The sequence below is a fragment of the Halonotius aquaticus genome, assembly GCF_003605575.1.
GTDB lineage: Archaea > Halobacteriota > Halobacteria > Halobacteriales > Haloferacaceae > Halonotius > Halonotius aquaticus.
Window position 1 is genome coordinate 502,174 of record NZ_QKNY01000018.1, and the last position, 54,800, is coordinate 556,973.

The following is a 54,800-nucleotide window of genomic DNA, read 5'->3' on the forward strand; positions in this document are numbered from 1 at the left end:
CGAAACGGATATGAACAGCCTGACGGTGGCTGCACAGGTGCGAGCACTCAGCGACGTTGCAGCCGATAGTGACCACGCGCTCGTCGACGCCGGCGACGTGTCGGAATCACGGTTCGCGCGTCGTGTTGTCGACGGTGTCGCCGATAGCGGCGTTGGGATCGATGTAACAGCCGAGCACGGTGCCGACGAAGCCAGTCGGCTGGTGGGCGCTGCCAGCATCGTCGCCAAAGTTGAACGCGACAGCCGGATCAACGCCCGCAACGAGGAGTACGACGGCGACATCGGCAGCGGCTACCCGAGCGATCCGACCACCCGCGCGTTTCTCGCCGACTACGTCGACCGCCACGGTGAGCTGCCGGCCTGTGCGCGTGCGTCGTGGGCGACCTGCGAGGACGTGTTGGCCGCCGCCGAGCAGTCCGACCTGGGGGAGTTTTAGCGAAACGGCGGCAGCCGCCAGCCGTAGGCGATCAACAACAGGACACCGACAGCACCGACACCAAACGCTGCCGGTGGTGCGTCGATAGCGATCAGGATCCCGACAACGGTTGCGATGCCGATGCCACCTATCACAAATCCGCTGCCGAACTGCGAGATCGCTCGCAGCACGCCACCAAGGCCAGTAGCATCCTGCTGTTGGAGCTCTTCACGAACCACCCGTCTGACCGCGGCTTCGGTCTCGAGATCAAGCGCTGTGTCGTCGTCAGTGGAGGGCATGAGCGGGGCTTTGACAGCGAACAAAAAGAGCGTAGGGGTCAGCGTTCCGTCAGGAGATTCCGCAGGATGTCGCCGTAGGCCGGCCGGGTGACGAAGACACCGACCAGCACGCCGAGGATCGTGAAGATGGCAAAGCCTTCCAGATCACCCAACGAGAGCACCGCCAGCGGCGACATGGCGATGATCGTGGTGGCGGCGGCGACGCCAATCACCCAGAAGGCCTTCTTGAACCGCGAGCTGAAGACACGGCGGCTGGAGACATCGCCCTCGGCCATCACCCCATCGGCGATGATCACGAGGTCGTCGACCCCGGTGCCAAGGACGGCGATAAAGCTCGCAATGACCGACAGATCCAGCGGGTATTGCAGATAGGCGGCAAACCCGAGCAGGATCAACACCTCGGAGAACGCCGTCAAGATCATCGGTAACGCGACCTGGGGTTCGCGGTAGCGGGCGAAGACGACGCCGGAGACCGTGAGAATAGCGAGAATCCCGATGATCAGCGAGTCGGTGCGGAAGTTCTCACCCTGGGTCGGTGAGATGAAGGAGGTGGTTCCCTGATCGATGGCGTACTCCGCGGGGATATCACCCGCACGGAGATTGATGGCGATCTCTTGGGCCTCCTCGAAGGAGGTCGTCGTCAACACGAAGCTTGGACTTCGGGCCCAGTCGCCGGTTCGCATGCTGTTTGCGAGGTCGCCGTTCATCCCGAAGGAGTTGATGACCTCGCCGTCGACGACGAGTTGGAGACACGGATCAGTGTTCTGTGGGTTCTCCTCGTAGCGACAGGTCGAACCACCCTGTTGGGCGACGCCGGTCTCAACAACGGTCGACTGGAATGTTTCAGCGATGCCGTTCTCCTGCCGGATCGAGACCGGAACGCGTGGGTTCGGGCTGCGGTCGTCGGGTTGGCGAGCGTTGCTGATCGAGGCGAAGTCATTCTGCGTCAACACGGCGCGTTCGGTGGTGTACTCGCCGTCGCCGTTGTTATCATGGTAGATGTCGATCCGAACGTTCCCGCGTTGCTCGATCAGGTCGATCACATCGCTTCGATCCTGTCCCGGCACCTCGACCAGGATAAAGAAGCCGGTGCCGTCGGTGATCTGCTGGACGCTCGCTCCCGAGAGCCCGGCCTGATTGACCTTCCCTTCGATGACGTTGATCGCCTCATCGCGGGTCTCTTGCGTGAGGCCATCGCGGATCGTCTCGTAGCTGTAGCCCGTCGCGTCGAGGGCGTCGGCGAACTGTGATTCCGAGATGTCGGGGTTGACGACCTCAACGGTCGGCCCGTTGATCGTCCCGCGTCTGACTGTCACATCAGTCGTATCGCTGTCAGGGAGTTCGGCGGCGACGGCGGCCGCGACATTGGTGGTTGATTCGTCGCCGATGTCGACGGCTTCGGCGGTCATCCCGATCAACGGCGCGCGGATGCGGGTGCCGCCGGCGAGATCAAGGCCGTACTGCAGGTTTGTGAGCCGATCGCCGGTGGTCGCGTTCTCACCGCCGACGTTTGTCTGTGGGGCCATCGTCGGCGAAAACACCACAAACAGCGAGATGAGCAGGATGACCGCCAGCAGCGTCAGCCGCCAGTTGGATTTGAGCTTCTCGATCATGCTTTCACCCCGCGGTTGACATACCAGCGCAGCAGACTCACGTTCAACAGATAGGTGTTCATCAGATCGGCAAGCAGGCCGACAACGAGGACGATCCCGATGGCGGTCATGATCTGAATCCCGAAGAGATACGCTGCGACGGTCATCACGGCCATCGCCGCGATCGAGGTCAGCGTCATCGTCACCCCGGTTCGCATCGCCCGGCTGGTCGACTCATAGAAGTCGCCGGACTCCCGGAGAATGCTGTTGTTAAGCAGGATATCCGAGTCGACGCTATACCCGATCAACATCAGCAACGCGGCGACCGTCCCGAGTGAGAGGTTGATTCCAAGCAGGTTCATCATCGCCAGCGGCAACATGACATCCGAAAACGCCGAGGCAATGACCGCGATTGAGGGCGCGATGCTGCGGAACATCACGAACACCAGCACGCTCATCCCGAGGAAGGCAACAAGAACGCCGCCGAGAGCGATCGTTTGGGTGTTCGCCCCGAAACTCGGCGACACCGAGGAGCTGGCCTGGATCGAAAAGCCGGCCGCCTCAGCCTGTTGTTCTAAGACGCTGAGTTGATTGCTGCCGTCAGGCGTCTCGACAGCCCCCTCGGAGAACGTGAGAATGTAGGTGCCGTCGGCGGCAATCTGCCGGACAGATGAGGGTTCGGCGCTGAACGCCGTTTCAATCTGTTGGGCGGCGTTGCCGCCGGGGTCATCGATCCGAATCTCCGAGCCGCCGACGAACTCCAAGCCGAGATTCGCCGGCGCGCCGGTAAACAGATACCAGCCACCGATCACGAGCAGCGCGACCGCGAGCAACGCCAGCGGCACCGCCACCAGTTGGCGGTTCGAATACTGGGTGTAGTCGACGGTCGGTACCGAAAGCTGAGCCATATTGTCGGTGGAATACAGGCTTGAATAAGCCTTCTCATATTCCGGAAGCCAAACACGGGGGTAGCGACGGTCTGGGGCGGACTACGGCAGGTATCGAACGCTGACGACGCCCGGTTCCGATCGAACCTCGACGCGATTGACGCCCAGCCGGGCGGCCCGCGACAGGGTCGCCTCCCGATCATCAACCACGTCGGCAACGGCGGTAGCGGTGTCATCGTCCGGAACGGTAAGAACGTGCAGCTCGCCGATACCAGCCCGCGGCTCGGTCGTCAACTCGCCAATCGGCTGCTCGGCAGCCAACTCCTGTTCGCGGGCGGTCGGCGGCTCCGCGCTTTCCTCGATCGACAGCGACCGTCGCTCGTCGATCTCAGTGAGTTGCCACGAGACCGCCATCGGCGGGTCAGGGGCGACCGTTCCCTCAATAGCATCGTCGACCTCAACGCCGGGGTTCGAGGCGAGCGTGTGTACCTGGCCGTCGTGGACATCCTTCAGCACGGCCGAGTCGTCGTCAGCATGGGTGACGAGAAACGTGCTCTCCTTGGGGTCAGTCGTCGACTCGTCGGTCATACACACCGGTAGCAACGGGAGCGTGTTGTCGGTTTCGACCCACAGGAGCACACCTACGCTATCGTGAGAGGGCGTAGTGGACGGCAGCCATCACGCCCAACAGCCCGGCCGGCGGCGCGATCGCGCCGGGCTGTGGGATCGCATACAGGATAGCAACGATCGGGGCGGTGAGGCCGCTCGGTTGCGGGCGGGTGACTACCTCACCGTCGAGGGTGAACGACTCGGGCATCGAGATGATCGCCGCGACGTACAGCGAAATCAAGAAGGCGTAGCCGAGTGCCGCCATGATTGTGTCGTAGCGAGGGTGATACGACAGCCCCTTGCGGTGTTTGCGGGCGACCAGCAGCGTTGGCGCGAGCAGCGGCCCAGCGGTGAACAGCCCGACGACGGCGATAAACGTCCGCGACAGCGTCAGCGATCCACCCGGCGTTGCTGCGGTCTGGCCGATCCAGACGACCAACGCGAGCGTGAACAGGCCACCGATGAACAGCGCGGCCAGCGTGCCAACGATAACGTAGAGCCGGAAAAACAGCGAGTCACCCTGCCGGAAGGCGTAGGGGAACGCACCGATGACGCCGCGGTAGGCCTCAGCCATTGTCGACAGTAGCATCGCCGACGAATTAAACGCCGCGGGATCGACCGCCGGCCACACGCAGGCGAAGACGGGTGTTTTTCATGTCCCGGCCGCGAAACGCGATCAATGAGTCTCATTGCGTTCGATTTCGATGGCACCCTGTCGGATTCGGAGATGACCGTGCTACTGGGCGAAAAGCTCGGCGTCGCCGACGAGATGGCCGACATCACCGAGCGAGCGATGAACGACGAACTCAGCTACGCCGAGAGCCTGCGCAGTCGCGCTGAGCTACTGACCGGGCTGAGCAAGACCGACGCCGATGACGCCTACAGCGAGGTCGTCCTCCGGCCCGGTGCTGCCGACGTAATCGACCGCCTGCGAGAGGCTGGCCACACGGTCGCCATCTTCACCGGTGGCTTCGAGCGCGGCGTCGCACACGCCCTCGACGACGCGGGCACCGAGGTCGACCACATCGTCGCCAACGCCCTGCCAATCGAAGACGGCGAGTTGACTGGCGAGGTCACCGGCCCGCTCATCGAGGGAACGAAAGACGACCAACTCGAAGCACTCGCCGGCGATCTCGGCGTCGACATGGACGAGACGGTCGCCGTTGGCGACGGCGCGAACGACCTGCCGATGTTAGAGGTCGCCGGCCTCGCGGTCGGCTTCGAGCCGAAACCGGCCGTCGAACCCGCCTGCGACGACGTGGTGGCGACGATGGCGGAGTTAGGCGACCTACTCGAATCGCGCGGTGTCCTGTCGGCGGCCGTCGACAACAGCTAACGAGTCGATCGCACGCCCCGAATTTGTCACCCTTGCCGTTGTCTTACCACTATGGAGTCCACATGGCACCGCGATTCGGCTGTCGGCCGGCTGACGATGACGCTGCCGATCGCCGTGATCGCACTGATGATCCCGGTTGGGCTGTTTCTTGAGGAGCTCCCGAGAGCCATCCGCTTTGCGCCGTTTGTGGTGAGCGTCGGGCTGTTCGGCCTCCCGCACGGCGCAGTTGATCATCTGATGCCGGTGCGGCTCAGCGACGCCTCGCTGAAACGGTCGCTGGCGGTCGTCAGCGTTGTCTACGCCATCTTGGGTGGGCTGTATCTCGCGGTCTGGGCGGTCTCGCCGGCTGTCGCGCTGGTGGCGTTTATCGGGATGACGTGGTTCCACTGGGGACAGGGCGATGTGTTCGCGTTGCGGGCCTTCGGCGAGGCCGACCACATCCGGACGCGAAGCGACCGCTGGGCGTCGCTGATCGTCCGCGGCGGGCTGCCGATGTTGGTGCCGCTGCTCGGCCAGCCCGAGGGCTACCAGCGCGTTGTCAACGGCATCATCGAGTTGTTCGATCCGACGGCGACAGCCGCGCTAGCCCCCTTGTTTCGGCTGGACACGCGCCTGGCGCTGGGGGTCGGATTCGGGGTATTCACCCTCAGTAGCCTGCTGTGGACGGCTCGCCATGTGTGGAAGAGTGACATATCCGCGGTCGGGATCACGTGGGACGCAGTGGAAATCGGGGTGCTGTGGGTGTTCTTTTGGCTCGTTCCGCCGGTGTTTGCGGTCGGGCTCTACTTCGCCGTTTGGCACGCCGTCCGGCATATCGGTCGGCTGGCAATCGTCGATCCCGAATCTCGGGATGCACTCGACGCGGGCGAGTGGCCGACTGCACTCTGGCGGTTCTATCGGGATGCGACGCCGCTGACGATAGCGTCGCTCGCGCTGTTCGCCGGGCTGTACGTCTGGGTGCCGACCGACGGCTCGCTGAACGCGTTGCTGGCGATCTATCTCGTCGGCATCGCTGTGTTGACGCTGCCGCACGTCGCCGTGGTGACGTGGATGGATCGCCAGCAGTACGGAGAAGCGTATTACTGATCGATACGATCAGCCAAGCAAATTAGGTCGATTGACCGACCAGCAGAATTCCTGGCGGACTGAAAGGGCGAGGCGGTTTCGACAAACCCCGGCGATGTAAGCACCGCAGTGAGCGAAGCGAACGAGGAGCGCAGCGAGCCGCGGGAGTCGAGACCGCCGAGGGCTTTCTACACTTCTCGGCTGCTTCCAAATTTAGACACTACTACTTCACTTCCACCCTGCTCGGCGAACGCTTAACCGCGACGCTTCCTAACCGCAACCAATGGCGGCCACTGAGGACGTTGGCTACATCGAGCATCCGCTGCTCGCCGAGGAGTTCATCGAGCGGCGGCTCTACCAACTCCAGTTGGCCGACGCCGCGAAACAGGGCCACACGCTCGTCTGTCTGCCGACCGGGCTCGGGAAAACGACGGTCAGCCTGCTGGTGACGGCCGAGCGGCTCCAGGCGGTCGGCGGCACCGCCCTCCTGCTCGCGCCGACGAAACCGCTCGTCTCCCAGCACGCCGACTTCTACCGCGACGCCCTACAGATTCCCGACGACGAGATCGTCGTCTTCACCGGCGAAGTACGGCCCGAAGACCGTGCCGAACTGTTCGACTCAGCCAAAATCGTCATCGCCACGCCGCAGGTGGTCGAAAACGACCTCGTCGGCAACCGGATCTCACTGGCCGACGTGACACATCTCACCTTCGACGAGTGCCACCGCGGCACCGGCGACTACGCCTACGTCTACATCGCCGAGCGGTACCACGCCGACGCTGACCAGCCGCTCGTGACGGCGATGAGCGCGTCGCCGGGCGGCACGAAGGAAGACATCGAGATCATCTGCGAAAACCTCGGCCTCGACGGCGTCGAAGTGATGACCGAAGACGACGCCGACGTTGACGAGTTCACCCACGACACCGATGTCGAGTGGAAACGGATCGACCTCCCACAGGAACTGCTCGATATTCGGGACGGCCTCAACGAGGTAATTTCGGATCGACTCGAACAACTGCGCGAACTCGGCGTGACGAAGGCGACGAGCCCCGATATCTCCCAGAAACAGCTCAACAAGATCAGTGCAGAGCTGCGAAAACTGATGGACAACGACCAGTCGGAGGGGTATCAGGGGATGTCAACACACGCCGAGATCATGAAGCTCCGGCGGGCGGTCACGCTGGTCGAAACCCAGAGCGTCGAATCCGTGCGGCGGTATTTCGAACGCCAGCGCAACGCCGCCGAGAGTTCGGGTGCCTCGAAGGCCAGCCAGCGACTCGTCGCCGAGCCGAAAGTCCGCGAGGCAATGCGCAAAATCGAGAGCTTCGATGACCGCCACCCAAAATTCTCCCAGACGCGAATCCTGCTAGCCGAGACGCTGGGCATCAACAACGGCGAGCGCGTGATTGTCTTCACCGAGTCGCGGGACACCGCCGAAGCCCTGACCGAATTCTTGGGCCAACATTTCGATACCCAACGCTTCGTCGGCCAAGGCGACAAGGAAGGCTCCGACGGGATGACCCAGACCGAACAGCAGGAGACCTTAGACCGGTTCCGCAACAACGAATTTGATGTCCTGGTCTCGACCTCAGTCGCCGAGGAAGGGCTTGACGTGCCGGAGGTCGATCTCGTGCTCTTCTACGAACCGGTGCCGACGGCGATTCGGTCGATCCAGCGGAAAGGGCGAACAGGCCGGCAGACGACCGGCCGCGTCGTCGTCCTGCTGGCCAACGATACCCGCGACGAGGCGTACTTCTGGATCGCCCGCCGCAAGGAGAAACAGATGGAGTCGGAGCTTCGGAAACTGAAGGGCGTCGCCGACGAGGTCGAAGAGGAGTTAGACGACGACCAGTCCGCGCTCGATCAGTTCGACGACGGCGACGCGAGCAAGGGTGATGGAGAGACGACAGCGACACCGGCCACCAACGGGAGTGGTAGCAGCGACGCCGAGAGCCAGCCCGGCTTAGCGGATTTCGGCGAAGTCGAGGATGAAGACGAGCCAGACGAGACCGACGAGGAACAGGCCACCGAGAGCGACGCCAACGCTGTCGACGGGAGCGACGCCGAGAGCGAGGATAGCGATGGCACTGACAGCACCGACGACGACACTGAGGAAATCGTTGCCAACGCCGGCACCGACACCGACGAGGTCGAAATCGTCGCCGACCAACGCGAGTTGGAATCGACGGTCGCCCGCGACCTCTCGAAGCGCGAGGGGATCACGACCCGCCTCGAAACGCTGGCGGTCGGCGACTACGTGCTCTCGGATCGCGTCGCCGTCGAGCGCAAGTCGGTCGCGGACTTCCTCGATACGCTCACCGGCGGCGACCGCTCGATGTTCGAGCAGGTCGGCGACCTCGTCCGCAACTACAGCCGCCCCATCGTCATCGTCGAGGGTGACGACCTCTACGGCGAGCGCAACGTCCACCCGAACGCGATCCGCGGCGCGCTGTCGAGTCTCGCCGTCGATTTCAACGCGAGCATCCTCCGGACGGCGGACGAAAGCGAGACCGCTGAACTGCTCGATACAATCGCCCGACGCGAGCAGGAGACACGCGACCGAGAGGTCTCAGTCCACGGCGAGAAGAGTACGAAAACAACCGCCGAGCAGCAGGAGTACGTCGTCGCCTCGATCGCCGACATCGGCCCCGTCACAGCCCGGTCGCTGCTGGAACACTTCGGTACCGTCGAGGCCGTGATGACCGCACGGGAAGATGATCTACAGGAAGTAAGCGGCGTCGGCGAGGTTACTGCGGAGAAAATCCGGGAAGTCGTCGGCGACGAGTACGAGCCTTAGTTGAATTCGAGGGCGCGCAGCGTCTCGGCGGCCTCGCGAGCGGCCGACAGGAGTTCCTTGGCACGGCGTGGGTCGTCAGTCTCGGCCGCACGCTGGGAGAACCGCGTGACGGTGGCCGCAAGCGACTGCCGAGCGTCGCTAAGACCGCTATCGCCAGCGGTTGTCGACGATGACGGCTGCGACGGCTGTGGCGTCGATTGCGACGATTGCGTGGCGGTCGGTTGCGACGACTGCGTGGCCGGCGACTGTGACATGCTGGTGGGCTGATTGTCGGCTTGTGTCGGCTGGCCGTTCGTCGCGGGCTGGGTTGGTGTCGACTGATTCGGCTGTGACGTGGTACTGGCGGACTGGTCAGGTGTCGACTCGGCGTTCGCGGGCTGTGGCTGATCAGCGTCGCCCGCCTGGTCAGGAGTGGGCTGCTGTGTTCCGTCGCTCTGGGCGGCTGGCTGCTGGCTGTCGGCTTGACAGGTCGGACAGAACGTCTGGCCGTTGTGCCGGAACAGGGGATCACCGCAGGCATCGCAGTGCTGGTTTGTCATCGTCGCCCCCTTCAGCAGTAGCTCGCTCATCCGCTTGGTGTTAGCTCGCTTGTCCTCGTCGTCGGCGTACTTCTTCCGGAGCTTCTCGCGTTCGGCTTCCTTATCGAAGTCGCTCATAAGCGAGAAAACGGACGGACACCGGAAAAACACAGCGGCTCGGTAGAACGAGAGTGTGCAAAGAAACGGCTGATTGCCGCGAGTACGTGTAGAAAGCCCTCGGCTCTCTCGGCTCCCGGGACTCGCTGCGCTCCTCGTTCGCTTTGCTCACTGCGGTGCTTGCGTCGTCCGGGTTCGCCGGGAGAGCCTCGCCCTTTCAGTCCACCAGGGATTCAGCTGGTTAGCCGGCCGATCCAGCCGCTTGATTGGTCGTCTCAGGACAGTAGAGGTGAAATCACCGAAACGCTTACTCGAAATCCGGGCGCATACAAAACCATGACAAAAGTGTCAATCGTCGGTGCCGCCGGCACCGTCGGCGCGGCAACAGGCTACAACCTCGCACTTCGAGATGTCGTCGACGAACTCGTCTTCGTTGATATCCCCGATATGGAAGACGAGACGGTCGGCCAAGCCGCCGACACGAACCACGGGATCGCCTACGACTCCAACACGGTCGTCCAGCAAGGCGAGTACGCCGATACCGCCGGCTCCGATGTGGTCGTCATCACCGCCGGCATCCCGCGCTCACCGGGAGACACCCGGCTGGATCTCGCCGAGGATAACGCGCCAATCATGGAGGATATCAGCGCGTCGTTGGCCGAACACAACGACGAATTCATCACTGTCACAACCTCGAACCCGGTCGATCTGCTGAACCGGCACCTCTACGAGACGGGTGACCGCCCGCGAGGCCACGTCATCGGCTTCGGCGGCCGACTCGACTCGGCGCGGTTCCGCTACGTCCTCAGCCAGCGATTCGACACCCAAGTGCAAAATGTCGAAGCGACGATCCTCGGCGAACACGGCGACGCGCAGGTACCAGTCTTCTCGAAGGTGCGCGTCGACGGCCACGATCCCGACTTCGATGACGGCGAAAAAGACGAGATCCTCGCCGACCTCCAGCAGTCGGCGATGGACGTAATCGAGCGAAAGGGCGCGACCCAGTGGGGGCCGGCAACGGGCGTCGCCCACACCGTCGAAGCGATCCTCAACGATACCGGCGAGGTACTGCCCTGCTCGGTCGTCCTCGACGGTGAGTTCGGCCACGACGACACCGCCTTCGGCGTCCCCGCAAAACTCGGCAGCGACGGCGTCGAGGAGGTTGTCGAGTGGGGCCTCGACGACTACGAGACGGAACTTATGGATGATGCCGCCGAGAAGTTGCGGGATCAGTACAACCGGATCGCTTGAGCGTGCGGCAGAGAAACTGAAACAGAAGATTGAGACAGCGCGTTAGAACACGCTGTCTGCGGTTGCCGCGCCAACAACGCTAAACACCGCGCCGACGCTGATCGCCCGGAAGGTGACCGTGGCGACCTCAGCGAGTGGAACCGCTGGTGGCGACCCTACGAACGTCGCCGGTGCGTCGAAGATGGCCGCAAGGATCGCCACCGAGCCGAAAGCAACGACCATCAGCGAGATAAACCGGATCGGCACCCCGACGACCTGCTGTTCATCATCGGGGTCACGTTTCGTGTCCGCCTGGTAGAGCGCGCCGTAGCCGATCAGCGACACAAGCAGAACGTTGAGTGCAGCCTGCAGTTGGCTCATACTCGCCGCTAGCGTCCAGACTTCCTCGGTGACGACAAACGGGCCGGCCAACAGAAAGCCGCCGACAAGCTGCTGGGCGGAATCAGCAAGCCGAAACTGGCGTCGGAGCTGCGTCCCGGAGGGAAGCACGGCGCGTGGGCGCATACGAGAAGCATGAACGGCGGCGGTATAAAATCGGAGGCCGTCGACGACAATGACGATGTGTTTAGGGATCGGCGGCCAAGACCCAGCCATGAGCGCACGCGAGGAGTTCGACAGTTGGGCTGCCGAGGGTCGCGATAAGGGGATGGAGGATCGCCACTGGCATACCGCCAAACACGTCCTCGCGCGAATGCCAGTTGAGGCTGGCGAGACGGTCGTCGACCTTGGAACGGGCAGCGGCTACGCGCTGCGAGCCCTCCGGGAGACCGCCGATATCGGTCGCGGCTACGGCCTCGACGGCGCCCCAGAGATGGCACGCAACGCCGCCAGCTACACCGACGACGACGCCATCGGCTTTCTCGTTGGCGACTTCGACGCCCTGCCGGTTGCCGACAACAGCGTCGACCACGTCTTCTCGATGGAGGCGTTCTACTACGCCCGCGATCCGAGTCATACGCTTGAAGAAATCCGGCGGATTCTCCGACCGGGCGGGACGTTCTACTGCGCGGTCAACTACTACGAGGAAAATGAGGCGAGCCACACCTGGCAGGACAACATCGCCATCGAGATGACGCGCTGGAACAGGGCGGAGTACCGGGAGGCGTTTCGGGACGCCGGCCTCCATGTCGCCGAACAGGATACCATCGCCGACCGCGAGATCGACATCCCACCGGCCGAGGCGTTCCCAACTGATGACTGGGAGACGCGAGCGGCGATGGTCGATCGCTACCGGACGTGGGGGACGCTGCTAACCGTCGGTGTCACCCCATAGTGTCGTAGCGCACGGGAAAGCCAGACACTCGGGAAGCGTCGTGGCGATAAGCAGGCACCGCCGTCGAGTGCCAGTTCACCGGCCACGTCGTTGAAAAGATCGATACGGAGCAAGCAGTCACGTGACTCACAGCACCGCCGCCGCGATCATCGGCGTCAAAAACGCCTCGATGAGCGCGGCAACAACGAGGACAACCGCCAACCCAAGCAACACCCGGTAGGCCAATCGGAAAGCGCCAACAAATCTTGAGAGGGTGGCCCGGCCGGTGACGACATCGAGAGCCACAGCCGCGATATGGAACCCAAGCCCGCCGGCAATGAAGATGGCCGGCAGTTCGATAATCCCATGTGGGGCGACCAAGGCGAGAAACGCCGTCGAGTCGATGACGCCGTATAGCCCACCGATGAGCGCGCCGTTGAGCAGCATATCAACGCCTGTTGGTACGCCGAGGGCAACCCCGCCGAAGGCGGCCGTCGCCGAGACGAGCCAGTTGTTGGCTGCCAGCATGACGAACGTGTCGACGGGGTAGCTGCCAAACACCATGCTCGGCTCGGCTGGCGTCGGAAGCTCCGCACCGAAGCCGCTCGTCGTCTGGAAGCCGATGATCGCAGCAGCAGTAAAGATAGCTGTCGCAAACACCACCGACAGCGGCGCATGCCGGAGGAAGCCACCAAGCGCGCCCACCCCATCGCGGAAGGCGGCGACGAAGCGAGTGCGGTGAGGCCGAGTCGGGTCGGCCGCAGGTGAGGGGTCAGTCGCCGGCGAATCATCCGCTCCAGCCACGATCGGGAACAGCCGATCAGCATAGATGCCGAACTTCACGATATCGAGAAACGGCAACAACAACAGCGGCCCGACCAGTCCTGAGAGCTGTGAAACCCCGAGCAGCGAGAACAACGAGCCGAGGATCGACAGCACCGCAAACACGGTGAGTGCGACGAGAACATAGCCGATAAACGCCCAAGGGCGCGCGAAGGGGAGGCGCACACTCCGGCGAACACCGCCAACCAGCCCAACATCGTCGACAACGATCGACTGACCAACAAAGAGCAACAGTAACGAACTCACCACAATGAGGCCGCCGCCGAGGAGAACGCCGACGACGGTAGTGACGGCACCGGCGGCCGGCGAAAGCGAAAACAGACTCACCCCGATCCCGATCGGGACAAGGCCGAGAACGGTAACCAGCGTCTGGAGGATCGACAGCCCAACGAACGACGACCAGTCAGCGGCAAGCCCCGCAAGGGCTGTTCGAATCCCATCGTCACCATTGAGCGCGCCGTAGACGCCATGGAGGGCGACCGCATTCGAGAGGCCGGCAGCGACGACGCCGACGAGCAGTGCGCTCCCGACGCCGACGACCAACAGGGCGATGATAGCCGGCGAAAACACGTCGATGACGGCTGATTCAAGCCCTGCTGGGATATCCGGCGGCGTTGCTGCCATCGCCTCGGGGTCGAGATCGGTTGTTTGGAGATATGTTTCGAGTTCGGTCACCAGCGCTTCGAGGCGGCCATCGTTGACGAGGAGGGCGAGGACAGCACCGATTGACACCACCACCGGGACGCGGACGGTGGCGGTCAGCCCGATCCCGAGCAGATAGACCGGCAGCACCTCAGCCGGGCGGTCAACGAGGAGCCGAAGGCCGGTTTGGAGGGCGGATCCAACGGTCACACAGCGTCGTAGACATCGGGGGCCCCTAATGGCTCCGAATCACCGCGAACGCCGTGGCGACAGCACCCTGTGTCTGCAGTTTGCAGTCGAAACCGAGGTGGGTGAAACGAGACACACATCGCTGCCACCGGGGTCGTCAAGTGCGTTCGCCACCAACCACCGCCAATGAGTGACGCGGATGCTGCGCCCCTCCAGCCCGACCGGCCGGGCGAGGATCGCCCCTTCACCGTCGACGCGCCGTTTGAGCCCGCGGGCGACCAGCCAGACGCCATCGAGCAGTTGGTCGCGGGCTACGAGTCGGGGATGGACGAACAGACGCTGCTCGGCGTGACCGGATCGGGCAAGACGAACACGGTGTCGTGGGTCGTTGAAGAACTCGATACGCCGACGCTCGTCTTGGCGCACAACAAGACGCTGGCAGCCCAACTCTACGAGGAATTTCGGGAGCTGTTCCCCGACAATGCCGTCGAATACTTCGTCTCCTACTATGACTACTACCAGCCCGAAGCCTACGTCGAGCAGACCGACACCTACATCGACAAGGATATGTCGATCAACGAGGAGATCGAGCGGCTGCGACACTCCGCGACCCGGTCGCTGTTGACGCGGGATGACGTAATCGTCGTCGCCAGCGTCTCGGCGATCTACGGGCTGGGTGATCCGAACAACTACCGCGAGATGGCCCTCGAACTGACGGCGGGCCAGCAGATCGACCGCGACGACCTCCTCGGTCGGCTGGTCGACCTCAACTACGAGCGCAACGACGTTGACTTCCAGCAGGGCTCCTTCCGAGTGCGCGGCGACACCGTCGAGATCTTCCCGATGTACGGTCGCTACGCCGTCCGTGTGGAGTTTTGGGGCGATGAGATCGACCGCCTGCTGAAGATCGACACGCTCAACGGCGAAGTCCAGTCAACCGAGCCGGCGGCCCTCATCCACCCCGCCGAACACTACTCGATTCCCGAGGGCACCCTCGAACAGGCGATCAACGAGATCGAGGCGTTGATGGAAGACCGTGTCCGGTACTTCGAGCGCGAGGGCGATCTCGTCGCCGCCCAGCGGATCGAGGAGCGGACAACCTTCGATATCGAGATGTTGCAGGAGACGGGCTACTGCTCGGGGATCGAAAACTACTCGGTTCACATGTCGGATCGAGAGTCCGGCGAAGCCCCCTACACACTGCTCGATTACTTCCCCGACGATTTCCTGTGTGTCGTTGATGAGTCACACGTTACCTTGCCACAAATCAAGGGCCAATACGAGGGCGACAAATCCCGCAAGGACTCGCTGGTCGAAAACGGGTTCCGGCTACCGACGGCCTACGACAACCGCCCGCTGACCTTCGAGGAGTTCGAGGAGAAGACGAACCGGATGCTCTACGTGAGTGCGACGCCCGGCGACTACGAACTGGAGCACTCCGCACAGGTCGTCGAGCAGATCGTCCGGCCGACCTACCTCGTCGATCCCGCCGTCGAAACCGCGCCCGCGACCGGCCAGATCGACGACCTGACCGACCGCATCGACGAGCGGATCGACCGCGACGAACGAACGCTCGTCACGACGCTCACCAAGCGGATGGCCGAAGACCTCACCGAGTATCTCGAAGAAAGCGGCGTCGATGTCGCTTACATGCACGACGAGACCGACACGCTCGAACGCCACGAGCTGATCCGAAGCCTCCGGCTCGGCGAGATCGACGTGCTGGTCGGCATCAACCTCCTGCGCGAGGGGCTGGATATTCCGGAGGTCTCGCTGGTGGCGATTCTCGACGCCGATCAAGAGGGCTTCCTCCGCTCGGAGACGACACTCGTCCAGACAATGGGGCGGGCCGCCCGCAACGTCAACGGCGAAGTCGTTCTCTACGCCGACGAGACGACCGACGCGATGGAGGCCGCTATCGACGAAACCCAGCGTCGCCGCCGGATTCAACGCGAGTTCAACGAAGAACACGGCCACGAGCCGACAACGATTGACAAAGCCATCGGCGAGACGAACCTGCCGGGGTCGAAAACCGACACCGGCGGCGTGGCGACCGACCAACCGACGACCGACGACGAGGCCGCCCGCCAGATCGAGCAGTTGGAAGATCGAATGCAGGAGGCCGCCAACAATCTCGAATTCGAACTCGCCGCTGACATCCGTGACCGGATTCGGGAGCTACGCCAGGAGTTCGATCTCGACGGCGGTGACGAGGGCGTTGCACCCGAAACAGAGCCGGAGTTCTGAAACAGGATCGTCACCCCCGATATCCGGATGGCTGGCTGGCGTACTATCACACACGGTCAGTCGACACATCTGTATTCACGATCCCGGTCGTGAGGATGTACTGGACGGCCTGTTCAACAGTCATATCGACATCTTCGATCCTGCTGACCGGGACATGGGTGAGATGACCGCCCATCACCGGATTGGGAGCCATCGGGAGGAAGACAGTTTGATACGTTGCCGAATCATCGCCCATGAGACGGTTGGCAGCCGTCTCAACGCTTTCCGGTGGCGATTCAGACGTGAGAAACGCCAGAGTGTAGGCGTTGTCGGCTGGAAACTCGACCAGTTTCACCTCCCGAAACTGGGCGCCATCTTCGCTGGGATCCAACACCAGATCGCTCATCTGCCGCGTTGTCTGATAGACCGATCCGATGCCCGGGATCTGTGTCACATAGCTATCCACCGTTTTGATGATGTTCTCGCCGACCTGCTGTTGTGCGACCGTTCCGATTACCAACACCAAAATCGCAATGAGCACCACACTCAACGCCTGAATAATAATCACGACGGTCTCCGATTCAACACCACTCTCAGACAGTATCTCACTGATCGGTGAGAGTGCCCCGCCGATAAAATTAAACAGAGACAACAGTACCCACGCAGACACAGCGAGTGGGATTACTACGGCGATACCCGTCAGAAACCTCGTTTTGAGATGTTGCTCTGGCATCTAACGCAGGCGTGTCGCCGTAGGATAAAGAAGGTTACAGCGGGGGAGGACGCGAGTGCGCTGTGTCCGCCACTCAGCCGACGAGAAGGGTATGAAGAGACCGAGTGAAAGACACCCTTGCACCCAAAACAGAGCCCGAGTGCTGAGCGACAGACCATCATCACCCACCGGGAACCGCGGAAACGCCTTTGACTGTGCACCGCGAGGAGGTAGATATGGACTCATCGTCGGCCGACGCCAGCCCGCAGTTCGACGAGATCGACCCGCCGGCGGTCGACAACTGGCTTGATCTGATCGACCACCTCACCGGCGAACTCGCTGAAAACGAGGAGGCACTCGAATGCGAACTCGACGACGTAACCCTCGACATCCCGATGCGGATGAGCCCTGACGCCGAAACCGCCCGCTGGAAGTTCGATGGCGACGTAACCGTCAGCCTCGGGGAAGTGCGCGTCCCACTCCGAGAGTGGCGCGAATACTGGGACAACGCCGAATAACTATTCCATCTCGGCGTCGGGTTCGACATCGGGTTCGAGATCAAGTTCCTCCTCATCGTCAACCTCAACACCGACATTCGAGTGGTCGGCCTCCGTGAGATTCGTCAGCAGTTCGTCGATATTGTCGAGCCCAAGGATCGACCGCGTTTCCTCGTCGAAATCCCGGCTTTCGAGTGCGGAGGCCGCCGACTGGGTGTCACCCCCGCTGAGATGGCCGCCGTAGCGACCGACCAGCGAGGTGAGTTCCTGCGGGATGATGAACGTCGAGGAGTCGCCCTGGCCGATGCGTTCGAGACTCTCCATGCCGCGTTCGATGATTGCGCGTTCGCCCATCGACTCGGCAGATTTGGCGCGAAGCACCGTGGAGATAGCGTCACCTTGCGCTTCGAGGATCTGGCTCTGTTTGTCACCCTGTGATCGGATGATATCGGCCTGTTTGTCACCCTCAGCGGTTTCGACGGCCGAGCGGCGTTCACCCTGTGCTTCGAGGATCATCGCCCGGCGACGACGCTCGGCGGAGCTCTGTTCTTCCATCGCGCTTTTGACGCCGGCGGCGGGGCTGACTTCCCGCACCTCGACGGCTTCAACGCTGATCCCCCACTCGTCGGTCGGCTCGTCGAGATCGCGGCGAATGCGGCTGTTGATCTCATCGCGCCGCGAGAGCGTATCGTCGAGTTCGAGGTCGCCGATCACGGCTCGGAGCGTCGTCTGCGCGAGATTCGAGATCGCGGTTTCGTAGTTATCAACCTCCAGAAACGCCTTTTTCGCGTCGACGATCCGGTAGTAGACGACCGCGTCGGCCGTGACCGGCGAGTTGTCACGGGTGATCGCCTCCTGTGGGGCCACGTCGATGACGCGGGTGCGGACATCGAAGGCGTAGGTACGGGAGACAAACGGCGGGACAAGATGCAGCCCCGGTTCGAGCAGGCTGCGGTACTCGCCGAAGACCGTCAGCGCGCGCTTTTCGTAGGCGTCGACGATCTCAACGGCGCTGACGAGGGTGACCGCGAGGACAAAGAGGGCAAGCGCGCCGACGGCAACGATCGGATCGAGACTGGCGAAGACTAACAGCCCGACGACGGCGGCACCAACGGCGGCCACCGTTCGCCAAACGCCATCGGGGATGTCATCGCTGAGGGCGGCGAGTTCATCGAACTCAGAGCGGGAGGACATAGCGGAACAAGGCGATGGCGACACTTACGCCTATCCCCCGCTGGCGACGATGCCGGTGGGGTCGACACGAAAGGAGCGTTTTTGAGCTCACGGAACCGAACACTGGTGTGTTCAGCCTCAACGTCCCCGTTCCGGGAGCCGTCAAGCGGCTCGCAAACGACCTCCAGCCACAACTCCTCGATTTCGAGCAGGTTCGGGACGACCACACGCTCGTCGTCAAGCGGTTCCCGGACGACGAGTTGGCAAACGGCCATCCGGAGCATCAGTTAGCGACGCTGCAGGAACGGCTGCGACCGGTGATCAGCGGGTTGCCTGCAGTCGAAGCAAAGGTTACGGGGATCGACAGCTTCGAGCAGCCGGTACGTGGCGACGGCCCAGTGGTGTATCTCACCATCGAGAGCCCCGGACTCAACCGGATTCACCGCACGCTTACCGACTCATTTGGCGTGGTTGATGATCTCGAAGGCGACGACTACACGCCGCACGTCACGCTGGCTCGCGGCGGGTCGGCTGCGGCAGCAGCGGCCGCAGAGCAGTTGCGAGCGCGGGAGATCGATCCGGTCACCTGGACGGTCTCTGCGCTCGTAATCTGGGATTCGAGACACCGCACGCCGGCGTCGCGGTTCGGACTGCCAGCCTGATCGGCGATCGGCGTCGCTATCTGGATTCCAGCCGCATCGCCACCGGCTCCTTCGGGTGCATCGTCAGCGACCCGCGGAGGTCCAAGGCGTCGCCAAGGTAGTCGAGTCGGTACTCCTGAGCGACGGTGGCGAGGATCAGCTTCGCTTCGAGCATCGAGAACTGCTTGCCGATGCAGTGCCGGGGGCCGCCGCCGAACGGGAAGAACGAAAACCGCGGCCGGTCGGCCGCCCGCTCCGGCGTCCAGCGATCAGGATCGAACTGGTCGGGATTGTCGTACCACCGCGGCGACCGGTGGACGACCCACTGCGGCAACATCAGGCCGCTGCCGGCCGGAATGCGGTAGCCGCCGATCTTGACATCGGCTGTCGCCTCACGGAACAGCGTGTACACCGGCGGGTAGAGCCGCATCGCCTCGTTCAGTACCTGCTCGGTGTACTCCAACTGTCGTGCGTCGGCCGCCGTCGGTGTCGCGCCGCCGAGTACCGAATCGAGTTCGGCATGGAGACGACGCTCGACCGCTGGATGTTGGGAGAGCAGATACCAGGTATAGGTCAGCATGAGCGCGGTCGTGTCGTGGCCGGCCAACAGCATCGTCATCATCTCATCACGGATCTGTCGGTCAGTCTGCTCGCCGCGATCCTTCGCGCGGAGCAACAGCGACAGCAGATCCATCGGCTCGTCAGTGTCGGCGTCGACGGGGGTGTCCGCGCCGGCCTCGTAGCCGCGTTGGCGGCGGTCGGCGACGATGTCGTCGATCACCGATTCGAGGTCGGCGATCGCCGCCCGGAACTCGCGGTTCTCGGCGGTTGGGGCCCAGTCAGGGATCAGTCGGCGGAACGGATCGGGCTCGAAGCGCGCACCCAGCGGTTCGAGGTTTTCTTGAACTCGCTGAACCCGCTTTTCGCTGATATCGGTGCCCAACATCGCGGTGACGATGATCCGCACCGTGAGCCGGGCCATCTCGATTTGGATGTCGAGGCGGTCGCCGTCGTTCCAGTCGCCGACCGCCGACTCGGTGTGCTCGACCATCATATCGCCGAGCGTCCGGATCCGACGGCCATGGAAAGCGGGGTTCGCCAGTTGGCGTTGCTGTTGCCACGTCTCGCCCTCGCTCAACAGCAGCCCATCACCCAGCAGTTCATAGATCGCGTCGTCGCCGAGATCCAGTTTTGGGAACCGGTCGGGTTCGGTGACGAGGACGCGCTTGATGTCCTGTGGGTTCGTCAGCATATACAGCGGGATCGGGCCGAGATCGAAGGCGACGACGTCGCCGTAAGCGTCGGCGCAGGCCGTCATGAACTGGAAGGGGTCATCGGCGAACTGCTGGCCGTTACCGAACAGCGGGACACCCTGCGGACCCGGGGGCCGAATACTCATAGATTTGGTTGGGGACGAACGAGATTAAGGGTTCGGCCGGGGGCTCCCAAGAGGGAGTATCCCGGAGTACTACCGCGAAGCAAACCGTCTGCGGCGAGCGGTATTAGAACAGTGCCCCAAGCAGCGCAAACAGCACCACCACCAGCAACGCATACGCGAGGATGCCGCCCGCGTAAATCTTCGATAAGGGTTCATCCTCGAAGCCGGCACGCGGCGAAAGAAGGAAGAAGAGCATCGCCGGGGTCGACAACACGATCCGACCGATATCCGCCCGCCCGTTGGCCAACAGTCGCCGGAGAGTTTGCTCGTATTCCATCGGTGTTGTGAGAATGTTGCCAGCGACCGACAAAAAGACCGCGAGACAAGATGGAGGCTGCCGTGCGACGAGCCCGCTCGTAGCGCCGGTCGCACCAGCCTCAGATCGGGTCGTCCGGATCGTGGCTCTCGGCGACCGATTGGGCTTCCGTCGCATATCGAGATTGCTCATCGGGATCAACCGGAGCAAGATCATCCTCGTCGGCGTCGATGGCAGCGGTAATCGGCTCGCTTCGCTGTTGGAGGAGCGTTGCCGATAGCTCCTTGCGAAGCTGTTGGGTGCCGTCAGTCGTCGCATACACGAACGAGATCAGGTTGCGGTCGTCGTACTCGCGTTCGACCAGCCAGAGCCGGGCCATACCAAGAGGTATCGAAGGACCAACATGTGGCTGTCGATCCGACACGACCCCGTCAGTGCTGCTATCGCGTTACGTTCAATTGTCTGCCACCGGTACTGTCGATGATGGATGGTGGAACGCTCCGGGAACGCGCCGGCAAGTTGCCCACCGAGCCCGGCGTCTACCAGTTTCAGGCCGGCGACCGGGTGTTGTACGTCGGCAAAGCTGTCGATCTTCGCTCCCGGGTGCGTTCCTACACCGATCCACGCAGCGACCGCATCGCACAGATGGTCGCCCGCGCCGAGTCGCTTGAGGTCGCCGTCACCGACACCGAAACCCAGGCCCTCCTGCTGGAAGCCAACCTGATCAAACGCCATCAACCGCGGTACAACGTCCGCTTGAAGGATGACAAATCCTACCCGTTGGTGCAGTTCACCGACCACGAAATCCCGCGAATCGAGAGCACCCGCGACCCCAACGACGCCGCGACCGTCTTCGGCCCCTTCACCGACAAGGGCCGGATCGAAACCGTGATCAAGGCGATCCGATCGGTCTACGGGCTGCGTGGCTGTTCGGAACACAAGTATCAGGGCCGGGATCGCCCCTGTCTCGATTACGAGATGGGGCTGTGTACCGCGCCCTGTACCGGCGAGATCGATGCCGAAAGCTACCGTGAGGATGTTGAGGCGGCGATCCGGTTTTTCGAAGGCGAAACCGGCGTGCTGGCCGATCCGCTCCGCCGGGAGATGGAGGCCGCCGCCCAAGAGCAGGCCTTCGAGCGCGCCGCGAATCTCCGCGACCAACTCGACACCGTCGAGACGATCCACGACGACAGCGAGCGGGCGGTCGCCAGCGGCGATGCGGCTGAGGCGGGTGGCGACGAGACGGTCGCGGACGTACTCGGCGTCGCTGTCGACGGCGACCACGCAACCGTCGCCCGGCTTCGCAGCGAGCGCGGCCAGCTCGTCGATCGCTCCCGGCACAGCCTTGATGCCCCCGACGAAGCCGACGGCGGCGACCGCGTGGCCGCGTTGCTCTCGGCGTTTTTGCCGCAGTATTACGCTGAACGCCAACTGCCGGATGCGATCCTGCTCTCCGAACGCCCAGATGACGATGACGTGATCGAGTGGCTGGAGCGCGAGGGTGTCGCGGTTCGCGTCCCGGGTGCGGGCCGGGAGGCAACCCTTGTCGAACTCGCGCTGAAAAACGCCCGGCAGGGGCCGGTCGATGGCGACCCACTCGCAGCCCTCGGGGAGGCCCTCGGAATCGACCGCCCGGGCCGGATCGAGGGGTTCGATGTGAGCCACAGTCAGGGCAAAGCGGTCGTCGGCAGCAACGTCTGTTTCGTCGACGGCAGCGCGGAGACAGGCGACTACCGCCGGAAGCAGCTCACCGACCGCAACGACGACTACGCCAACATGCGGGAGTTGATCGAGTGGCGGGCGGATCGCGCCTTAGAGGGTCGTGACGACCGCCCCGATCCCGACCTCCTGTTGGTCGACGGCGGCGAGGGCCAGCTCGGGGCCGCGATGGACGCCCTCGACAAGACGGGGTGGGACGTGCCGGTCGTCGCACTGGCGAAGGACGAGGAGTTGGTGATCACGCCTGACCGCGTCTTCGACTGGCCGAGCGACGCCGACCACCTCCACGTCTGTCAGCGCGTCCGCGATGAGGCCCACCGGTTCGCCGTCCAGTACCACCAACAGCTTCGGGACGACGTGTCGACCGCACTTGATGGGATTCCCGGCGTTGGCCCCGAAACCCGAAAGCGACTACTCCGGCGATTTGGCAGCGTCGACAACGTGCGGGATGCCTCCCAGACCGACCTGCAGGCTGTCGACGGCGTCGGGGAGAAAACGGCGGCGACGATCGCGGAACGACTGTAAGGTGGGGATTCCGAATCCATACATCATTAAGGTCGCTGAGGCGATGGGACTGGTATGGACTACACGCTCGCAGTTGAGAACGCGCCGGAGACGATCAGCGGTGGGACAGGCGTCCTCCTACTGCATCCCTCGATCGGCGAAACCGACCGCATCGACACCGACTTCTTCAAAACCGACACCGACCACTTCCTCGTTGTCTCAACCCGGACGACCGCCCGCGAGGTCGAACAGAAGCTCGAACACTACGATGTCGACGAGGACAGCGCGGTCATCCTCGATACGCTGTCGGTCGAACGCGGCTACTCCCGGCGCGGCACCGACGATGTCCACTACGTCTCCGCCCCCGACGACCTCGATGGAATCGTCGCCAAGGTCGAGGAGTTCCTCACCAGCCACGACGGAAAGGTGCGGCTCAGCGTCGACTCCCTTACCGAGATGATCTACTACGCCGACGAGGACGGCGTCGTCGATGCAACTGAAAAGCTGCTTGCGCTACTGGCCGAGCACGACGCAGTCGGTCTCTTCCACCTCTCGAAGGAGGTTCACGACGAGGCGACGCTGGATCGCTTCCGCGAGCGCTTCGACGGCGTCATCGATCTCGCCGACGACGGCAGCGTCACCACCGAATTTTAAGCGGTCGTCGATCAGTCGATTCGGTAGGTTGCCTCGACGGATGCACTGACAGTGACATCGTCAGGCTGGAGCTCCGTCGAGCCACCGGCAGCATCTTCGGCAACGGCGTAGCGTTCGTAGGTCGGCGAGAGCCCACCACCGGCGGCGTTGAGCTGCTGTACCGACACCACCCGTGAGTCGACGCGGGCGGCGAGGACATCCGCCTCGTCGCGGGCGGTATCAACAGCCGCTTTGAGGGCATCCTCCCGCAATGATTCGCGGGTCGACTCCGCAAGCGTGTACTCGATGCGGCCAATGGAGTCGGCTCCGCCATCGATCGCGGTGTCGATCACGTCGCCGGTCGTATCGACATCGTCGACCTCGATGGTGATGGTGTGGGTGCCTTCGTAGCCGGTCTGTTCGGGCTCAGTACCCGGTTCGCGGCGTGTGTACTCCGGTCGGATCGCAAACCGCCCAGTCGTGAGTTGGTCGTCGTCAAGACCGGCGTTCCGGAGGGCCTGCCGGAGGCTATCAGAGCGCGTTGACAGCGCATCGCGGACGGCGGCCGCGTTGTCGCCGGTGGCCTCGACGCTGGCCTCGATGACCGCGCGGTCGGGAGCGGCCTGCATCTCTGCCGACCCGGTAACGGTGACTGTCCGACCGCTATCGCCGTCGCCAGCGGCGGTGTCGGTTGCTTGCTGTGCGGTGCCGAGACAGCCGGAGAGGCCGGCCGCGCCGGCTGCTGCCGTGCCGATGAGGAACTCACGTCGCTGCATGGTCGCTCACAGGTGGCCTGCGGATGAATAGGTTCCTAAAGGTGAAACGGCGGTTTGAGTCGGCTGTGGCGGCTACTCGCGGAGTTCGGCAAATGTCTTCTCAGCCCACTCGATAGCGTAGGCCGCGCCGTGTTCGCGGTAGGCCGTCGTCTCGAGCGCGCTGAACGGCGTCGGAAGGTCGAGATCGTGTTTGATCGCCGCACAGGCGTACTCGGTTGCCTCGGGAAACGTCATCTCGTTGTGGGCGACCGCCCGCGAGAGATCATCGAGCCGGGGTTCGAGTCGCTGGCCGGCATCGATCCACGCGTCGTACAACGGTTCGAACTCATCGTCGTCAGCCCACGACGCAAACACCTCGCGGGTCTGCAGCCCGACCCAGCCCTCGAAGAGGGCGGCGGCAATCTGGTAGACATCGGTGCCGTTGAGCCCGACCGCCGCATCAAGGTCGGGATACTGTTCGCCGAAAAACGGGAGAAAATGCTCGGGGACATCGCAGTCGAGTTGGACGAAGGCTTCGGCGATGAGGAAATTGAGAAAGTCATCGGGGGTGTTCTCGGCGCGCTGTTTGACCAGGACGGTCGGCGGCTCGGTCTGGGTCGTCCAGACGACGGTGCCGTCATCGGGGGTGCCGATCGTAAAGGCCTCGCCAGCGTACTGCTGGAGAACCGTTGGCGCGGTCTCGGGCAGCCAATCGGCGGGGTAGCTGGCCGGATCGAGGCGGTCGGCCAGCAAGCCGAGATCCTCGGCGACCGCCGGCGGCAACGTGTCAAAATCGGTCTCGACATCCAGCACGGTCGCCTCGGAGGCGTGTCGCTGACGGACAGTTGACAGCAGCGGCGACAGCGATCGCTCGGAGAACATCAGGCGAAGACGTACGAGAGGATGATTCCGACCGCAAAGACGGCCGACAGAAGCACGGTGCCGAGCACAACCTTGGTGGCCTGCGACATATCGTCGGCTTCGACGGGGGCGGTAATAAAGCCTTCACTGCCGGACGCCGACCGCGCGCACCGGCGCGCCGTCGCCGCCGAGGGCAAGCGGGTACGCCCGGAGCTCGAACCGCTCGGTCACGCTCCCGAGGTTTGTCAGATTCTCAACGATCAGGCAGTTCTCGCCGAGCAGCGCCTGGTGGGCCGCAAAATCAGTCGATTCGTCGTCGCCGGCCTGTGGGCTCGGTGTCGGATCGGGGCTCAACGCGTCGACACCGACCGCCAGATCATGGTCGGCACAGCGGGCCGCCGTTTCGGGGGCAATGTAGGGGTGATCGAGATAGCGGTCAGTGTTCCAGTGGTCGTCCCAGCCAGTCCAGCAGACGACCATGTCGGCGTCGGCCAAGGCGTCGTCTGCGGGGAGTCGTTCCGGGGTGATAGCCTCGCGGGCGGTACAGTCCCGGCAGTCGACCCGAACGGCGTCGAAGACGAAGCGGTCGAGCGAGAACGCCGACAGCGGATCGCCGTCCGGTTCGGTGTGGAGTGGCGCGTCGATGTGGGTGCCGGTGTGACTGCCGCATGAGAGCGATTCAACATGGTAGCCGTCGGCGGCGTGGGTCGCATGGTCGGTCACGCTGACCGCCGGATCACCAGGATAGGTCTGCATCCCATCCTCGATGGGGTGGGTAAGATCGACATGGTCGGGCATAGTCGGTAATGGCGTAGGCCGGCCAAAGAGGCTGTGACGACAACAACGATTTTACCGCCGCCGGACGCGACCATAGGTATGTATCTGGATATCGGCAACGCACTCGGCGGCAGTCCCGGTCTTACCGAAGACACCCTCGATCACCTCGATGAGCGAGTCGGGATCGCCCACGAGCGCATCGAGCAGGGCCGCGCGGACAACGAACACGGCTACGCCGCGCTCAACCTCCCTGAGACGGTCGACACCGACGCGATCCGCGCGGCGGTTGAGCCGTTCGGCACCCCCGAGGCCGTGCTGACGGTCGGCATCGGCGGCAGCGCGCTCGGCGCGGCAACCATCTCCGCTGCCCTCGCGGATCAGACCGACGTGGAGGCGCACTTCCTCGACAACGTCGACCCCGAGGACACCGCCGAACTCCTCGACTCGCTGCCGCTCGACGACACTGTCGTCAACGTCGTCTCCCGGTCGGGCACCACGGCGGAAACCCTCTCGAACTTCCTCGTCGTCCGCGAGGCGATGGACGACGCCGGCGTCGACTGGACCGAGCAGACCTTCGTGACCACGGGCGACGAGGGCAACCTCCGAAATCTCGCGGATAAACACGACCTGCCGTCGCTCAAAGTCCCCGAAGGCGTGCCGGGTCGCTTCTCGGCGGTCTCAACAGTCGGACTGGCCTGTGCCGCACTCCAGGGCCTCGACATCGAGGATGTCGTCGCCGGTGCCCAAACCGCGATGGACGATCTCTCGGGGTCGCTGTATGAGTCGCCGGCCTACGCCTACGGCGCGGTCTGTTACGGCCTCGCCGAGCGCGGCGCGCTGACCAACGCGATGATGCCCTATGCGGAGTCGCTGGAATACTTCGCTGAGTGGTTCGCCCAACTGTGGGCCGAGAGCTTGGGCAAGGAACAGGTCGGCCAGACACCGGCGCGCGCCCTCGGTGCGACCGATCAACACTCCCAACTCCAACTCTACCGGGCCGGTCCCCGCGATAAGCTCGTCACGCTCGTCCGCCCGCGCGAACGCGAGGATATCGGCATCCCGGAAACCGATCTTGAGGGGCTGTCGTATCTTGGCGGTTCCGGCCTCGGCGACCTACTGGATGCGGAGTTCGAGGCGACCGAAGCCAGCCTCGCCGCCGAGGGGCGGCCCAACGTCCGCATCGAGATCGACGCCGTCGACGCCGAAAATATCGGCGAGTTGCTGTACGCGATGGAGGCCGCGACCGTGATGTACGGCGAACTCGCCGGGCTGTCGACGTTTACCCAGCCCGCTGTCGAATGGGGGAAGAAGGCCGCTCGCGGGCTGCTCGGCGGGGGCGACTTCGCGGAAGCCGACGCTGTCGCCGACAAGCGCACCTTCGAGATCGAGTAGCCAGATCGATCGAATCGGTGTCCCTAACAGGGGCGGCGGCGTAGCCGGCCGATAATGGCGACCGATACCGCTGGCTGGGAGCCACACGCGAAGGCCCTCGGGGAAGCCCTCCTAGTCGTGTTCGGGGCCTACCTCGTCGCCAGCGTCGTGCTTGCGGCGGTAAATCCACCCCTGGTCGACGCTGGGATCGTCTCCCCCGGCGGCACCGACGAATACCTCGCACAGTTCGCCCTCCAGTACGCCGGCTTTCTGTTGGTCACCGGCTGGTACGCCCTCGCTGTCAGAGACGAGCCGCTGATCCCGTGGGCGACGCCCGGCCGCCGGGAACTCGGACTCATCGTCGCCGGGATCGTCATCCTCGTCGGCGCGAACAATGGGATCACCCGGCTGTTTGCCGCCGTCGACGTGAGCCTCGGCGACAACGCTGCCGTGACCATCGGCACCGGTGAGCCAGCCTACCTGTTGACGATGGTGGCCTTTTCCCTACTCGTTGTCGGGCCAGCCGAGGAACTGCTGTTTCGCGGTGTTGTCCAGGGACGGCTGCGGGAAACGTGGGGGGTCTGGCCGGCGATTCTTGCGGCAACCGTGCTCTTTGGGTTGAGTCACGCCTCCGTCGCCGGCGGGGTCGCCGGGATCGCTGCCTACATTGTCACCGCAACGCTGCTCGGCGTGCTGTTGGGCTATCTCTATGAGCGCACCAACAACATCGTCGTGCCGGCGGTCATCCACGGCGTCAACAATGCCGTCATCTTTGCGTGGCTCTATCTGGGCGAGATCGGTGTTGTCTGAAAACAGCCGGCGAAACGGGCTTAGCTCGGATTCTTCCGGGCAAGGTCGCTGCCGCAGATCCGACAGCGATCGAGATTGTCGTCGTAGGTGCGGCCACAGCCCTGACACTGGAACTGCCACTCCCGCTGTTCGGTGATCCCCTCCTGGGCGATCACGTTGACGGCAACGTTGAGCCGGTCGGCGACGTTCTGCATCGCGTAGTCGTCGGTGACCAAGGTGCCGTCAAGTTCGAAGGCGGCGGCGATGAGAATGATGTCAGTCTCACTGAGTTCGTCGGCATCGCCGGTCTCTGTTGCCGCGCGGTTGATCTTCTCAACCGTCTCCTCGGAGGGGATGTGGATATGCATCCCCGCGCCCTCCTCGGCGTCGAAGCGGAAGGCGTGTTCGCCCTCCAACTCCTCGTGGACTTGCGGAACCGAGGCGGTGTCCTCGTCAGTGTGATACTCGTTGATAAACGCCGACGTGTCGAGAATCTGCATATAATTACCGAGAAACAACGATGTAGTCTTTGACCGCATCAACGGCACCGGCTGGGATTTCGAGGCGGCCATCCTCGTTGGCCGGGAAATCGGCGGACGCCGCCGAGATCCCCTCGTTGGGGGTTACAAGCAGGTCGTGGAGGCGACCGGTTTTGAGATCCATTGTGATGTTGTAGAGGTCGCCGAGTTCCGTCCCGTCGGCGCCCATCACGGCTTTGCCCGAGAGGTTTTCCGCGAGTATGTCAACCATGCCTGAGGTAGACGGGCGAACTCATATAAACGCCACGGGCGCGTCCGACGGCCGGCAGACAGCCGGTAAGTTGAAAGGCTTAACTCCGAGGGCCCGGTTCCACCGGTAACGCGGTTGCCGGAGTTCTATGCATGTCAGATCACGATACCTCACTGCGAACCCCGATCGTTGCTGTCCTCGGCCACGTCGACCACGGCAAAACCAGCCTGCTGGATAAGATCCGCGGCTCGGCGGTCAGCGAGGGCGAGGCCGGCGCGATCACCCAGCATATCGGCGCGACGGCCGTCCCACTCGAAACGATCGCCGACATGGCTGGCGACCTTGTCAAGGTCGAAGACTTCGACCTCCCGGGGCTGCTCTTCATCGATACGCCCGGCCACCACTCATTTTCGACGCTGCGCTCACGGGGTGGCGCACTCGCCGATATCGCGATCCTCGTTGTCGACGTCAACGACGGCTTCCAGCCGCAAACTGAGGAAGCCCTCGACATCCTCCAGCGCACCGGCACGCCCTTCGTCGTCGCCGCCAACAAGGCCGACACGACGCCAGGCTGGAATCCAAATGAGAACTCCCCGATCAAGCCAAGTTACGACGCCCAAAGCGACACCGCCCGCCAGCGACTCGACGAAAACCTCTATGAGATCATCGGCCAGCTATCGGACGACGGCTTTTCGGCGGATCTCTACTGGCGCGTCCAGAACTTCCAGAAGAACATCGGCGTCGTCCCCTGTTCCGCGCTGACCGGCGAGGGCGTCCCCGACATCCTCGCGGTGTTGATGGGGCTTTCCCAGCGGTTCATGAAAGCCGAGATGGAGATCGACGTGGCTGGCCCCGGCGAGGGGACAGTCTTAGAGGTCAAAGATCAACAGGGCTTCGGCGCGACGCTGGATGTTGTTGTCTACGACGGGACGATCCACGAGGGCGATCAGATCGTCGTCGGTGGGGTCAACGAGCCGATCGTCACCGAGATCCGGGCGTTGCTCCAGCCGCAGCCCAACGCCGAGATCCGGGTCGAAAACCGCTTTGAGCGCGTTGACGCGGTTGCGGCCGCCGCCGGTGTCAAGATCGCCGCCCCCGACCTCGATGATGCGATGGCCGGCGCGCCGGTGCGGGTCGTCCGCGACCGCGATGTTGACGACGTAATCAAGGAGGTCAAAGCCGAACTGGCCGAAATCGAGGTCGACACCGAGGAGGAAGGCGTCGTCGTCAAGGCCGACACCCTCGGCAGTCTCGAAGCGATGGCCAACGCCTTACAGGAGGCCGAGGTGCCGATCCTCCGGGCGGAGGTCGGCGACGTGGCACCCCGTGATATCGCGGTCGCCGGCACGGCCAGAGAGCCCGAACATACGGTAATCCTTGGGTTCAACGTCGAGGTGTTGCCGGATGCCGAGCGCGAACTCGAACAAAGCGAGGTGACGCTATTCCACGACGACGTGATCTACCAACTCGTCGAGGACTACGAGGAACACGTCGCAGAGATGCAGCGGGCCCAACAGGAGACGATCCTCGATAAGATCGTCCGGCCCGCACGGTTCCAGATCCTCGACGACCACACCTTCCGACAATCCGATCCTGCGGTCGTCGGCGTCGAGATCATGTCAGGGACGATTAAGAACAACACGAATGTTGCCAAATTCGACAACAACGAGCCCGACCGCGTCGGTGAGCTGTCGGGGATTCAGGCCCAAGGCGACGATGTCGAAGAGGCCCGCGCCGGCGAGCGTGTCAGCGTCGCCATCGACGGGCCGACGGTGGGTCGACAGATCGAGGAGGGCGACGAGCTCTGGATCGAACTACCGGAGAAACACGCCAAGATCCTCGAACAGGAGCTCAACGAGGAGATCCCAGCCGACGAACTGGAGGCGTTGTCGGGGTATCTGAATAAGCGACGAAAGCGCGATCCGTTCTGGGGCAAGTAATTCGTCGGACGCAGAAAGAGGGTATAGTACGCATCTGTAGAGATAGGATGACAGCCTGCAACGCGATAACTGGAGAGACCAAGCTGTGATGGAGATGAACGCGCGAAAGAAACCGCTGAAAACAGCCGGCAGCTTAGAGGATGTACGCGCTGTTGTTCTCGATCTGGCGAGGGGCCTGTAGCTGCTTGTAGGTGCTTCCACCCGCCGGGGCTTGTGAGATGAACGTGATCGATTCTGACTCGTTGAGCGGTGTGATACCACTAATATCCGTCAACGAGAACTCAACGACCATCAGGTCGTTTTGATCGGATAATGTATTGGCGCCGTCCTCAAGGCCTTGTTTTGGATAAAACTCGATGCCATCGCTAGCGGTGCCGGCACTCGTATTTTCACCGTTGACCACAGTCGCGTCGCCCTCGGTTTCAATCGTATACGAGACCTTGCTGAGGTTGATCGGATCAGAGCCGGACGCGAGTCGAACGCTCGCATTGAGCGTGTCGATCGTTTTGTTTGAGTTTGTCTCAAGCCCGATCACTTTACCGACCTGAACGACATCGCTAACTTCAGCCGTTGTTTCTTCACCGGTTGCCTGTGCTTGTGATTGCAGGAGGCCTGCAGTGTTGATCAACACGCCCGCGGCGATCGCCGCGACCAGCACCATCGCAATGAACACGATGAGCGTGCCGATCCCCACCTGACCTCGGTTCTCTGGTTCGAACATAGTGTGACGTCGCCCACCCGGAACAGGGTCGGCGATATCAGAACGGACTCCGAAGAGGGATATAAAATTGTGGCAGCAGTTTTCAAAATAGATAATTGTGTTAGAAATTCAGAAGGAATAAATTCAATAGACGAGCCTCGATTGATTCTCAATAGAGGAGCCATTTTTCTCTAATTCTCTTTTTTGATATCTCGTCGATACTTATTTTACCCTCTCGCTCCAACCAACTGGTAGTCGCCTTTCGTGACTGAAGGTGACTGTGTGACTACTACCCGGAACAGGTAGGGGAAGTTACCCAACGCTTCCCGTTCGAGATCCGGGGTGGTCGCGGATTGGTATTTTCTGCGGGCGCAGGTCATCCCAGTCGATCACCCGTCGAAAGAAGACTGTAGGTTTATTTCCGCCAGCATTGTTGCCATAGATGGCCGCAATACGGCGGCCACCGACACCGAAACCCCACTGCACCGGGAGCGTCCCACCGCGCTCCCACTTAAGAAACGATGTCGAACGAACGCGGTGGTTAGTCTCCGAAAGCAGGTGTTTCCAGCGTCGTCTCCTCGCTTGGGTCGAAAGCCTCGTAGTGGACAACCTCCTCGATCGGGCGGCGACCTTTTCGCTCGTTGTCGATGTCGGCGGCCGGCGTAGCCGGATAGCCGAGCGTGATGAGCATCACCGGTTCGTACCCGTCCGGGATGTCGAACGCTTCAACGAGCCCATCAGCGTCGAAGCCTTCCATCGGGCAACTGGCGACGCCGTGTGTCCACGCCGCATACATGAGCGTCATCGCCGCCAACGACGTTGATCGCGTTGTCCACGTTTGGCGGTCAGCCGCCGACATCCCAGCCATCGCCTCGACGTTGTCCAACAACGCGTTTCGGACGTCGTCGTTCGGGATGTACTCCTTGGCGAGCCAGTCGTCAAACACCGCCTCGGCGTGGGCCATCGGATCGGTGTTCCCGAGGACGACGACAGTCGTGTCAGCGTCAACAACGTGGTCTTGGCCGTTGGCGACGGCTTTGAGTCGCTCCTTGGTCTCCGTGTCGCGCAGCGCAAGCAGCTCCCAGGGCTGGAGATTGTAGCCGGAGGGCGCAAGCGTCGTCGCCTGGAAGATGGCATCGAGGGTCGACTGTGCGATCGACTCGTCACTGTAGTCGTGTACTGATCGTCGGGTCGCAACGGCGTCTGTGAAATCCACACCAACGAGAGGGGCCGAACAGGGATAACGACGAGGCTCCCGGCAGCCGTCGATGGAAGGGCCCCCGGAGGCTGTGACCTCCTATCTTTTTGACGATCCACACAGCAGGTAGGGTATGGACAAGATTGCCTTCGGCACTGATGGGTGGCGTGCCACCCTCGATGTCTTCACCGACGAACGCGTTCGAATCGTTGGCGAAGCGGTCGCAACCTATCTTGAGGAGGAGGGATACACCGATCCCGTCATCATCGGCTATGACGCCCGCGAAACCTCACCCGGCTTTGCGGAAAGCCTCGCTGAGATCATGGCTGGCCACGGCTTCGACGTGCTCCTGCCGGAACGTGATTGCCCGACACCCGTGATCGCCTACGCGATCGTCAACCGCGGACTCTCCTGTGCGCTGATGGTCACGGCCTCGCACAATCCGCCGGAGTACAACGGCGTCAAGTTCATTCCCGAAGACGGCGCACCCGCCCTCCCCGAACGCACCGAGAAGATCGTCGACAACCTCGCCGAACCCGACCTCCTCCCCGAGGAGGAGTGGGGTGAGATCACCGAGATCGACCCGATCCCGGATCACGCCGACCATGCAACCGATCTCGTCGGCGCAGATCTCTCGGATCTCACCATCGTCTACGACGCCCTCCACGGCAGCGGCCGCGGCGTCACCGACGCCCTGCTTGAGTCGGCGGGCGCGGAGGTCATCACCCGCCGTTGCACCCAAGATCCCGACTTCGGCGGCGGCGAACCCGAACCGAGCCCGAGCAATCTCCAACCGCTGGCTGACGCGGTCGAAGAACACGACGCCGACCTCGGGATCGCCAACGACGGCGACGCCGACCGCATTGCGATCACGACGCCCGACCGCGGCTATCTCGACGAGAACCTGTTTTTCGCCGCCGTCTACGACTACCTGCTCGAAACTGATTCGGGCCCAGCCGTCCGCTCGGTGTCGACGACGTTCCTCATCGACCGCATCGCCGAGGCCAACGGCGAGGAGGTCGTCGAGGTGCCGGTCGGCTTCAAGTGGGTCGGCAAAGCGATGGGTGACTCCGACGCGCTGATCGGCGGCGAAGAGTCGGGCGGCTTCTCAATCCGGGGTCACATCCGCGAGAAAGACGGCGTCCTGATGGCCCTGCTGGCCGGCGCGGTCACCGCCGCCAAACCGCTCGACGACCGAGTTGACGCCCTGCTTGAGGAGCACGGTGAGATCCACGCCAGCAAACGCAGCGTCGACTGCCCCGACAGCGAGAAGGAGCGCGTCCTTGAGGACCTCGAAGACCACATCCCGGAGTCGGTCGCTGGCTCAGCCGTTGCCAACACCGTCACCCTCGACGGCTTCAAACTCCTCCTTGAGGACGGCTCGTGGCTACTGATTCGACCGAGCGGCACCGAGCCGAAACTGCGGGTCTACGGCGAGGCCGGCAGCGACGAACGGCTCCAGACACTCCTGGACGAGGGCGTCGACCTCGTCGAACCGCTGGTGTAGGCTCTCACCGCCTGTCGACTGCGGTGGCCCGGTGTGTAAACCGGGTGTCTTTTTATCCGGGCTTTCGTATCCCGCAGCATGTTCAAGGCCATCGTGAGTGCTGACACGCTCAAGGACGCGCTTGACTCGGTGAGCGTGTTGGTAGACGAGTGTAAGATCCGGCTGAACGAGGAAGAGTTCGCCATCCGCGCCGTCGACCCCGCCAACGTCGGGATGGTCGACCTCTCGCTGGCCGCCGCGGCCTTTGAGTCCTACGAGGCCGACGGCGGCGTCATCGGCGTCAACCTCGGTCGACTCGAAGATATCGCCGGGATGGCAAACAGCGGCGATCTCATTCATCTCGAACTCAACGAGGAAACCCGTAAGCTCCACATCCAGATCGATGGGCTCTCGTATACGCTCGCGTTGATTGACCCTGATTCGATCCGCCAGGAACCCGACATCCCGGATCTCGATCTCTCGGCGGAGATCGTCTTGGAGGGCAGCCAACTCAGCCGCGGGATCACCGCCGCCGACATGGTCAGCGACCACATCGCCCTCCGTGTCGACCCCGACGAGGAAGCCTTCTATATCGAAGCCGAGGGCGACACCGACGACGTGGATCTCAAACTCGACAGCGACGATCTGATCGATCTCACCGCCGGCGCGGCCGACTCCCTGTTTTCACTCGACTATCTCAAGGATATGAACAAGGCGATCCCGAAGGCAGCCGAGGTCACGACCGAACTCGGCGAGGAGTTCCCCGTCAAACTCCACTATGAGTTTGCCGAGGGCCTCGGCCAGGTCACCTACATGCTCGCCCCGCGGATTCAAAGCGAATAACGACGGCAGCACGCATCGACTGGCGTGGCAGGCTGACAGCGGCAGGCCGCAACCGATTTTACGCACCCGCTTGAGGCGTAGGTATGGAAGTGTTCGGCTCCAGTGGAGCCCGCGGGATCGCCGGCACCGAACTCACCCCTGAGTTCGTGCTGCAGGTCGCCCAAGCCGCTGGGACGGTCTGGGAGGCCGACCGCGCCGCCGTCGCCACCGACACCCGCCTGACCGGGCAGATGTTCGCCGATGCCACCGCCTCGGGGCTGGCTGGGGTCGGGCTCGATGTCGACCGCCTCGGACTGACGCCAACGCCGGCGATCGGCCGGTACTGCGAACAGGAAGCGATCCCGGGGGTGATGCTGACGGCCTCGCACAATCCACCGGAGTACAACGGCGTCAAGCTCATCGGCGCCGACGGGATCGAGCTCTCAATCGACCGCTTAGAGCGGATCGAAGCCCACGCCCTCGGCGAGGAGTTCGACCTCGTCCCGTGGGAACTCGTCGGCGAGAGCCGCGAGGTCGACACCGCCAACGCCACCTATCAACAATCGCTGCTCGACGCCATCGACACCAAGCGCATCGCCGACGCCGACCTCACAGTCGCGCTCGATCCTGGCCACGGTGCCGGCGGCCTAGTCAGCCCAGAGTTCTACCGCGAGTTAGGCTGTGAGGTTGTCACCGTCAACGCCCAACTCGACGGCCGGTTCCCCGGCCGGCTGCCCGAACCCGTCCCCGAAAATCTCGATGACCTCGGTCGGCTTGTCGAGGCCGCCGACGCCGACGTTGGGATCGCCCACGACGGGGATGCCGACCGCTCGGTGTTTTTCGACGAACAGGGCCGCTTCATCGACGGCGACGCCTCGCTGGCCGCCTTGGCTGCACGCGAGTTGTCAGCCGGCGATCACACTGTCGCCGCGGTCAACGTCTCCCAGCGGTTGGTCGATGTCTGTGAGCGCGTCGACGCCGAGTTGGCGCTCACACCGATCGGCGCGACACACATCATCACCCGGATCAAGGAGCTGTGGACGGCCGGTGAGACCGTTCCCATCGCCGGCGAGGGCAACGGCGGCGTCTTCTTCCCGAATCACCGCCTCGTCCGGGATGGCCCGTATATCGGCGCGAAGTTCCTCGAACTGATCGCCGACCAACCGGCCAGCGAGGTCGTCGCCCCGTATCAGGACTACCACAGCACACGGGTTAATCTCGCCTACGGCAGCGAGGCCGAACGCCGGACGATGCTGTCGGCCGCCGAGGAGTACGTCCACGCTGCCGACGCCGAGATCTCGACGCTCGACGGCTACCGCCTCGATTACGGCGACTCGTGGGTGTTGGTACGACCCAGCGGCACCGAGCCGAAGATCCGGATCGTCGCCGAGGGGACGACCGCCGACCGCGCCGAGGAACTGGCGACCGATCTCGCCGACGTGGTGCGGGCGGCCGTGGAATAACACCGCGCCGACGGGAAACCTGTCACCACGGCGGCAAACATGGTAATAGCCCACCCACCCAAACAGGAAGCCATGGAACGAATCGTCAAAGTGGTTCCGGACGCTGGCTTGCACGCACGACCGGCCTCACAGTTTGTCCAGACGGCAAATCGATTCGACAGTGAGATCACAGTCGGGCGGGCCGACGGCGACGACGCCGTGGGTGCCAACAGCATGCTCGCGGTGACCGGGCTGAACATCGAACACGGCGAGTCGGTGCGGATCACCGCCGAGGGCGACGACGCCGAGGCTGCGCTTGATGAACTCGAAGCCCTGTTGACAACGCCGGTCGAAGACGAGGAGGAAGACAGCGAATGAAGCGCAGCGGCATCGGGAGCACACCGCTGTCCGGTGTCGGCACCGCCCGCTGGTACCGACCCAGTGATCTGACGCTGCCTGAGCAACCCGACCCAAGCGCGGTCGACAGCGACGCCGAACAGGCCCGCTTCGAGGACGCCCAAGCGACCGCCCGCCAGCAGATCGAACAGGCCCGCCAGCAGGCCGCCGAGCGCGTCGGTGAAGATGAGGCCGCCGTCTTCGAGGCCCATCTCCAGTTTCTCGATGACCCCCAACTCGTCGACGATATCGAAAGCGCGATCGGCGAGGGCACACCGGCCGAACACGCCGTCGACGATCGGTTTGGGGAAGCAATCGCCCAGTTCGAGGGGATGGACGGCCGGATGGCCGAACGCGCCGACGATCTGCGTGATATCCGGGATCGACTCCTCCGGTCGCTGTTGGCTGTCGAAACCGTCGATCTCTCGGCGTTGCCAGCCGGCACGATCCTCCTGGCCGAACGCCTCACCCCGAGTGATACCGCAGAGCTCGATCCCGATTCGGTCGCCGGCATCGCCACCGTCACCGGCGGGCGCACCTCTCATGCTGCGATCATCGCCCGCTCGTTGGCGATCCCAGCGGTCGTCGGCGTCGGCGAGGAGTTGACCGAGATCGAGGAGGGGGCGGACGTACTCGTCGACGGCGAGGCCGGCACCGTGGTTGTCGATCCCGACGAGGACGAGCGGGCGGCCGCCGGCGGCGTTGACGCACCGGTCGTCGAGGAAACGGTGTCGACAGCGGATGGAGTAGAAATCGAGGTCGCAGCCAACATCGGCGGCGAGGCAGAACTTGATCCGGCCGTCGCCCGCGGTGCCGACGGGATCGGCCTCTTCCGCAGCGAGTTCCTGTTTTTGGATCGGGAATCCCCGCCGGATGAGGCCGAGCAGTACGACGCGATCACGACCGCGCTGGCGGCGTTTCCGGACGACCGGGTCGTCGTCCGAACGCTCGATATCGGCGGCGACAAAGCCGTGCCGTATCTCGACCTTCCAGAGGAAACAAACCCCTTCCTCGGCCAGCGCGGGATTCGGCTTTCGCTGGGGGCCCACAGCGACCTCTTCGAGACACAGTTGCGTGCGTTGCTGCGGGCGGCGGCCAGCGAGCACGGCGACGACCTCGCCGTGATGTTTCCGATGGCGACACAGATCGAGGAAGTTGCGGCCGCCATCGAGCGCGTCGAATCGGTCGCCGCCGATCTTGACGGCGAGGGCGTCGACTACGCGATGCCGGAACTCGGCGTGATGATCGAAACGCCCGCAGCCGCGTTTCTTGCCGACAGCTTGGCTGAGCGACTCGACTTCCTCAGTATCGGCACCAACGACCTCACGCAGTACGTGATGGCCGTCGACCGCGAGAATGACGCCGTCGCCGACTACCACGACCCGCTGCATCCGGCGGTGTTGCGCGCCATCGACCGAACGGTCTCAGCGGCCGACGGCAACGACGCCTGGGTCGGCATGTGCGGCGAGATGGCCGGCGATCCCGATCTAACGGCGTTGCTCGTTGGCCTCGGCCTCGATGAACTCAGTATGAGCGCAGTGACGGTGCCGGCGGTGAAACAGCAGGTGCAGGAAACCGCGACCAGCGCTGCCCGCGACCTCGCAGATGACGCGCTGGCCTGTGAGACACGGGCCGAGGTGCTGGACGTGCTCGACGAGAGCTAAGACAGTTGTTTGCGTACAAAACGCCAGGACAGAGAGTTGAACGCAGTCGTTTCGCTCACGTCGGTCGCGTCACTCGCTGTTCAAATCCTGTCAGTCAGCGGTTCCGGAGCAGCAGTGATCGCGGCGCGATACTCACGGCTTCGCCGTTCGTTTTCGTGGCGCTACGCGCCACATCCGCGCCGCTGGTGTATGCTGATCCGTCAGAAACGCCAGGACAGGGATTTGAACCCCGGATCCCAAAGGGAACACGCTTTCCAGGCGTGCGCCTTACCACTCGGCCATCCTGGCTCGTCCCCTTCTACCCCGCTGCCGATTTTAAACGTGTTGGTCGGCTATTCCGACCGCCGGCCAGCAACTACTTTCGCCCGGAACCAGTAGCCGTCGTATCTCTGACCAATCTTCCACTACGCGACCCCGACTCACGAAACGCAATCTCCTGCTCGGTGCCGGCGGTGTACTCACCGTGCTGACCGGCGGCGTGGCCTACGTCCTCAGCGAACTGGACGCCGAACACGCCGACTACACCGCACCCGAGGACTACCCGATGCTCACCACTCGCGGGCGACTGGGCGACGACGGTAGCACACCAACAGTCGCCACCGAGGGAGGGTGGTCGTTCGACGACGCCGACGAACTATTCCTGTTTGTCCACGGCTTCGATACCGACCCGCAGGCCGCCCGCGATCAGACCTACACGCTGGATGTCGGCCTTGAGGAGTACCGCTCGTCGCCGGTCGCCGGCTACAGTTGGGACTCTGATGGCGAATGGGCCGACGCCAAGCGCGTTGCCGACGCGAACGCCGAACCGCTCGCTGACTGGCTTGCGGAGTGGGCCGCCGAGGACGGTCGCCCCGTCCACCTGGTCGGCTACTCGCTGGGCGCGCGCGTCGTCTGTGAGGCACTGACCGAATTGGAGACGAGCGAGATGGCCACCTCGCTTGCGTCGATGTCACTGCTCGGCGGTGCAATCCCAAGCGACAGCGTCGAACGCGATGGGGAGTATGGCGACGCCATCGCCGCGGTCGACGCACCCATGACCAACTTCCACAGCGGGCGCGACCGCGTGCTCGGCTGGGTCTACCGCCTCTCGGATCGCACCACGGCGGTCGGCAGCGTCGGCATCGACGACCCGGCAGCCGAGCCCGATGGCTACCGCGATGTCGACGTGACCGACCTCGTCGCCGATCACTACTCGTATTTCGAACCCGAGGAGGGCAGTCTGTCCCGGGTGGTCGAGAGCCTCGATTAACGGCGTAGACGTGCCGCAACGGCGGGCGCGGACGCGGTGACGACGACACCGACGCCAAGTGCGATCACAGCGAGACCGCCGAACCCGACCGGCAGCGTGCCACCCGCGAGGCGATACCCCAGCGCAAGCACGAGAAACAGCAGCGCGCCGACGAGCCCCCACAAGAGGCTCGATTTACGACGCGGGCTCACGCCTCCGGATATGTCGCCACCGCCTCGATTTCGACGCCGACACCCTTCGGGAGCGCGCCTGTCTCGACTGCGCTGCGAGCCGGCGGGGCGGCAGCGAAGTACGTCTCGTATGTCTCGTTCATTGCGCCGAAGTCGTCGATATCGGCCAGAAAGACCGTCGTTTTGAGGATATGCTCGGCGGCGAGATCCTCAGCCGCGAGGATCGCCATGACGTTATCGAGTGCGAGTTCGGTCTGGGTGGCGATGTCGGCGTCGGCGTGGAGGTCGCCGTCGGGCGTGAGGGGGATCTGACCAGCGGTGTAGAGCGTCGAGCCGTCGGTCGTCGCTTGGCTGTAGGCACCCACGGCTTCGGGGGCGTTGTCGGTACTGATGGTGCGTTTCATAGCGTCGGGTGGGCGGTCGAGCCGAATAAATCCGCCCCTTACTTCCGCACGTCAACGGTGTAGCCCGCGTCCCGAAGTGTCGCCAGCAGGTCGGCGGCGTGGTCGGGGCCGTGGGTTTCGAGTTCGAGTTCGACGGAGGTGTCGCTCATGCCGACCTCCCGGGAGGTGCGTTCGTGGTGGATCTCGTAGATATTAGCGCCTTTATCGGCGATGATCTCGATCAACGACTCCAACGCGCCGGGGCGATCCGGCAGGACGGTGCGGATCTTCAGATACCGCCCCATTTGGATCATCCCCCGCAGGATCACCGTTGTCAACACGTTCATGTCGATGTTGCCGCCACACAGTGCGGGGACGATTACCTCGCCTTCCTCGTAGTCGAAGCGACCTTCCAGCAGCGCCGACAGCGCGACCGCACCCGCGCCCTCAACGACGGTTTTGCTCCGTTCAAGCAGCAGCGTCAGCGCGAGGGCGATCTCCTCGTCGGAGACGGTGACAACTTCGTCGACGCGTTCTGTGATGATCTCGAAGGGTTGCTCGCCGACCGAGCGGGTGGCGATCCCGTCGGCGACGGTGTCGACGCTGTCTCGGGATCGGATCTCACCAGCCTCAAGGGAATCGATGACGCTGGAGGCACCTTCTGCTTGGACGCCGATGATCCGCACGTCCGGTTGCTGGCTTGTGATCGCGGTGGCGATCCCGGAGATGAGGCCGCCCCCGCCGATGGGGACGACAACGGTCTCTACGTCGGGTTGCTGTTCGAGGATTTCGAGGCCGATCGTGCCCTGGCCGGCCATCACCATCTCGTCATCGAAGGCGTGAACGTAGGTGCGGCCCTCCTCGCGTTCGATCTCGTGGGCGCGGGCTTGGGCCTCCGCGTAGTCGACGCCGTCGAGGACGACACGGGCGCCATACCCACGGGTCGCTTTGACCTTCGAGATCGGCGCGTGTTCCGGCATGACGATCGTCGCATCGACGCCGGCCCGGGTCGCTGCCAAGGCGACGCCCTGGGCGTGATTGCCCGCGCTGGCGGTGACGACGCCGGCGGCCTGTTCAGCATCGGAAAGCGTCGCAATCCGGTTGAGCGCGCCCCGAATCTTGAACGCGCCCGTCCGCTGGACGTTTTCTAGCTTGAGATGTACCGACGCGCCGGTTCGCTCCGAGAAGGTGTGTGAGTAGCGAACCGGCGTCACGCGGGCCACATCGGCGATGCGATCGCGGGCCGCACGTATCGCCGCAAGCGAGAGCATATCTCCCGTTGGTGGGGACGTGCGCTAATCGGTTTCGGTGTTGGTGATAGCGTCGCCAGGAGAAGGAACCAGATGGATCGTCGTCGCCACCAGCAGGTCGTTGTGACTCACGAGTGTAAAAACGGGATGGGGAATGCACGCGTGTGACGCGCAACTGAGCGTTTGGCCCGGAGGTATATAAACATCCGGCATGCGTGGTGAAAGTGAAAACCGCACGCAGGCGGCGACTGCTGACGTCTGTCAGACGGCTGTCGGCCGCAGTTCGGGATTGTTATTCTGTATTGATAGGTTCAATCTGAGTCGCTGGGAGATAGCGTTCGACCCGCGCTGAAAACGCGCCGGTGCCGGGCCAGTACTGGTCGAGTGAGCCGAGGCCAAGCGCGGCCGGCTCGCCGAGATAGACGCTGGCCGTCGGGGTCGACACTGTCGCCGCAAGCGACGGCGCAAGTGAGACTGACACCCGGTGGTAGAGCCCGCTGTCGACGCCCTCGTACCGATCGAGTCGCTCGATGTCGTCAGTTTCGAGCAGCCGACCGGTGACCGAGTCGCCTGGGACAAGTGTCGGATATCGGCCGTCGACACGGCGGAGCCCAACGCAGGTGGCGGCGCCGACAAACCGGTAGCTGTCGAGCAGCGACGCAACCTGCTCGTCGTCGGTGAGCGTGCCGTAGACGAAGACCAACGCGACCATTGTGGCGGCTACACGGCGTTGTCGATGGTCTCGATGGCTTCACAGCCGATGGCGACCGTGTCGGGGTCGAGATCGCTGTTGCGGAGCGCTGTCGGCGTATACCACGCCCAGCGGTCTGCGGGGGCTTCGCCGTCTCGGGGCTCGATCTCACGATGCTCAACGGCTGCAAAATAGATGTGATCGATATGCTGGTGGCCGACCGTCCCGTCAGGGTGGGTGTTGATATCGTACAGCAGCATATGAGCCGGCTGTGGCAACACCTCGCCGGCCGGTGGGTTCAGTTCGGCGGTCTCGCGGTGGAGGGTCGGATCGAGGCCGGTTTCCTCGCGGACTTCGCGGCGACCCGCCTCGTGGGGCAGTTCGTCGCGGTCGACATGACCACCGGGTGGGATGCGGATCCCAAGGCCGGCATGCCGATGCAGTGCGGTCGCGCCGTCGTTGACGATGTAGACGGTCGAGGTGAAATGGCGTGTCGTCTCCATGGCTGTCGCTTGCGGGCCGGCGGCTTTGCGGTTGCGAAAGCGATCAAAAACGGGCGTCGTCAGGCGACGGACTGCTGTTCGTCGGCTTCGAGCAGTTCGTGGTAGCGGTTGCGGATCGTGACCTCGGAGATGTTGGCGACCTCGCTGACCTGGTTTTGGGTAACCTTCTGGTTGGTCAGCAGCGAGGCGGCGTAGATCGCCGCCGCGGCGAGGCCGACCGGGGATTTCCCGCTGTGAACGCCCTGTGCTTTCGCCGTCGACAACAGTTCGCGGGCCCGACGCTCGGCCTCATCGGAGAGCGTCAGATCCGAGGCAAAGCGCGGGACGTACTGTTCAGGGTCAGCCGGCTTGATTTCGAGGTTGAGCTCGCGGGCGACGTAGCGGTAGGTGCGGGCGATCTCGTCTTTGTCGACTCTGGAGACAGCCGTGAGCTCATCAAGGCTGCGCGGGGTGCCAGCCTGTCGAGCCGCCGCATAGAGGGCCGCCGTCGAAACGCCCTCGATCGAGCGACCGGGCAAGAGATCCTCGTCGAGGGCCCGGCGATAGATGACCGAAGCGGTCTCTCGAACAGCATCGGGCAGCCCGAGGGCGCTTGCCATGCGGTCGATCTCGCCGAGGGCCTGTTTGAGGTTCCGCTCTTTGCTGTCGCGGGTGCGGAACCGCTCGTTCCAGGTGCGGAGCCGCTGCATCTTCTGGCGTTGCCGCGAGGACAGCGACTTGCCGTAGGCGTCTTTATCCTGCCAGCCGATGTTGGTTGACAGCCCCTTGTCGTGCATCATGTTCGTCGTCGGCGCGCCGACGCGGGATTTCTGATCCTTCTCGTTGCTGTCGAAGGCGCGCCACTCGGGGCCGTGGTCGATCTCGTCTTCCTCGACGACGAGTCCGCAGTCACGACAGACCGTTTCGCCGTGTTCGGTGTCGGTTGCCAGTTGGCCGTCGCACTCCGGACAGCGGAGGGTCTCGTCGGTGTCGGTCGACTCCGTCTGCTGGGGTGACCGGTTGTGGCTCCGGGTGTGCTCGTCGGTAAACGTACGAACGTTGTCGCTCATGATATGGATGAAACGGTGTGAGAGATCGCGGTATCACACCCGTTTTGTGCATCAATAGACACGGGCTGAAACAACTTAATAATACCCTATAATTGCAGCCAAATTTGCTATGAAAACTGTTAGACGAGAGCGGGTGAAGAATCGTTATGGATGTGCTTCTCACAGGCGCGTCAATTCGCCCGATAGCCCGGCTATTCGTGAGGGGTGAAAACGACAACCCAATGAGACGAGACGGGGATCCCCAACTGGCAGCGACACCGGGGTGACCTGGGAAACGAAACCCTTACTCTCAGGCCGTGATTCGGGGCGCGTATGAGCGATTCGCCCGTCGACGCCGACGAGGTACAACACGTCGCCGACCTCGCGCGGGTCGATCTCGACGACGCCGACGCCGACGAGTTCGCCGCGCAGTTCGCCGACATCCTCGATTACTTCGCGGCCCTCGATGAGGTGCCCGAGGTCGACAGCGACCCCGAGTTGGTCAACGTGATGCGAGCCGACGAGGTCGAGGAGGGGCTCTCACAGGACGAAGCCCTTCAGAACGCCCCCGAAACCGAGGACGGCTTCTTCAAGGGGCCGAGCGTCTCATGAGCAGCGATCACACCGACGCCGGCGACGACGCCCACAACGCCTTCATCACCGAGGCGACCATCGAGGGCGACGACGACGGCCCGCTGGCCGGCCGCACCATCGCCATCAAGGACAACATGTCGACCGACGGCGTGCGGACGACCTGCGGGTCGGCCATGCTCGACGAGTACGTCCCGCCGTACAACGCGACCGTCGTCGACCGCGTGCTGGAGGCGGGAGCCACGATGGTCGGCAAGGCCAACATGGATGAGTTTGCGATGGGTGGTACCACCGAAACCTCGGCGTTCGGCGCGACCGAGAACCCCGCCGCGCCGGATCGCGTCCCCGGCGGCTCTTCCGGTGGCTCGGCCGCAGCCGTCGCCGCTGGCGCAGCCGACCTCGCGCTCGGCAGCGACACCGGCGGCTCAGTGCGCAACCCCGCCTCCTTCTGCGGTGTCGTCGGCATCAAACCGACCTACGGGCTCGTCTCCCGGTACGGTATCGTCGCCTACGCCAACAGCCTCGAACAGGTCGGCCCGCTGGCGAACACGGTCGAGGACGCCGCCCTCCTGCTCGACGTGATTTCGGGCCCCGATCCAAACGACGCGACGACCAACGACGGCGGTGCCGACTCCGGCTATGCGGCCGCCGCTGACGGCGACGTCGAGGGCCTCACGGTCGGCGTCATCACCGACCTGATCGAGGGCGCGGACGACGACGTGGTCGAGACCTTCCAGGCCTCGTTGGACGATCTCGAAGCCCAGGGCGCGGAAATCACCGAGGTCTCGCTGGACTCGCTGGAACACGCCGTCCAGGCCTACTACGTGATCGCCATGTCGGAGGCCTCCTCGAACCTCGCGCGCTTCGACGGCGTTCGCTACGGTCCCGACACCGACGCTGAGGGCAACTGGAACGAGCAGTTCGCCGCCGTCCGTGAGGCGGGCTTCGGGCCGGAGGTCAAACGCCGGATCCTGCTCGGCACCTACGCGCTCTCAGCGGGCTATCACGACAAGTACTACAAGAAGGCCCAGGACGCCCGAGCGTGGGTGAAACAGGACTTCGACGACGCCTTCGAGGACGTGGACGTGCTGGCGTCGCCGACGATGCCCGTGGTGCCGCCGAAACTCGGTGAGAGCCTCGACGACCCGCTCCAACTCTACCTGATGGATGCCAACACCGTCCCCGTCAATCTCGCCAATCTGCCGGCGATCTCGGTGCCCGCCGGCGACGTGGACGGCCTACCGGTCGGCTGCCAGCTCATCGGCCCGAAGTTCAGCGAGGAGACGATCATCCGGGCGGCGAGTGCGGTTGAGGACTGAGTAGCAGGCACAGATGCAAGTCGGGCATTTTGCGTGAGAGTTGTTAGGTAGATCGACCTGTATAGCTGCGCGCGCTGTTTCGCAATGAGTGTGTGTCGCTTCCTCGCCCCGAATTGCGGTCATGTCCCGCTCTGAAACATAGACACATTTTTCGTGAACGATTCCAGATATCGTGGTATGGCAGTCCGTAACAACCGGAGCGGAAGTCAGGGCGCTACCACATTACCTGATGTGGTCCCATTCGACTTGTCTCATCTAACCCGACAGAGTTGGGAGTTGGGCAAAGCCACCGTTCGGGACGAACACGCGTCTACCCTTGGTAGATGGACGCATCAGAAAGAGCAGTGGCAGCTGTCGATTTTCGAGGTGACGAGTGAAACAGTCATTATCTGTGTCCGGACTCCTGTGGGTCGAGAACGATTTTACGGAGCGATACGGTCGGAACTCAACTCCGCTCTGGAAAAACTCGAAGCGAATCCGTCGTGGCAGCAAGTGCAGTAAGCACACGGCGGTAACCCATATGCGTCGCCACAAACAGAAAGCCGTGTCTAACGCGTTCAATCGCTACAGGGAGGAAATGGACAACCGCCAATTGCTGAATGGAGCCTCTGTCTCTCGCACCTCGGTACTGTCAGCTTGTGTAACTGCGTTACCGGTTCGCTCCTGTGTTGTCGTCCTGTGACGCCTCCCGATCTGCTTGGGTTCCAGGATAGCCGAGCGTGCGTTTGGCGAAGGCGTCCAACGCTTTGAGCGTCGTGCTGACGTAGATGCCGGCGACGAACACCAGCCCGCCGACGAGCCGCTCGGTCGAACGCAGCCCTGACTCGCCGAGCGTCGCCGCCGAACCAGGCGGATCGACGAACACGCCGGCCAGCAGAAAGACACCGGCCGACAGCGGCAACACGGCGACCGTCCGGCTCAGGATTTTCAGTCGATAGCGACCCGCGCGCTCGAACTGTTTGGCGAAATTGGCACAGGCATAGACGGCGGCCCCGAGAAAGCCAAACAGGTAGACGGTCGCCGGAATCTGCATGGCGATGCCGACCTGCGTTGCCGAGATGACGACCGCCAGCAGCGTCGCTGCGAACACCGTCCAGTAGAAGATCTGTCCCCAGCGCGTGTCGTACCAGTCGTCGGTATCAGATCTCATGCCAGCAGCTCTCACAACGAGGTGATAAAAATGACATCCACACAGAACATCGCACCCGCTAAAACAGCCGATATCGTTTTACCGGCCTCGCTGTCAACAAGCCGGTATGGTCGTTCTTGCCATCCTCAACCTCGCGGTGGGACTGGTGGCGACGACGGTTGTCGCCGTCGACACACATCGCCGCGGGCTGTCGACACGCATGCAGGCTGGCTGGATCGGGTTCGTTGCTGTCAGCAGCATCGGCGGCTCGGTTGCCGTCGCTGCCGGCGATGCGGGTTTGCTCCGGCTGTTGCAGTTCGGGCGCGACCCCATGCTCGTGGTGACCCCGGTGCAGCTTCTTGCCACGGTGCTCATCGCCGGGGTCACGCTGAGCGCGCTGGCGGTGCTCGCATATGGGTTCGGCAGCCGGTACGGGCCGCTTGCGGCGGCCTGATCGCCGCCGCGCCGTCGAATCCAGCACCAATAAGATGGATCTGGCGTACCCCTCAAACATGAACCCCGCCCGCCGATTCGACCTGCTGGCTGTCGGCCTGATGGCGATCCCGGCAGTCGCCGCGTTGGTCGTCTGGAATAGCCTCTCCGCCGAGATGGCGATCCACTGGAACGCCGCCGGCACGCCGGACAACACGGTTTCGAAACCGCTGGCGACGCTGGGGCTGCCGCTGTTCGGCATCGCCACGGTTGTCGCCGTTCGCCTGCTGCCCGACTCGCTGACGAGCACACCGGGCGGCGAAACCCCCGCGATCCTCTTTGTCGGCGTCGTCTTCGCGTGGGTCGAGACGCTAGTGCTCGTCTGGAATCTCGGCTATCGGTTCAACGTTGCACTGGCAACGGTACCCGTGTTGGTGCTGGCTGCGGGATTGGTCTGGTATTCGCTTGATAACAAGGCGACAAGATAGCTATGATTGTGGACTGTTGTGTTCGATCTTCTCACGTCACACATGGAAACATTAACTCGTCAATTGATATTTGATATGAATTATCTTGTTAGAGTTATATTGTCTCGATATGAGCGAGGATGCAGCATCTGGCGGATGTTATGACTGGTTTCATCATCGAAAGCAACTATTTAAAAAGGCTCTTGATCACCGTGGATCAATCTATTATACTTACCAACGTAACTATTTTGCAGCTAAATATGTGGGATGGCTCGGCTGGGGCTTGGATTTATTAACCGCGATTGTAGGTGGTGTCTTGATTTATGTACTTCGGAGTGGTGGATCACCACAGGCCGCAGTTTATCTTGCAGTAACAATACTGATAAGCTCATTAATCAGTTCTTTTTACGGTCCGAAACTCCGCTCACGTGATTATTATAATGCAGGTCAAGAACACCAAGAGTTGCATGACGAATTTGACCATTTTATTCATTCAAAAATTTCCAACCCAAATAGACCAAATGCTAATTTAGAAGAAACGCTTGAGGATCTAAACAGCAAAAGACATGATCTTAACCAATCTACGCCGCAATTAGGCGGTATATGGTATTATTTAATGAATATTGTCGAGAAAATAAAAAGTATTTACCAATGGATTGTACCCTGGAAAAAGCAAGAAACATGGTCTAAAGAGAAGTTCGAGGAAATCATGCCCGAAAATTGCTCTCCAGAATCAAGTCCTGATTGGTTGGAAAATGAGTAATAATATATTCGGTTAATTTCACCCGATATTTATTCAAGTAGAAAAATATTTGAATAAAATAATTTTTATTAGAACAATTATTATTTTGATAGTTATATATTTTTTACGCCTCGCCTGGACGGTAATCACGACTCACCGCCCGCCACTTCCCAGTCCGGAACCGCCACAGCGTCACCGCCGCCGGCACCCCAGTTTCAAGCACCAACGCGACGTACAGCGCGGTCTCACCGAGTGCCGTCACCGTCCCGAGATACGCTACCGGCAGTGTGAACACGTAGAGCCCGACCAACGAGGCATAAAACGGGATTCGGGTGTCGCCAGCCCCACGGAGCGCACCCGTCGCCGAGCCGTCGACGCCCATGGCGACGAGGCTCACCGCCGACACGGCGATAAACGTCGCCGACAACGCGACCGCCGTCGGGTCGTCGACAAAGAGGGTCGCTATCGGCTCGGCAAGCAGGATCACACCCGCGGCGACGAACAGGTGGACGACGGCGGCAAGCGTAATGATCTGGGTGCCGTAGGCCGTCGCCTCGCCTTCCTCGCCCGCACCCAGTTCCTGCCCGACGAGTGTGCTGGAGGCAATCGACAGCCCCCAGCTGGTGCTGTTGGCGATGTTTCGCACCCGGCGACCAACCTCAAGCGCGGCCACCGTCGCCGAGCCGAAACTGGCGGTGATCGCCAACAGCGGAAAGGTGGCGAGCCCCTGTGAGACCCGCCGGGCGATCAGCGGCGTCGACACCCGGAGCAACTGCCCCAGAAGCTCGCGGTCGAACTGCGGGCCGGCCACCGACAGGGCAACTGGGCTGGCACCGCGACCGAAGTACTCGCGGCCGAACATGCCCCACGAAAAGATCAGTGTCACCACCCCTGTCGCCACCGCGGTACCGACCGCCGCGCCGGCGACGCCCCAGCCGAACCCGAAGATCAGCGTACCGCTGAGGGCGACGTTCAGCACCGCGCCGCCGGCCCGCACCACCATCGGAGTAAAGGTGTCGCTGACGCCGGCGTAGGTGCGGCTGGCGATCATGTTCAGAAACTCGAAGGCGAGTGCGGGCGCGACGATCCCGAGATACGTCGTACCGTAGCCAACCGCCGCAGCGTCGTTGCTCAGGAGGGCGATGAGTGGGTCGGCAAAGAGGACGAAGCCCGCGACCACAGGCACCGCCAACGCGAGGGCGACCCAGACGCTCTGTTTGACCAGCAGCGCGGCGCGGGCGGACTCACCGCCGCCGTAGTTCTGGGAGACCAGCCCGACCGTCCCGCCGGCAAGGCCGATGGCGACGAACTTCCCGACCGTCCAGTACGCGCCGGCGAAGGCCAGCCCGGCGACCGCTGGCGCGCCCAGCACCGAGCCGACCATCGCAAGGTCGGCGGTCTGTTTCGACATGATGGCGAAGCCGGTGATCACCCGCGGCCAGGCGAGGTCGACCGTCGCCGTCAAGCGGTCGCGCTCGATGACCCCCAACCGCGCGAGCAACGCGGCGAGAACGGCAACCGGGCGGGCAGGATCGACCATTCGGTCGGGCTTGGTGAGCGGCGGGTTTGCGTCTATTGCTTTGGCGGCGATGGGGCGGTCGAGTAATCGTAAGTCGCTTACCGATCACACGGTAATCACACCCATGACTCCCGATCAGTGGCGCACCTACCTCGTCACACAGCAGTCCCTTTCTGCGGGCCGGTCGACGGAAACCATCGTCGAGGCAGCCATCGAGGGCGGCATCGACGCCGTCCAGCTCCGCGAGAAAGACACCTCGGCGCAACACCGGATCGAACTCGGCGAGCGACTCCGCGAGCTGACAAGCGACGCTGGCGTCGATCTCATCGTCAACGACCGGATCGATATCGCCTACGCGATCGGGGCCGACGGCGTCCACCTCGGCCAATCCGACCCCTCGGTGTCGACAGCCCGCGAGATCCTTGGCCCGGAGGCGACGATCGGCGTCTCGGTGTCGACGGTCTCGGAGGCCCGGCTGGCGGCGATCAGCGGCGCGGACTATCTCGGTGTCGGCGCAGTCTACGGCACCGACTCGAAACCCGACGCTGAAACGGCCGACGACGGCCTCGGTGTTGACCAACTCGCCAAGATCGTTGAGGCGGTGACGATCCCGGTCGTTGCCATCGGCGGAATTACCTCCGAAAACGCCAGCGGGCCGATCCAAGCCGGCGCGAGCGGCGTAGCGGTCATCAGCGCAATCACCGCCGCCGACGATCCGGCGGCCGCCACCCGCGCGCTGCGCGAGGCGGTCGGCACCACGGCCGAGAAAGCGGAGGTAGCCGCCGATGACTGAGGTGTCCGTGTCGCCGGCCGCGCTCGCCGAGTCGCTGACGAGTCTGCGGGCAACCGAGCCGCTGATCCAGCATCTCACCAACCGGGTGACGATCAACGATGTGGCCAACAGCACCCTCCACTGGGGCGCGCTGCCGGTGATGGCCGACGGGCCAAACGATGGCCCGGAGATGGCCCACGGCGCGAGCGCGGTGTTGCTCAACACGGGCCAGGTCAACGACTCGCTGAGCGAAGCAATCTACGAGACCGGACTCGCGGCCAACGAACTCGGCGTGCCGGTCATCCTCGACCCGGTTGGGATGGGGTCGACGCCGACCCGCAACGAACTCGTTGAGCGACTGCTCGCGGATGTCGATTTCGCGGCGATCAAAGGCAACTACGGCGAGATCAGCGCTCTCGCTGGCGCGGAAGCCGAGGTCAAAGGTGTCGAATCCGTCGGCGAGTACGACGAGATCGCCGACACCGCTCAGGCGGTCGCCGACTCCGCCGACACTGTTGTCGTCGCCTCCGGCGAAACCGACATCGTCGCCACCGCCGACGCGGCCTACCGCGTTGCGGCCGGCGATGAGATGATGGGCGAGGTCGTCGGTACGGGCTGTATCCTCGGCGGGACGGTCGCCACCTTCTGTGGCGGGCTCGACGACACCCTGACGGCAGCACTCCACGCGACACTGGCCTTCGGGCTCGTCGGCGAGCGCGCTGCCGGCGACGAGTACAGCGGGCCGGCAAGCTACCACACGAACCTGCTCGACGGGATCTGGAATCTCACACCCGAGGCCGCCAGCGACCTCTATGTCGACCTCGACGACCGCGTTGAGCGGATTGCGTAAGCCAAGGATCACACGCCAGCCAGAGTAAGGGCTAACCCCCGGCAGCAGCAAGCCACTGTATGCCCACCGCCGACGCCACAGGCGACACCGAACCGAGCGACAGCGATCTTCGGGACGCCGCCGAGACCGCCCTCACCCAATGTCTCAATCTCGGGAGCGAGGAGACCTGTCTGATCGTCACCGACGACAAACGCGAACGGATCGGCGAAACCCTCTATATGGAAGCCAGCGCGATCACCGACGACCCGGTGATCGTTCGCTACCCGCCCGGGCCCCAACACGGCGCGGAGCCACCCGAACCAGTCGCCGCCGCCCTCAACGCAGCCGACGTGTTTCTCGCGCCAACGACAAAAAGCATCAGCCACACCCGCGCCCGCGGTGACGCCTGCGAGAACGGTGCCCGCGGTGCGACCCTCCCAGGGATCACGGAATCGGTCTTTGTCACCGGCCTCGATGCCGACTACGAGGCCATCGAAGAACACAGCGAGACCCTCCACGAACAGGTCAAAGATGCCGACGAGATCCGGGTGACCAGCCCGCAAGGCACCGACATCACCGTCGATATCGGCGACCGCGAGTGGCTGCTCGATACGGGCATCGTCCACGACGATGGCGGCTTCTCGAACCTCCCAGCCGGCGAGATCTTCGTCAGCCCCGAGAGCGCGACCGGCACCTACGTTGTCGACGGCACGATGCGACCCCACGGCCTGCTCGACGATGACCAGCAACTCACCTTCGAAGTCGACGACGGCTATGTGACCGAGATCAGCGACGACGCGATCCGGAGCCAGATCGAAACCGCCGCCGAGGCGGTCGGCCGCGATGCCTACAATCTCGCCGAACTCGGGATCGGCACCAACGTCGGCGTCGACGAGCTCGTCGGCTCGGTACTGCTCGACGAGAAAGCCGCCGGTACTGTCCATCTCGCGATCGGCGACAACGCAGCCATCGGCGGCGAGACCAACGCGCCGCTGCATCTCGACGGCATTCTTCGAGAACCCACCGTCTACGCCGACGGCGAGGAGATCGAGTTGCCGGCCTGAGAACCGAGCGGGGCGTTCAAGAACCACCAGGCCACACACCCGGTATGCAGCTTTCGGAGGCAACGTGGCCCGAGATAGAGGATTGCGAGAGCGACCTTGCAGTCCTGCCGGTCGGGAGTACCGAACAACACGGCCCCCACGCCCCGCTCGGCACCGACGCCAAAACTGCCGCCGCCGTCGCCGAGGCTGGTGTTGAGACCTACCGCGAGCGAACCGGCGAGGACGTGCCGGTCGCGCCAACGATCCCGGTCGGGATCGCCGCCGAACACCGCGCCTTCGACGGGACGCTGTGGGTCAGCCCCGAGACATTTCGGGCATACGTCCGGGAAACCGTCGCCAGCCTCGCGCATCACGGCTTCGATCGGGTCGTCATCGTCAACGGCCACGGCGGCAACACCGATGCACTCCGAGAGGTGACGGGGACGATCTCACGCGAGGACGACGCCTACGCGGTCGCCTTCACGTGGTTCGACAGCATCGATACCGACGAAGCGATGGGCCACGCTGGCCCCGTCGAAACAAGCCTCCTCTCTCACATCGACGACGAGGCGATCCACGAAGACAAAATAGCTGCCGCCCGCGAGGGTGCCAGCGAGGGGTGGGGCGAGTGGGTCGCCGGCGTCAACCTCGCCCACGACAGCGACGAGTTCACCGACAACGGTGTCGTCGGCGATCCAACCACGGCGACAGCCGAGCTCGGCGAGCAACTCCTTGCTCGCAGCGGCGAGGCACTTGCCGACCTGCTTGACGCTGTTGACAACAGAGAAAACTAACGATGCAGACCAACAACGTTCGATGCCGGCTTAGTCGTCGTCGCTGGCATCGCCGTCCGCATCGTCGTGGGCGTCCTGCAGGGAGCTCCGGAGCTGCGGGACGGTGCCGGTGAGCTCACCCACGTCGTCGTGGGCGGCCTCAATTGTTTCCAACAGTTCCTCGACGGCCTCGATGTCGGCCTCCAGATCCTCGGCGTCCTCGAAGGCGTCGGCGCGTTCCCCGAGGGTGTACCACTTTTTCGCTTGGCGGAGGTGCTCCGGTGCCTCGCCGACATCGAGGGCGGATTTTAACCCGTTGAGCACGCCGAGGACGTTGTCGGCGTCGGTCTCCCAGATATCGTCGGCCGTCGGCAGGGCCCCGCGGGCCGCCGACAGATGCTGTTCGACATCTTCGCGGGTCTCCGCGGCGGCCTCGCCGAACAGCTCGTCGTCATCGAAGGTAGCTTGACTCATAGTTGATGATAGGCGCGGGGGCGGTTAAAAACGAGCCCGAAAGTGAAAGTGAAATCAGCAGTGCTGTCGGCTCACTCGCCGGCTTCGGCGACGGCGACCAACTTCATCAGTGGGTAGCCATCTTCCATCTCCATACGCGTCCGAGCGGTCACACCCTCGTACGCGATTCGCATCTCAACGGTCATCAGGCTCCCGGTCAGTTCGGTGTAGCCGTTGTCGTGATCGATAGCGTCGGCCACGCGGTCGTCATCGATAGCGACGGCCACCGACTCGCAGAACGGTTGGTTTTCGATGGCCTCAGCCATCGCGGTCTCTAAGCTTCGGGTGCTGTCGGGGCTAACCGGCGTGCCGGCAAACTGGTGGTACAGCGAGCCAAATTTGATACCGGCCTCAAAACAGGCCTGTTCGGTGGTGGGCGGCATACAGCAACCACGGTTGGCGGCGGCTAAGGCGTGTCGACTTGGTGAGGGGCGACACCACCGACCGGGGCGTAAACGCTAACAACTACCATGAAATCGGCACGGAACCGCGCGTTACTTACGCGTCGTCCTCCCTTTGCCGAATGAATGGCGCGATCTGTGCTGCTGACTGGGGCCGGCGGTCGTGTCGGGCAGGCCATCCTCCGGCATATCGGCGCCGACTACGACTGGCGGCTGTTGGATCGTGAGCCGCTTCCGGCGGCGAAACTCCCCGATGGGGTGGACAACAGCGACGTCTATGTCGCCGACGTGACCAACCGGGAGGCGGTGCGCAACGCCGCCGAGGGCTGTGAGGTCATCATCCACCTCGCCGGCGACCCGCGACCGAACGCCCCGTGGGAAAGCGTCCTCCACAACAACATCGACGGCACACAGTCGGTACTCCAGGCCGCCGTCGATCTCGGCGTCGAAAAGGT

61 protein-coding genes and 1 tRNA gene (2 of these 62 only partly in view) are annotated in these 54,800 nt (G+C 63.3%); 30 read left to right on the forward strand and 32 right to left on the reverse strand.

What is annotated here, in order from left to right; genetic code table 11:
• Positions 1–436, forward strand: the 3' portion of a protein-coding gene (gene rnhB, locus DM826_RS12130; protein ID WP_120103682.1) for a ribonuclease HII. Its footprint begins 224 nt before the window's first position; only the last 436 of its 660 coding nucleotides appear in the window; its start codon lies beyond the left edge, outside the window; its stop codon occupies positions 434–436.
• Here the strand turns inward: rnhB and DM826_RS12135 are convergent.
• From DM826_RS12135 to DM826_RS12155, 5 genes are all read right to left on the reverse strand, one after another.
• Positions 433–714, reverse strand: a complete 282-nt coding sequence (locus DM826_RS12135) for a hypothetical protein (protein ID WP_120103683.1) — start codon at positions 712–714, stop codon at positions 433–435. The genes rnhB and DM826_RS12135 overlap by 4 nt on opposite strands.
• Before the next feature lie 38 nt (positions 715–752).
• Complete coding sequence (locus DM826_RS12140) at positions 753–2,324, reverse strand: preprotein translocase subunit SecD (RefSeq protein ID WP_120103817.1); 1,572 nt, start codon at positions 2,322–2,324, stop codon at positions 753–755.
• Positions 2,324–3,214, reverse strand: a complete 891-nt coding sequence (gene secF, locus DM826_RS12145) for a protein translocase subunit SecF (RefSeq protein WP_120103684.1) — start codon at positions 3,212–3,214, stop codon at positions 2,324–2,326. The genes DM826_RS12140 and secF overlap by 1 nt, the downstream gene beginning before the upstream one ends.
• A gap of 81 nt (positions 3,215–3,295) precedes the next feature.
• Positions 3,296–3,781 carry a DUF5812 family protein gene (locus DM826_RS12150; protein ID WP_120103818.1) on the reverse strand — a complete coding sequence of 162 codons (486 nt, stop codon included), beginning with the start codon at positions 3,779–3,781 and terminating at the stop codon, positions 3,296–3,298.
• Positions 3,782–3,839: 58 nt separating this feature from the next.
• A complete protein-coding gene (locus DM826_RS12155) occupies positions 3,840–4,376 on the reverse strand; it encodes a hypothetical protein (RefSeq protein ID WP_120103685.1) in 537 nt (178 codons plus the stop codon).
• Between the two features lie 105 nt (positions 4,377–4,481).
• Here DM826_RS12155 and serB point away from each other — a divergent pair, with 105 nt between their 5' ends.
• From serB to DM826_RS12170, 3 genes are all read left to right on the forward strand, one after another.
• Complete coding sequence (serB, locus tag DM826_RS12160) at positions 4,482–5,138, forward strand: phosphoserine phosphatase SerB (RefSeq protein ID WP_120103686.1); 657 nt, start codon at positions 4,482–4,484, stop codon at positions 5,136–5,138.
• 51 nt (positions 5,139–5,189) lie between these two features.
• Positions 5,190–6,224, forward strand: a complete 1,035-nt coding sequence (locus DM826_RS12165) for a Brp/Blh family beta-carotene 15,15'-dioxygenase (protein ID WP_120103687.1) — start codon at positions 5,190–5,192, stop codon at positions 6,222–6,224.
• 262 nt (positions 6,225–6,486) lie between these two features.
• Positions 6,487–9,000, forward strand: coding sequence for a DEAD/DEAH box helicase (locus DM826_RS12170; RefSeq protein WP_120103688.1), 2,514 nt, complete (start codon positions 6,487–6,489; stop codon positions 8,998–9,000).
• Here DM826_RS12170 and DM826_RS12175 read toward each other — a convergent pair.
• Positions 8,997–9,656, reverse strand: coding sequence for an Sjogren's syndrome/scleroderma autoantigen 1 family protein (locus DM826_RS12175; RefSeq protein ID WP_120103689.1), 660 nt, complete (start codon positions 9,654–9,656; stop codon positions 8,997–8,999). The genes DM826_RS12170 and DM826_RS12175 overlap by 4 nt on opposite strands.
• 315 nt (positions 9,657–9,971) lie before the next feature.
• On the opposite strand from DM826_RS12175, the gene mdh reads away from it, so the two are divergent.
• A complete protein-coding gene (gene mdh / locus DM826_RS12180; protein WP_120103690.1) occupies positions 9,972–10,886 on the forward strand; it encodes a malate dehydrogenase in 915 nt (304 codons plus the stop codon).
• 42 nt (positions 10,887–10,928) lie between these two features.
• Here the strand turns inward: mdh and DM826_RS12185 are convergent, their stop codons facing one another.
• Positions 10,929–11,390, reverse strand: coding sequence for a DUF2391 family protein (locus DM826_RS12185; RefSeq protein WP_120103691.1), 462 nt, complete (start codon positions 11,388–11,390; stop codon positions 10,929–10,931).
• A gap of 88 nt (positions 11,391–11,478) precedes the next feature.
• Here DM826_RS12185 and DM826_RS12190 point away from each other — a divergent pair, with 88 nt between their 5' ends.
• On the forward strand, positions 11,479–12,159 hold the full coding sequence (locus DM826_RS12190; protein ID WP_120103692.1) for a class I SAM-dependent methyltransferase: 681 nt from the start codon (positions 11,479–11,481) through the stop codon (positions 12,157–12,159).
• 126 nt (positions 12,160–12,285) lie between these two features.
• Here the strand turns inward: DM826_RS12190 and DM826_RS12195 are convergent, their stop codons facing one another.
• Positions 12,286–13,833 (reverse strand): stage II sporulation protein M, encoded by a 1,548-nt coding sequence (locus tag DM826_RS12195; RefSeq protein ID WP_120103693.1) that lies wholly within the window; start codon positions 13,831–13,833, stop codon positions 12,286–12,288.
• A 165-nt stretch (positions 13,834–13,998) separates the two neighbouring features.
• On the opposite strand from DM826_RS12195, the gene uvrB reads away from it, so the two are divergent.
• Complete coding sequence (uvrB, locus tag DM826_RS12200) at positions 13,999–16,059, forward strand: excinuclease ABC subunit UvrB (RefSeq protein ID WP_120103694.1); 2,061 nt, start codon at positions 13,999–14,001, stop codon at positions 16,057–16,059.
• Between the two features lie 46 nt (positions 16,060–16,105).
• On the opposite strand, the gene DM826_RS12205 is transcribed toward uvrB, so the two are convergent.
• Positions 16,106–16,771: a DUF502 domain-containing protein gene (locus DM826_RS12205; RefSeq protein WP_120103695.1), complete on the reverse strand. Its 666-nt coding sequence runs from the start codon at positions 16,769–16,771 to the stop codon at positions 16,106–16,108.
• Positions 16,772–16,986: 215 nt separating this feature from the next.
• Here DM826_RS12205 and DM826_RS12210 point away from each other — a divergent pair, with 215 nt between their 5' ends.
• Positions 16,987–17,268 (forward strand): hypothetical protein, encoded by a 282-nt coding sequence (locus DM826_RS12210; protein ID WP_120103696.1) that lies wholly within the window; start codon positions 16,987–16,989, stop codon positions 17,266–17,268.
• Here the strand turns inward: DM826_RS12210 and DM826_RS12215 are convergent, their stop codons facing one another.
• Positions 17,269–18,441, reverse strand: a complete 1,173-nt coding sequence (locus tag DM826_RS12215) for an SPFH domain-containing protein (RefSeq protein WP_120103697.1) — start codon at positions 18,439–18,441, stop codon at positions 17,269–17,271.
• Positions 18,442–18,548: 107 nt separating this feature from the next.
• On the opposite strand from DM826_RS12215, the gene DM826_RS12220 reads away from it, so the two are divergent.
• A complete protein-coding gene (locus DM826_RS12220; protein WP_120103698.1) occupies positions 18,549–19,082 on the forward strand; it encodes a 2'-5' RNA ligase family protein in 534 nt (177 codons plus the stop codon).
• Between the two features lie 16 nt (positions 19,083–19,098).
• Here DM826_RS12220 and DM826_RS12225 read toward each other — a convergent pair whose 3' ends face one another.
• The 3 genes from DM826_RS12225 to DM826_RS12235 all read right to left on the reverse strand — a co-directional run bounded on the left by DM826_RS12225 (position 19,099) and on the right by DM826_RS12235 (position 21,134).
• Entirely contained in the window at positions 19,099–20,460 is a 1,362-nt protein-coding gene (locus DM826_RS12225) for a cytochrome P450 (protein ID WP_120103699.1), read from the reverse strand.
• Positions 20,461–20,563: 103 nt separating this feature from the next.
• A complete protein-coding gene (locus DM826_RS12230) occupies positions 20,564–20,776 on the reverse strand; it encodes a hypothetical protein (protein ID WP_120103700.1) in 213 nt (70 codons plus the stop codon).
• A gap of 100 nt (positions 20,777–20,876) precedes the next feature.
• Positions 20,877–21,134, reverse strand: coding sequence for a hypothetical protein (locus DM826_RS12235; protein ID WP_120103701.1), 258 nt, complete (start codon positions 21,132–21,134; stop codon positions 20,877–20,879).
• A gap of 104 nt (positions 21,135–21,238) precedes the next feature.
• Between DM826_RS12235 and DM826_RS12240 the strand changes: the two genes are divergently transcribed.
• On the forward strand, positions 21,239–22,999 hold the full coding sequence (locus DM826_RS12240) for an excinuclease ABC subunit C (RefSeq protein ID WP_120103702.1): 1,761 nt from the start codon (positions 21,239–21,241) through the stop codon (positions 22,997–22,999).
• Positions 23,000–23,053: 54 nt separating this feature from the next.
• A complete protein-coding gene (locus tag DM826_RS12245; RefSeq protein ID WP_120103703.1) occupies positions 23,054–23,632 on the forward strand; it encodes a DUF7090 family protein in 579 nt (192 codons plus the stop codon).
• Positions 23,633–23,643: 11 nt separating this feature from the next.
• Here the strand turns inward: DM826_RS12245 and DM826_RS12250 are convergent, their stop codons facing one another.
• The 4 genes from DM826_RS12250 to DM826_RS12265 all read right to left on the reverse strand — a co-directional run bounded on the left by DM826_RS12250 (position 23,644) and on the right by DM826_RS12265 (position 26,025).
• Positions 23,644–24,387 carry an SIMPL domain-containing protein gene (locus DM826_RS12250; protein ID WP_120103704.1) on the reverse strand — a complete coding sequence of 248 codons (744 nt, stop codon included), beginning with the start codon at positions 24,385–24,387 and terminating at the stop codon, positions 23,644–23,646.
• Positions 24,388–24,459: 72 nt separating this feature from the next.
• On the reverse strand, positions 24,460–25,248 hold the full coding sequence (locus tag DM826_RS12255) for a DUF7089 family protein (RefSeq protein ID WP_120103705.1): 789 nt from the start codon (positions 25,246–25,248) through the stop codon (positions 24,460–24,462).
• Positions 25,248–25,337 (reverse strand): adenosine deaminase, encoded by a 90-nt coding sequence (locus DM826_RS13420; protein WP_120103706.1) that lies wholly within the window; start codon positions 25,335–25,337, stop codon positions 25,248–25,250. Before DM826_RS13420 ends, DM826_RS12255 begins: the two co-directional genes overlap by 1 nt.
• A gap of 34 nt (positions 25,338–25,371) precedes the next feature.
• Positions 25,372–26,025, reverse strand: a complete 654-nt coding sequence (locus tag DM826_RS12265) for a cyclase family protein (RefSeq protein WP_120103707.1) — start codon at positions 26,023–26,025, stop codon at positions 25,372–25,374.
• A 78-nt stretch (positions 26,026–26,103) separates the two neighbouring features.
• On the opposite strand from DM826_RS12265, the gene DM826_RS12270 reads away from it, so the two are divergent.
• Positions 26,104–27,396, forward strand: a complete 1,293-nt coding sequence (locus DM826_RS12270) for a glucose-6-phosphate isomerase (RefSeq protein WP_120103708.1) — start codon at positions 26,104–26,106, stop codon at positions 27,394–27,396.
• Between the two features lie 54 nt (positions 27,397–27,450).
• A complete protein-coding gene (locus tag DM826_RS12275; RefSeq protein ID WP_120103709.1) occupies positions 27,451–28,185 on the forward strand; it encodes a CPBP family intramembrane glutamic endopeptidase in 735 nt (244 codons plus the stop codon).
• A 20-nt stretch (positions 28,186–28,205) separates the two neighbouring features.
• Here the strand turns inward: DM826_RS12275 and DM826_RS12280 are convergent, their stop codons facing one another.
• Together DM826_RS12280 and DM826_RS12285 are read right to left on the reverse strand one after the other, a co-directional pair.
• Positions 28,206–28,664 carry an NOB1 family endonuclease gene (locus DM826_RS12280; RefSeq protein ID WP_120103710.1) on the reverse strand — a complete coding sequence of 153 codons (459 nt, stop codon included), beginning with the start codon at positions 28,662–28,664 and terminating at the stop codon, positions 28,206–28,208.
• 4 nt (positions 28,665–28,668) lie between these two features.
• Positions 28,669–28,914, reverse strand: a complete 246-nt coding sequence (locus tag DM826_RS12285; protein ID WP_120103711.1) for a PRC-barrel domain-containing protein — start codon at positions 28,912–28,914, stop codon at positions 28,669–28,671.
• Positions 28,915–29,045: 131 nt separating this feature from the next.
• Between DM826_RS12285 and infB the strand changes: the two genes are divergently transcribed.
• Positions 29,046–30,833: a translation initiation factor IF-2 gene (gene infB, locus DM826_RS12290; RefSeq protein ID WP_120103712.1), complete on the forward strand. Its 1,788-nt coding sequence runs from the start codon at positions 29,046–29,048 to the stop codon at positions 30,831–30,833.
• A 133-nt stretch (positions 30,834–30,966) separates the two neighbouring features.
• Here infB and DM826_RS12295 read toward each other — a convergent pair whose 3' ends face one another.
• Both DM826_RS12295 and DM826_RS12300 read right to left on the reverse strand, forming a co-directional pair.
• Entirely contained in the window at positions 30,967–31,554 is a 588-nt protein-coding gene (locus DM826_RS12295) for an archaellin/type IV pilin N-terminal domain-containing protein (protein ID WP_120103713.1), read from the reverse strand.
• A gap of 520 nt (positions 31,555–32,074) precedes the next feature.
• On the reverse strand, positions 32,075–32,749 hold the full coding sequence (locus DM826_RS12300) for a nitroreductase family protein (protein ID WP_120103714.1): 675 nt from the start codon (positions 32,747–32,749) through the stop codon (positions 32,075–32,077).
• Positions 32,750–32,864: 115 nt separating this feature from the next.
• Between DM826_RS12300 and DM826_RS12305 the strand changes: the two genes are divergently transcribed.
• From DM826_RS12305 to ptsP, 5 genes are all read left to right on the forward strand, one after another.
• Positions 32,865–34,238, forward strand: coding sequence for a phosphoglucomutase/phosphomannomutase family protein (locus DM826_RS12305; protein WP_120103715.1), 1,374 nt, complete (start codon positions 32,865–32,867; stop codon positions 34,236–34,238).
• 78 nt (positions 34,239–34,316) lie between these two features.
• A complete protein-coding gene (locus DM826_RS12310) occupies positions 34,317–35,060 on the forward strand; it encodes a DNA polymerase sliding clamp (protein WP_120103716.1) in 744 nt (247 codons plus the stop codon).
• Between the two features lie 83 nt (positions 35,061–35,143).
• Positions 35,144–36,502, forward strand: coding sequence for a phosphoglucosamine mutase (gene glmM / locus DM826_RS12315; RefSeq protein ID WP_120103717.1), 1,359 nt, complete (start codon positions 35,144–35,146; stop codon positions 36,500–36,502).
• A gap of 72 nt (positions 36,503–36,574) precedes the next feature.
• Positions 36,575–36,859, forward strand: coding sequence for a phosphocarrier protein HPr (ptsH1, locus tag DM826_RS12320; RefSeq protein ID WP_120103718.1), 285 nt, complete (start codon positions 36,575–36,577; stop codon positions 36,857–36,859).
• Positions 36,856–38,541, forward strand: a complete 1,686-nt coding sequence (gene ptsP, locus DM826_RS12325) for a phosphoenolpyruvate--protein phosphotransferase (protein ID WP_120103719.1) — start codon at positions 36,856–36,858, stop codon at positions 38,539–38,541. Before ptsH1 ends, ptsP begins: the two co-directional genes overlap by 4 nt.
• Before the next feature lie 207 nt (positions 38,542–38,748).
• On the opposite strand, the gene DM826_RS12330 is transcribed toward ptsP, so the two are convergent.
• Positions 38,749–38,829, reverse strand: a tRNA-Ser gene (locus DM826_RS12330).
• Positions 38,830–39,004: 175 nt separating this feature from the next.
• On the opposite strand from DM826_RS12330, the gene DM826_RS12335 reads away from it, so the two are divergent.
• On the forward strand, positions 39,005–39,790 hold the full coding sequence (locus DM826_RS12335) for an alpha/beta fold hydrolase (protein WP_394338551.1): 786 nt from the start codon (positions 39,005–39,007) through the stop codon (positions 39,788–39,790).
• Here the strand turns inward: DM826_RS12335 and DM826_RS12340 are convergent.
• From DM826_RS12340 to DM826_RS12365, 6 genes are all read right to left on the reverse strand, one after another.
• Positions 39,787–39,981, reverse strand: a complete 195-nt coding sequence (locus DM826_RS12340; RefSeq protein ID WP_120103721.1) for a hypothetical protein — start codon at positions 39,979–39,981, stop codon at positions 39,787–39,789. The two genes, DM826_RS12335 and DM826_RS12340, sit on opposite strands and share 4 nt — an antisense overlap.
• A complete protein-coding gene (locus DM826_RS12345) occupies positions 39,978–40,364 on the reverse strand; it encodes a Rid family detoxifying hydrolase (RefSeq protein WP_120103722.1) in 387 nt (128 codons plus the stop codon). Before DM826_RS12345 ends, DM826_RS12340 begins: the two co-directional genes overlap by 4 nt.
• A gap of 38 nt (positions 40,365–40,402) precedes the next feature.
• Entirely contained in the window at positions 40,403–41,614 is a 1,212-nt protein-coding gene (gene ilvA / locus DM826_RS12350; RefSeq protein ID WP_120103723.1) for a threonine ammonia-lyase, read from the reverse strand.
• Between the two features lie 271 nt (positions 41,615–41,885).
• Positions 41,886–42,305, reverse strand: a complete 420-nt coding sequence (locus DM826_RS12355) for a gamma-glutamylcyclotransferase family protein (protein WP_120103724.1) — start codon at positions 42,303–42,305, stop codon at positions 41,886–41,888.
• 8 nt (positions 42,306–42,313) lie between these two features.
• Complete coding sequence (locus tag DM826_RS12360; protein WP_120103725.1) at positions 42,314–42,787, reverse strand: NUDIX hydrolase; 474 nt, start codon at positions 42,785–42,787, stop codon at positions 42,314–42,316.
• Between the two features lie 59 nt (positions 42,788–42,846).
• Positions 42,847–43,836, reverse strand: a complete 990-nt coding sequence (locus tag DM826_RS12365; RefSeq protein ID WP_120103726.1) for a transcription initiation factor IIB — start codon at positions 43,834–43,836, stop codon at positions 42,847–42,849.
• A 312-nt stretch (positions 43,837–44,148) separates the two neighbouring features.
• Here DM826_RS12365 and gatC point away from each other — a divergent pair, with 312 nt between their 5' ends.
• Positions 44,149–44,427, forward strand: coding sequence for an Asp-tRNA(Asn)/Glu-tRNA(Gln) amidotransferase subunit GatC (gene gatC, locus DM826_RS12370; protein ID WP_120103727.1), 279 nt, complete (start codon positions 44,149–44,151; stop codon positions 44,425–44,427).
• Positions 44,424–45,725, forward strand: coding sequence for an Asp-tRNA(Asn)/Glu-tRNA(Gln) amidotransferase subunit GatA (gatA, locus tag DM826_RS12375; RefSeq protein WP_120103728.1), 1,302 nt, complete (start codon positions 44,424–44,426; stop codon positions 45,723–45,725). The genes gatC and gatA overlap by 4 nt, the downstream gene beginning before the upstream one ends.
• Positions 45,726–46,374: 649 nt before the next feature.
• Here the strand turns inward: gatA and DM826_RS12385 are convergent.
• Complete coding sequence (locus DM826_RS12385) at positions 46,375–46,875, reverse strand: hypothetical protein (protein WP_120103730.1); 501 nt, start codon at positions 46,873–46,875, stop codon at positions 46,375–46,377.
• A gap of 106 nt (positions 46,876–46,981) precedes the next feature.
• Between DM826_RS12385 and DM826_RS12390 the strand changes: the two genes are divergently transcribed.
• The 3 genes from DM826_RS12390 to DM826_RS12890 all read left to right on the forward strand — a co-directional run bounded on the left by DM826_RS12390 (position 46,982) and on the right by DM826_RS12890 (position 48,516).
• Positions 46,982–47,308 (forward strand): hypothetical protein, encoded by a 327-nt coding sequence (locus DM826_RS12390; RefSeq protein ID WP_120103731.1) that lies wholly within the window; start codon positions 46,982–46,984, stop codon positions 47,306–47,308.
• The gene (locus DM826_RS12395) at positions 47,268–47,774 is read left to right on the forward strand and encodes a DUF1648 domain-containing protein (RefSeq protein WP_120103732.1); all 507 of its coding nucleotides are present in this window, start codon (positions 47,268–47,270) and stop codon (positions 47,772–47,774) included. The genes DM826_RS12390 and DM826_RS12395 overlap by 41 nt, the downstream gene beginning before the upstream one ends.
• Before the next feature lie 109 nt (positions 47,775–47,883).
• A complete protein-coding gene (locus tag DM826_RS12890; protein ID WP_133304679.1) occupies positions 47,884–48,516 on the forward strand; it encodes a hypothetical protein in 633 nt (210 codons plus the stop codon).
• A gap of 103 nt (positions 48,517–48,619) precedes the next feature.
• Here the strand turns inward: DM826_RS12890 and DM826_RS12400 are convergent, their stop codons facing one another.
• The gene (locus DM826_RS12400; protein ID WP_120103733.1) at positions 48,620–50,035 is read right to left on the reverse strand and encodes an MATE family efflux transporter; all 1,416 of its coding nucleotides are present in this window, start codon (positions 50,033–50,035) and stop codon (positions 48,620–48,622) included.
• 103 nt (positions 50,036–50,138) lie between these two features.
• Here DM826_RS12400 and thiE point away from each other — a divergent pair, with 103 nt between their 5' ends.
• From thiE to DM826_RS12420, 4 genes are read left to right on the forward strand one after another with little or no spacing between them, the layout of a single operon-like run.
• Positions 50,139–50,807 (forward strand): thiamine phosphate synthase, encoded by a 669-nt coding sequence (thiE, locus tag DM826_RS12405; protein ID WP_120103734.1) that lies wholly within the window; start codon positions 50,139–50,141, stop codon positions 50,805–50,807.
• The gene (gene thiM, locus DM826_RS12410) at positions 50,800–51,636 is read left to right on the forward strand and encodes a hydroxyethylthiazole kinase (protein ID WP_120103735.1); all 837 of its coding nucleotides are present in this window, start codon (positions 50,800–50,802) and stop codon (positions 51,634–51,636) included. The genes thiE and thiM overlap by 8 nt, the downstream gene beginning before the upstream one ends.
• 59 nt (positions 51,637–51,695) lie before the next feature.
• Positions 51,696–52,679: an aminopeptidase gene (locus DM826_RS12415; protein WP_120103736.1), complete on the forward strand. Its 984-nt coding sequence runs from the start codon at positions 51,696–51,698 to the stop codon at positions 52,677–52,679.
• Between the two features lie 44 nt (positions 52,680–52,723).
• Positions 52,724–53,452, forward strand: a complete 729-nt coding sequence (locus DM826_RS12420) for a creatininase family protein (RefSeq protein ID WP_120103737.1) — start codon at positions 52,724–52,726, stop codon at positions 53,450–53,452.
• Between the two features lie 30 nt (positions 53,453–53,482).
• Here the strand turns inward: DM826_RS12420 and DM826_RS12425 are convergent, their stop codons facing one another.
• On the reverse strand, positions 53,483–53,905 hold the full coding sequence (locus DM826_RS12425) for a DUF5790 family protein (RefSeq protein ID WP_120103738.1): 423 nt from the start codon (positions 53,903–53,905) through the stop codon (positions 53,483–53,485).
• Positions 53,906–53,976: 71 nt separating this feature from the next.
• A complete protein-coding gene (locus DM826_RS12430; RefSeq protein WP_120103739.1) occupies positions 53,977–54,327 on the reverse strand; it encodes a dihydroneopterin aldolase family protein in 351 nt (116 codons plus the stop codon).
• 144 nt (positions 54,328–54,471) lie between these two features.
• Between DM826_RS12430 and azf the strand changes: the two genes are divergently transcribed.
• Positions 54,472–54,800, forward strand: the 5' end (the start) of a protein-coding gene (gene azf, locus DM826_RS12435) for an NAD-dependent glucose-6-phosphate dehydrogenase Azf (protein WP_120103740.1). The gene runs 466 nt beyond the window's last position; the window shows 329 of its 795 coding nt (coding positions 1–329); the start codon lies at positions 54,472–54,474; its stop codon lies beyond the right edge, outside the window.

Excerpts from the sequence above, each read along its gene's own strand:
- DM826_RS12205 (WP_120103695.1), bottom strand. The coding sequence starts at position 16,771 with ATGCCAGAGCAACATCTCAAAACGAGGTTTCTGACGGGTATCGCCGTA.
- DM826_RS12430 (WP_120103739.1), bottom strand. The coding sequence starts at position 54,327 with ATGCCGCCCACCACCGAACAGGCCTGTTTTGAGGCCGGTATCAAATTT.
- thiM (WP_120103735.1), top strand. The coding sequence starts at position 50,800 with ATGACTGAGGTGTCCGTGTCGCCGGCCGCGCTCGCCGAGTCGCTGACG.
- DM826_RS12355 (WP_120103724.1), bottom strand. The coding sequence starts at position 42,305 with ATGGTCGCGTTGGTCTTCGTCTACGGCACGCTCACCGACGACGAGCAG.
- DM826_RS12890 (WP_133304679.1), top strand. The coding sequence starts at position 47,884 with ATGAGCGAGGATGCAGCATCTGGCGGATGTTATGACTGGTTTCATCAT.
- DM826_RS12280 (WP_120103710.1), bottom strand. The coding sequence starts at position 28,664 with ATGCAGATTCTCGACACGTCGGCGTTTATCAACGAGTATCACACTGAC.
- infB (WP_120103712.1), top strand. The coding sequence starts at position 29,046 with ATGTCAGATCACGATACCTCACTGCGAACCCCGATCGTTGCTGTCCTC.
- DM826_RS12415 (WP_120103736.1), top strand. The coding sequence starts at position 51,696 with ATGCCCACCGCCGACGCCACAGGCGACACCGAACCGAGCGACAGCGAT.
- DM826_RS12360 (WP_120103725.1), bottom strand. The coding sequence starts at position 42,787 with ATGGAGACGACACGCCATTTCACCTCGACCGTCTACATCGTCAACGAC.
- DM826_RS12225 (WP_120103699.1), bottom strand. The coding sequence starts at position 20,460 with ATGAGTATTCGGCCCCCGGGTCCGCAGGGTGTCCCGCTGTTCGGTAAC.
- gatC (WP_120103727.1), top strand. The coding sequence starts at position 44,149 with ATGAGCGATTCGCCCGTCGACGCCGACGAGGTACAACACGTCGCCGAC.
- glmM (WP_120103717.1), top strand. The coding sequence starts at position 35,144 with ATGGAAGTGTTCGGCTCCAGTGGAGCCCGCGGGATCGCCGGCACCGAA.
- DM826_RS12165 (WP_120103687.1), top strand. The coding sequence starts at position 5,190 with ATGGAGTCCACATGGCACCGCGATTCGGCTGTCGGCCGGCTGACGATG.
- ptsP (WP_120103719.1), top strand. The coding sequence starts at position 36,856 with ATGAAGCGCAGCGGCATCGGGAGCACACCGCTGTCCGGTGTCGGCACC.
- DM826_RS12425 (WP_120103738.1), bottom strand. The coding sequence starts at position 53,905 with ATGAGTCAAGCTACCTTCGATGACGACGAGCTGTTCGGCGAGGCCGCC.
- DM826_RS12250 (WP_120103704.1), bottom strand. The coding sequence starts at position 24,387 with ATGCAGCGACGTGAGTTCCTCATCGGCACGGCAGCAGCCGGCGCGGCC.
- secF (WP_120103684.1), bottom strand. The coding sequence starts at position 3,214 with ATGGCTCAGCTTTCGGTACCGACCGTCGACTACACCCAGTATTCGAAC.
- ilvA (WP_120103723.1), bottom strand. The coding sequence starts at position 41,614 with ATGCTCTCGCTTGCGGCGATACGTGCGGCCCGCGATCGCATCGCCGAT.
- DM826_RS12255 (WP_120103705.1), bottom strand. The coding sequence starts at position 25,248 with ATGTTCTCCGAGCGATCGCTGTCGCCGCTGCTGTCAACTGTCCGTCAG.
- DM826_RS12275 (WP_120103709.1), top strand. The coding sequence starts at position 27,451 with ATGGCGACCGATACCGCTGGCTGGGAGCCACACGCGAAGGCCCTCGGG.
- DM826_RS12215 (WP_120103697.1), bottom strand. The coding sequence starts at position 18,441 with ATGTCCTCCCGCTCTGAGTTCGATGAACTCGCCGCCCTCAGCGATGAC.
- DM826_RS12395 (WP_120103732.1), top strand. The coding sequence starts at position 47,268 with ATGGGTTCGGCAGCCGGTACGGGCCGCTTGCGGCGGCCTGATCGCCGC.
- DM826_RS12310 (WP_120103716.1), top strand. The coding sequence starts at position 34,317 with ATGTTCAAGGCCATCGTGAGTGCTGACACGCTCAAGGACGCGCTTGAC.
- DM826_RS12185 (WP_120103691.1), bottom strand. The coding sequence starts at position 11,390 with ATGCGCCCACGCGCCGTGCTTCCCTCCGGGACGCAGCTCCGACGCCAG.
- uvrB (WP_120103694.1), top strand. The coding sequence starts at position 13,999 with ATGAGTGACGCGGATGCTGCGCCCCTCCAGCCCGACCGGCCGGGCGAG.
- DM826_RS12240 (WP_120103702.1), top strand. The coding sequence starts at position 21,239 with ATGGATGGTGGAACGCTCCGGGAACGCGCCGGCAAGTTGCCCACCGAG.
- DM826_RS12305 (WP_120103715.1), top strand. The coding sequence starts at position 32,865 with ATGGACAAGATTGCCTTCGGCACTGATGGGTGGCGTGCCACCCTCGAT.
- serB (WP_120103686.1), top strand. The coding sequence starts at position 4,482 with ATGAGTCTCATTGCGTTCGATTTCGATGGCACCCTGTCGGATTCGGAG.
- DM826_RS12345 (WP_120103722.1), bottom strand. The coding sequence starts at position 40,364 with ATGAAACGCACCATCAGTACCGACAACGCCCCCGAAGCCGTGGGTGCC.
- DM826_RS12135 (WP_120103683.1), bottom strand. The coding sequence starts at position 714 with ATGCCCTCCACTGACGACGACACAGCGCTTGATCTCGAGACCGAAGCC.
- DM826_RS12365 (WP_120103726.1), bottom strand. The coding sequence starts at position 43,836 with ATGAGCGACAACGTTCGTACGTTTACCGACGAGCACACCCGGAGCCAC.
- DM826_RS12210 (WP_120103696.1), top strand. The coding sequence starts at position 16,987 with ATGGACTCATCGTCGGCCGACGCCAGCCCGCAGTTCGACGAGATCGAC.
- DM826_RS12235 (WP_120103701.1), bottom strand. The coding sequence starts at position 21,134 with ATGGCCCGGCTCTGGCTGGTCGAACGCGAGTACGACGACCGCAACCTG.
- ptsH1 (WP_120103718.1), top strand. The coding sequence starts at position 36,575 with ATGGAACGAATCGTCAAAGTGGTTCCGGACGCTGGCTTGCACGCACGA.
- DM826_RS12170 (WP_120103688.1), top strand. The coding sequence starts at position 6,487 with ATGGCGGCCACTGAGGACGTTGGCTACATCGAGCATCCGCTGCTCGCC.
- DM826_RS12390 (WP_120103731.1), top strand. The coding sequence starts at position 46,982 with ATGGTCGTTCTTGCCATCCTCAACCTCGCGGTGGGACTGGTGGCGACG.
- DM826_RS12420 (WP_120103737.1), top strand. The coding sequence starts at position 52,724 with ATGCAGCTTTCGGAGGCAACGTGGCCCGAGATAGAGGATTGCGAGAGC.
- DM826_RS12270 (WP_120103708.1), top strand. The coding sequence starts at position 26,104 with ATGTATCTGGATATCGGCAACGCACTCGGCGGCAGTCCCGGTCTTACC.
- DM826_RS13420 (WP_120103706.1), bottom strand. The coding sequence starts at position 25,337 with ATGTCGCAGGCCACCAAGGTTGTGCTCGGCACCGTGCTTCTGTCGGCC.
- mdh (WP_120103690.1), top strand. The coding sequence starts at position 9,972 with ATGACAAAAGTGTCAATCGTCGGTGCCGCCGGCACCGTCGGCGCGGCA.
- DM826_RS12385 (WP_120103730.1), bottom strand. The coding sequence starts at position 46,875 with ATGAGATCTGATACCGACGACTGGTACGACACGCGCTGGGGACAGATC.
- DM826_RS12265 (WP_120103707.1), bottom strand. The coding sequence starts at position 26,025 with ATGCCCGACCATGTCGATCTTACCCACCCCATCGAGGATGGGATGCAG.
- DM826_RS12295 (WP_120103713.1), bottom strand. The coding sequence starts at position 31,554 with ATGTTCGAACCAGAGAACCGAGGTCAGGTGGGGATCGGCACGCTCATC.
- DM826_RS12245 (WP_120103703.1), top strand. The coding sequence starts at position 23,054 with ATGGACTACACGCTCGCAGTTGAGAACGCGCCGGAGACGATCAGCGGT.
- DM826_RS12285 (WP_120103711.1), bottom strand. The coding sequence starts at position 28,914 with ATGGTTGACATACTCGCGGAAAACCTCTCGGGCAAAGCCGTGATGGGC.
- gatA (WP_120103728.1), top strand. The coding sequence starts at position 44,424 with ATGAGCAGCGATCACACCGACGCCGGCGACGACGCCCACAACGCCTTC.
- thiE (WP_120103734.1), top strand. The coding sequence starts at position 50,139 with ATGACTCCCGATCAGTGGCGCACCTACCTCGTCACACAGCAGTCCCTT.
- DM826_RS12175 (WP_120103689.1), bottom strand. The coding sequence starts at position 9,656 with ATGAGCGACTTCGATAAGGAAGCCGAACGCGAGAAGCTCCGGAAGAAG.
- DM826_RS12150 (WP_120103818.1), bottom strand. The coding sequence starts at position 3,781 with ATGACCGACGAGTCGACGACTGACCCCAAGGAGAGCACGTTTCTCGTC.
- DM826_RS12230 (WP_120103700.1), bottom strand. The coding sequence starts at position 20,776 with ATGGAATACGAGCAAACTCTCCGGCGACTGTTGGCCAACGGGCGGGCG.
- DM826_RS12400 (WP_120103733.1), bottom strand. The coding sequence starts at position 50,035 with ATGGTCGATCCTGCCCGCCCGGTTGCCGTTCTCGCCGCGTTGCTCGCG.
- DM826_RS12190 (WP_120103692.1), top strand. The coding sequence starts at position 11,479 with ATGAGCGCACGCGAGGAGTTCGACAGTTGGGCTGCCGAGGGTCGCGAT.
- DM826_RS12155 (WP_120103685.1), bottom strand. The coding sequence starts at position 4,376 with ATGGCTGAGGCCTACCGCGGCGTCATCGGTGCGTTCCCCTACGCCTTC.